62 protein-coding genes and 1 tRNA gene (2 of these 63 only partly in view) are annotated in these 54281 nt (G+C 69.9%); 23 read left to right on the top strand and 40 right to left on the bottom strand.

What is annotated here, in order from left to right; translation table 11 throughout:
• The 4 genes in view from AC0VX2_RS07365 to AC0VX2_RS07350 are tightly spaced (at most 56 nt apart) and all read right to left on the bottom strand, a layout consistent with a single transcriptional unit that may run on beyond the window.
• Positions 1–973: the 5' portion of a bifunctional 2-methylcitrate synthase/citrate synthase gene (locus tag AC0VX2_RS07365; RefSeq protein ID WP_044659885.1), read on the bottom strand. 173 nt of this gene lie to the left of the window's left edge; only the first 973 of its 1146 coding nucleotides appear in the window; it begins with the start codon at positions 971–973; its stop codon lies beyond the left edge, outside the window.
• A 56-nt stretch (positions 974–1029) separates the two neighbouring features.
• Positions 1030–1968 carry a methylisocitrate lyase gene (gene prpB / locus AC0VX2_RS07360; protein ID WP_036315724.1) on the bottom strand — a complete coding sequence of 313 codons (939 nt, stop codon included), beginning with the start codon at positions 1966–1968 and terminating at the stop codon, positions 1030–1032.
• A complete protein-coding gene (locus AC0VX2_RS07355; RefSeq protein ID WP_036315722.1) occupies positions 1968–3494 on the bottom strand; it encodes an MmgE/PrpD family protein in 1527 nt (508 codons plus the stop codon). Before AC0VX2_RS07355 ends, prpB begins: the two co-directional genes overlap by 1 nt.
• Positions 3491–4180, bottom strand: coding sequence for a GntR family transcriptional regulator (locus AC0VX2_RS07350; protein WP_020628108.1), 690 nt, complete (start codon positions 4178–4180; stop codon positions 3491–3493). Before AC0VX2_RS07350 ends, AC0VX2_RS07355 begins: the two co-directional genes overlap by 4 nt.
• A gap of 216 nt (positions 4181–4396) precedes the next feature.
• Here AC0VX2_RS07350 and AC0VX2_RS07345 point away from each other — a divergent pair, with 216 nt between their 5' ends.
• On the top strand, positions 4397–6352 hold the full coding sequence (locus AC0VX2_RS07345) for an AMP-binding protein (protein ID WP_475432475.1): 1956 nt from the start codon (positions 4397–4399) through the stop codon (positions 6350–6352).
• 7 nt (positions 6353–6359) lie between these two features.
• On the opposite strand, the gene AC0VX2_RS07340 is transcribed toward AC0VX2_RS07345, so the two are convergent.
• Positions 6360–8600 (bottom strand): response regulator, encoded by a 2241-nt coding sequence (locus AC0VX2_RS07340; RefSeq protein WP_434543502.1) that lies wholly within the window; start codon positions 8598–8600, stop codon positions 6360–6362.
• A gap of 270 nt (positions 8601–8870) precedes the next feature.
• On the opposite strand from AC0VX2_RS07340, the gene AC0VX2_RS07335 reads away from it, so the two are divergent.
• From AC0VX2_RS07335 to AC0VX2_RS07300, 8 genes are all read left to right on the top strand, one after another.
• Positions 8871–10202, top strand: coding sequence for a cation:dicarboxylate symporter family transporter (locus tag AC0VX2_RS07335; protein WP_251393491.1), 1332 nt, complete (start codon positions 8871–8873; stop codon positions 10200–10202).
• Between the two features lie 241 nt (positions 10203–10443).
• On the top strand, positions 10444–11304 hold the full coding sequence (locus AC0VX2_RS07330; protein WP_036315755.1) for a ParA family protein: 861 nt from the start codon (positions 10444–10446) through the stop codon (positions 11302–11304).
• A 222-nt stretch (positions 11305–11526) separates the two neighbouring features.
• Entirely contained in the window at positions 11527–12483 is a 957-nt protein-coding gene (locus AC0VX2_RS07325) for a pseudouridine synthase (RefSeq protein ID WP_002857422.1), read from the top strand.
• Complete coding sequence (locus AC0VX2_RS07320; protein ID WP_101966164.1) at positions 12480–13640, top strand: prephenate dehydrogenase; 1161 nt, start codon at positions 12480–12482, stop codon at positions 13638–13640. The genes AC0VX2_RS07325 and AC0VX2_RS07320 overlap by 4 nt, the downstream gene beginning before the upstream one ends.
• A 1-nt stretch (position 13641) precedes the next feature.
• Entirely contained in the window at positions 13642–14373 is a 732-nt protein-coding gene (gene cmk / locus AC0VX2_RS07315) for a (d)CMP kinase (RefSeq protein ID WP_101966163.1), read from the top strand.
• Positions 14370–15908: a ribosome biogenesis GTPase Der gene (gene der / locus AC0VX2_RS07310; RefSeq protein ID WP_095347576.1), complete on the top strand. Its 1539-nt coding sequence runs from the start codon at positions 14370–14372 to the stop codon at positions 15906–15908. The genes cmk and der overlap by 4 nt, the downstream gene beginning before the upstream one ends.
• A gap of 104 nt (positions 15909–16012) precedes the next feature.
• Positions 16013–16492 (top strand): hypothetical protein, encoded by a 480-nt coding sequence (locus tag AC0VX2_RS07305; RefSeq protein WP_101966162.1) that lies wholly within the window; start codon positions 16013–16015, stop codon positions 16490–16492.
• Positions 16493–16960: 468 nt separating this feature from the next.
• Positions 16961–17034 (top strand) — tRNA-Pro (locus AC0VX2_RS07300).
• A 209-nt stretch (positions 17035–17243) separates the two neighbouring features.
• Here AC0VX2_RS07300 and AC0VX2_RS07295 read toward each other — a convergent pair.
• From AC0VX2_RS07295 to cmtR, 9 genes are all read right to left on the bottom strand, one after another.
• Positions 17244–18410, bottom strand: coding sequence for a tyrosine-type recombinase/integrase (locus tag AC0VX2_RS07295; protein WP_308302086.1), 1167 nt, complete (start codon positions 18408–18410; stop codon positions 17244–17246).
• 43 nt (positions 18411–18453) lie between these two features.
• Complete coding sequence (locus AC0VX2_RS07290) at positions 18454–18669, bottom strand: helix-turn-helix transcriptional regulator (protein WP_020628096.1); 216 nt, start codon at positions 18667–18669, stop codon at positions 18454–18456.
• A complete protein-coding gene (locus tag AC0VX2_RS07285) occupies positions 18666–19238 on the bottom strand; it encodes a hypothetical protein (RefSeq protein WP_070708793.1) in 573 nt (190 codons plus the stop codon). Before AC0VX2_RS07285 ends, AC0VX2_RS07290 begins: the two co-directional genes overlap by 4 nt.
• A 15-nt stretch (positions 19239–19253) precedes the next feature.
• The gene (locus AC0VX2_RS07280) at positions 19254–19709 is read right to left on the bottom strand and encodes a single-stranded DNA-binding protein (protein WP_020624341.1); all 456 of its coding nucleotides are present in this window, start codon (positions 19707–19709) and stop codon (positions 19254–19256) included.
• 53 nt (positions 19710–19762) lie between these two features.
• On the bottom strand, positions 19763–21559 hold the full coding sequence (locus AC0VX2_RS07275) for a type IV secretory system conjugative DNA transfer family protein (protein ID WP_020624340.1): 1797 nt from the start codon (positions 21557–21559) through the stop codon (positions 19763–19765).
• Positions 21556–21996 (bottom strand): hypothetical protein, encoded by a 441-nt coding sequence (locus tag AC0VX2_RS07270; RefSeq protein ID WP_240739668.1) that lies wholly within the window; start codon positions 21994–21996, stop codon positions 21556–21558. The genes AC0VX2_RS07275 and AC0VX2_RS07270 overlap by 4 nt, the downstream gene beginning before the upstream one ends.
• Positions 21997–22353: 357 nt before the next feature.
• Positions 22354–22662 (bottom strand): hypothetical protein, encoded by a 309-nt coding sequence (locus AC0VX2_RS07265; RefSeq protein ID WP_020624338.1) that lies wholly within the window; start codon positions 22660–22662, stop codon positions 22354–22356.
• A complete protein-coding gene (locus tag AC0VX2_RS07260; RefSeq protein ID WP_371204940.1) occupies positions 22659–23330 on the bottom strand; it encodes a cation diffusion facilitator family transporter in 672 nt (223 codons plus the stop codon). The genes AC0VX2_RS07265 and AC0VX2_RS07260 overlap by 4 nt, the downstream gene beginning before the upstream one ends.
• The gene (cmtR, locus tag AC0VX2_RS07255; protein ID WP_043278786.1) at positions 23327–23686 is read right to left on the bottom strand and encodes a Cd(II)/Pb(II)-sensing metalloregulatory transcriptional regulator CmtR; all 360 of its coding nucleotides are present in this window, start codon (positions 23684–23686) and stop codon (positions 23327–23329) included. Before cmtR ends, AC0VX2_RS07260 begins: the two co-directional genes overlap by 4 nt.
• A gap of 54 nt (positions 23687–23740) precedes the next feature.
• On the opposite strand from cmtR, the gene AC0VX2_RS07250 reads away from it, so the two are divergent.
• Positions 23741–24736: an arsenic resistance protein gene (locus AC0VX2_RS07250; RefSeq protein ID WP_101966154.1), complete on the top strand. Its 996-nt coding sequence runs from the start codon at positions 23741–23743 to the stop codon at positions 24734–24736.
• Positions 24737–24790: 54 nt separating this feature from the next.
• Here the strand turns inward: AC0VX2_RS07250 and AC0VX2_RS07245 are convergent, their stop codons facing one another.
• The 16 genes from AC0VX2_RS07245 to AC0VX2_RS07170 form a co-directional block, all read right to left on the bottom strand.
• A complete protein-coding gene (locus AC0VX2_RS07245; RefSeq protein ID WP_070708981.1) occupies positions 24791–26284 on the bottom strand; it encodes an ATP-binding protein in 1494 nt (497 codons plus the stop codon).
• Positions 26281–27117 (bottom strand): hypothetical protein, encoded by an 837-nt coding sequence (locus AC0VX2_RS07240; RefSeq protein ID WP_070708980.1) that lies wholly within the window; start codon positions 27115–27117, stop codon positions 26281–26283. Before AC0VX2_RS07240 ends, AC0VX2_RS07245 begins: the two co-directional genes overlap by 4 nt.
• Before the next feature lie 52 nt (positions 27118–27169).
• Positions 27170–28630, bottom strand: a complete 1461-nt coding sequence (locus tag AC0VX2_RS07235) for an SCO6880 family protein (protein ID WP_020627606.1) — start codon at positions 28628–28630, stop codon at positions 27170–27172.
• 3 nt (positions 28631–28633) lie between these two features.
• Positions 28634–30127 (bottom strand): TrbL/VirB6 family protein, encoded by a 1494-nt coding sequence (locus AC0VX2_RS07230; protein ID WP_043281858.1) that lies wholly within the window; start codon positions 30125–30127, stop codon positions 28634–28636.
• A 40-nt stretch (positions 30128–30167) separates the two neighbouring features.
• Entirely contained in the window at positions 30168–30437 is a 270-nt protein-coding gene (locus AC0VX2_RS07225) for a DUF6112 family protein (RefSeq protein WP_020627604.1), read from the bottom strand.
• Between the two features lie 81 nt (positions 30438–30518).
• Positions 30519–30785: a DUF6112 family protein gene (locus AC0VX2_RS07220; RefSeq protein WP_043281856.1), complete on the bottom strand. Its 267-nt coding sequence runs from the start codon at positions 30783–30785 to the stop codon at positions 30519–30521.
• Positions 30785–31960, bottom strand: coding sequence for a M23 family metallopeptidase (locus AC0VX2_RS07215; RefSeq protein WP_020627602.1), 1176 nt, complete (start codon positions 31958–31960; stop codon positions 30785–30787). The genes AC0VX2_RS07220 and AC0VX2_RS07215 overlap by 1 nt, the downstream gene beginning before the upstream one ends.
• A gap of 14 nt (positions 31961–31974) precedes the next feature.
• Positions 31975–32673 (bottom strand): hypothetical protein, encoded by a 699-nt coding sequence (locus AC0VX2_RS07210; RefSeq protein ID WP_020627601.1) that lies wholly within the window; start codon positions 32671–32673, stop codon positions 31975–31977.
• Positions 32674–32749: 76 nt separating this feature from the next.
• Positions 32750–33823, bottom strand: coding sequence for a ParB N-terminal domain-containing protein (locus AC0VX2_RS07205; RefSeq protein ID WP_020627600.1), 1074 nt, complete (start codon positions 33821–33823; stop codon positions 32750–32752).
• Positions 33820–34680 carry a serine/threonine-protein kinase gene (locus AC0VX2_RS07200; RefSeq protein ID WP_043281843.1) on the bottom strand — a complete coding sequence of 287 codons (861 nt, stop codon included), beginning with the start codon at positions 34678–34680 and terminating at the stop codon, positions 33820–33822. The genes AC0VX2_RS07205 and AC0VX2_RS07200 overlap by 4 nt, the downstream gene beginning before the upstream one ends.
• An 80-nt stretch (positions 34681–34760) precedes the next feature.
• On the bottom strand, positions 34761–35192 hold the full coding sequence (locus AC0VX2_RS07195) for a hypothetical protein (protein ID WP_475432467.1): 432 nt from the start codon (positions 35190–35192) through the stop codon (positions 34761–34763).
• Complete coding sequence (locus AC0VX2_RS07190; protein WP_020627597.1) at positions 35189–35845, bottom strand: DUF2637 domain-containing protein; 657 nt, start codon at positions 35843–35845, stop codon at positions 35189–35191. Before AC0VX2_RS07190 ends, AC0VX2_RS07195 begins: the two co-directional genes overlap by 4 nt.
• Positions 35842–36756, bottom strand: coding sequence for a bifunctional DNA primase/polymerase (locus AC0VX2_RS07185; protein ID WP_020627596.1), 915 nt, complete (start codon positions 36754–36756; stop codon positions 35842–35844). The genes AC0VX2_RS07190 and AC0VX2_RS07185 overlap by 4 nt, the downstream gene beginning before the upstream one ends.
• A complete protein-coding gene (locus AC0VX2_RS07180) occupies positions 36756–37844 on the bottom strand; it encodes an ImmA/IrrE family metallo-endopeptidase (RefSeq protein ID WP_070708795.1) in 1089 nt (362 codons plus the stop codon). The genes AC0VX2_RS07185 and AC0VX2_RS07180 overlap by 1 nt, the downstream gene beginning before the upstream one ends.
• Before the next feature lie 240 nt (positions 37845–38084).
• Positions 38085–38858: an AraC family transcriptional regulator gene (locus AC0VX2_RS07175; protein ID WP_168167988.1), complete on the bottom strand. Its 774-nt coding sequence runs from the start codon at positions 38856–38858 to the stop codon at positions 38085–38087.
• Positions 38859–39113: 255 nt separating this feature from the next.
• Complete coding sequence (locus AC0VX2_RS07170; protein ID WP_475432464.1) at positions 39114–39410, bottom strand: carboxymuconolactone decarboxylase family protein; 297 nt, start codon at positions 39408–39410, stop codon at positions 39114–39116.
• 54 nt (positions 39411–39464) lie between these two features.
• Between AC0VX2_RS07170 and AC0VX2_RS07165 the strand changes: the two genes are divergently transcribed.
• Entirely contained in the window at positions 39465–40712 is a 1248-nt protein-coding gene (locus tag AC0VX2_RS07165; RefSeq protein ID WP_216442065.1) for an IS256 family transposase, read from the top strand.
• Positions 40713–40744: 32 nt separating this feature from the next.
• On the opposite strand, the gene AC0VX2_RS07160 is transcribed toward AC0VX2_RS07165, so the two are convergent.
• The 4 genes from AC0VX2_RS07160 to msrA (AC0VX2_RS07145) are packed head-to-tail and all read right to left on the bottom strand — an operon-like array spanning position 40745 to position 42367.
• On the bottom strand, positions 40745–41038 hold the full coding sequence (locus AC0VX2_RS07160) for a carboxymuconolactone decarboxylase family protein (protein ID WP_475432462.1): 294 nt from the start codon (positions 41036–41038) through the stop codon (positions 40745–40747).
• Entirely contained in the window at positions 41038–41418 is a 381-nt protein-coding gene (gene trxA / locus AC0VX2_RS07155; protein ID WP_020627593.1) for a thioredoxin, read from the bottom strand. Before trxA ends, AC0VX2_RS07160 begins: the two co-directional genes overlap by 1 nt.
• Positions 41419–41446: 28 nt before the next feature.
• The gene (locus AC0VX2_RS07150) at positions 41447–41842 is read right to left on the bottom strand and encodes a GNAT family N-acetyltransferase (protein ID WP_083325287.1); all 396 of its coding nucleotides are present in this window, start codon (positions 41840–41842) and stop codon (positions 41447–41449) included.
• A 24-nt stretch (positions 41843–41866) separates the two neighbouring features.
• Positions 41867–42367, bottom strand: coding sequence for a peptide-methionine (S)-S-oxide reductase MsrA (gene msrA / locus AC0VX2_RS07145; protein WP_043281847.1), 501 nt, complete (start codon positions 42365–42367; stop codon positions 41867–41869).
• Positions 42368–42620: 253 nt separating this feature from the next.
• On the opposite strand from msrA (AC0VX2_RS07145), the gene AC0VX2_RS07140 reads away from it, so the two are divergent.
• The 4 genes from AC0VX2_RS07140 to AC0VX2_RS07125 are packed head-to-tail and all read left to right on the top strand — an operon-like array spanning position 42621 to position 45033.
• Positions 42621–43157, top strand: coding sequence for a carboxymuconolactone decarboxylase family protein (locus AC0VX2_RS07140; protein WP_020627590.1), 537 nt, complete (start codon positions 42621–42623; stop codon positions 43155–43157).
• Positions 43154–43612, top strand: coding sequence for a DUF5709 domain-containing protein (locus AC0VX2_RS07135; RefSeq protein WP_020627589.1), 459 nt, complete (start codon positions 43154–43156; stop codon positions 43610–43612). Before AC0VX2_RS07140 ends, AC0VX2_RS07135 begins: the two co-directional genes overlap by 4 nt.
• A 45-nt stretch (positions 43613–43657) precedes the next feature.
• Complete coding sequence (locus AC0VX2_RS07130; protein WP_101966225.1) at positions 43658–44683, top strand: helix-turn-helix domain-containing protein; 1026 nt, start codon at positions 43658–43660, stop codon at positions 44681–44683.
• Complete coding sequence (locus AC0VX2_RS07125) at positions 44680–45033, top strand: hypothetical protein (RefSeq protein ID WP_070708719.1); 354 nt, start codon at positions 44680–44682, stop codon at positions 45031–45033. The genes AC0VX2_RS07130 and AC0VX2_RS07125 overlap by 4 nt, the downstream gene beginning before the upstream one ends.
• Here AC0VX2_RS07125 and AC0VX2_RS07120 read toward each other — a convergent pair.
• The gene (locus tag AC0VX2_RS07120; RefSeq protein ID WP_020621643.1) at positions 45023–45460 is read right to left on the bottom strand and encodes a MarR family winged helix-turn-helix transcriptional regulator; all 438 of its coding nucleotides are present in this window, start codon (positions 45458–45460) and stop codon (positions 45023–45025) included. The genes AC0VX2_RS07125 and AC0VX2_RS07120 overlap by 11 nt on opposite strands.
• Positions 45461–45537: 77 nt before the next feature.
• Between AC0VX2_RS07120 and AC0VX2_RS07115 the strand changes: the two genes are divergently transcribed.
• Complete coding sequence (locus AC0VX2_RS07115; RefSeq protein ID WP_020621642.1) at positions 45538–45912, top strand: VOC family protein; 375 nt, start codon at positions 45538–45540, stop codon at positions 45910–45912.
• 7 nt (positions 45913–45919) lie between these two features.
• Positions 45920–46447, top strand: a complete 528-nt coding sequence (locus AC0VX2_RS07110) for a DNA glycosylase family protein (RefSeq protein WP_400395647.1) — start codon at positions 45920–45922, stop codon at positions 46445–46447.
• On the opposite strand, the gene AC0VX2_RS07105 is transcribed toward AC0VX2_RS07110, so the two are convergent.
• Positions 46433–47327 (bottom strand): IS5 family transposase gene (locus tag AC0VX2_RS07105; protein ID WP_475432459.1). Its coding sequence is split into 2 segments (ribosomal slippage): positions 46433–46969 and positions 46971–47327, totalling 894 coding nucleotides; the frame shifts between segments, so codons are not numbered across the junction. The genes AC0VX2_RS07110 and AC0VX2_RS07105 overlap by 15 nt on opposite strands.
• Positions 47328–47463: 136 nt before the next feature.
• On the opposite strand from AC0VX2_RS07105, the gene AC0VX2_RS07100 reads away from it, so the two are divergent.
• The 5 genes from AC0VX2_RS07100 to AC0VX2_RS07080 all read left to right on the top strand — a co-directional run bounded on the left by AC0VX2_RS07100 (position 47464) and on the right by AC0VX2_RS07080 (position 51110).
• Complete coding sequence (locus tag AC0VX2_RS07100) at positions 47464–47724, top strand: DNA glycosylase family protein (RefSeq protein WP_400395609.1); 261 nt, start codon at positions 47464–47466, stop codon at positions 47722–47724.
• A gap of 3 nt (positions 47725–47727) precedes the next feature.
• Positions 47728–49176, top strand: coding sequence for a cysteine--tRNA ligase (cysS, locus tag AC0VX2_RS07095; RefSeq protein ID WP_070708717.1), 1449 nt, complete (start codon positions 47728–47730; stop codon positions 49174–49176).
• A gap of 126 nt (positions 49177–49302) precedes the next feature.
• A complete protein-coding gene (msrB, locus tag AC0VX2_RS07090; RefSeq protein WP_020625393.1) occupies positions 49303–49779 on the top strand; it encodes a peptide-methionine (R)-S-oxide reductase MsrB in 477 nt (158 codons plus the stop codon).
• On the top strand, positions 49776–50411 hold the full coding sequence (gene msrA / locus AC0VX2_RS07085) for a peptide-methionine (S)-S-oxide reductase MsrA (protein WP_475432457.1): 636 nt from the start codon (positions 49776–49778) through the stop codon (positions 50409–50411). The genes msrB and msrA (AC0VX2_RS07085) overlap by 4 nt, the downstream gene beginning before the upstream one ends.
• A gap of 12 nt (positions 50412–50423) precedes the next feature.
• Positions 50424–51110, top strand: coding sequence for an RraA family protein (locus AC0VX2_RS07080; RefSeq protein ID WP_240739669.1), 687 nt, complete (start codon positions 50424–50426; stop codon positions 51108–51110).
• Positions 51111–51112: 2 nt separating this feature from the next.
• On the opposite strand, the gene AC0VX2_RS07075 is transcribed toward AC0VX2_RS07080, so the two are convergent.
• A complete protein-coding gene (locus AC0VX2_RS07075) occupies positions 51113–51868 on the bottom strand; it encodes a helix-turn-helix domain-containing protein (protein WP_101966172.1) in 756 nt (251 codons plus the stop codon).
• Entirely contained in the window at positions 51865–52356 is a 492-nt protein-coding gene (locus AC0VX2_RS07070) for a hypothetical protein (protein WP_020625383.1), read from the bottom strand. Before AC0VX2_RS07070 ends, AC0VX2_RS07075 begins: the two co-directional genes overlap by 4 nt.
• A gap of 400 nt (positions 52357–52756) precedes the next feature.
• On the opposite strand from AC0VX2_RS07070, the gene AC0VX2_RS07065 reads away from it, so the two are divergent.
• Entirely contained in the window at positions 52757–53395 is a 639-nt protein-coding gene (locus tag AC0VX2_RS07065; RefSeq protein WP_043279902.1) for a TetR/AcrR family transcriptional regulator, read from the top strand.
• On the opposite strand, the gene AC0VX2_RS07060 is transcribed toward AC0VX2_RS07065, so the two are convergent.
• On the bottom strand, positions 53365–53655 hold the full coding sequence (locus tag AC0VX2_RS07060) for a DUF6510 family protein (protein WP_020625381.1): 291 nt from the start codon (positions 53653–53655) through the stop codon (positions 53365–53367). The two genes, AC0VX2_RS07065 and AC0VX2_RS07060, sit on opposite strands and share 31 nt — an antisense overlap.
• On the bottom strand, positions 53652–54281 hold the 3' portion of the coding sequence (locus tag AC0VX2_RS07055) for a ferredoxin reductase (protein WP_043279907.1). 129 nt of this gene lie beyond the right edge of the window; 630 of the gene's 759 nt are visible here — the last part of the coding sequence; its start codon lies beyond the right edge, outside the window; the stop codon is at positions 53652–53654. The genes AC0VX2_RS07060 and AC0VX2_RS07055 overlap by 4 nt, the downstream gene beginning before the upstream one ends.

Below are 54281 nucleotides of genomic sequence, written 5' to 3'. Positions count from 1 at the left end.
CGGCGGGGTAGTCGAGGTTCGGCTTGATCTGCTTGGCCTCGTCCATGGCCTGCTCCAGACCGTCGTACAGGCCGAGCATCTCCTCGCGGCCGTAGTGCTCGATCATCCGGTCCAGTGCGGCCTTCATGGTGGGCACGCGGGAGTCGCCGTTCTTGTAGACGCGGTGGCCGAAGCCCATGACCTTCTTCTTCTGGGCCAGGGCGTCCTCCATCCATGCCTTCGCTCGGGCGGCGGCGTCCTCACGGGACTCCTCCTTCCGGATGCCGATCTCGTCGAAGGTGTGCATCACGGCCTCGTTGGCGCCGCCGTGCAGCGGGCCCTTGAGCGCGCCGATCGCACCGGTCACGGCCGAGTGCAGGTCGGAGAGCGTCGAGGTGATCACGCGCGCGGTGAAGGTCGAGGCGTTGAACGAGTGCTCGGCGTACAGCACCATCGAGACGCGGAACGCGTCCACGACCTCCGGGGCGGCCTCCTCGCCGAACGTCATCCACAGGAAGTTCTGCGAGTAGTCCAGGTCCTCACGCGGCTCCACCACCTCCTGGCCGCGGCGACGGCGCTGGTCGTAGGCGACGACGGCTGGGAACGCCGCGAACAGCGCCTGGGCCTTCTCCAGCTCGGCCTCGGGGGAGGAGTCCTCCGCCTTCGGGTGGTTCGCGCCGAGCACGGACACGGCGGTGCGGCCGACGTCCATGGGGTGGCAGTCGGTGGGCAGCAGGTCGATGGCCTGCTTCACCTTCGGGTCGAGGGCACGGTGGGTGCGCTCGAAGCGCTCGAACGCGGTCAGCTCCTCGTCCGTGGGCAGCTCGCCCGTCCAGAGCAGCAGCGCGACGGCCTCGAACGAAAGCTGCGCGGCCAGGTCCTGCACGGGATAGCCGCGATACAGCAGGGAGTTCGTCTCCGGGTTGACCTTGGAGATCGCCGTGGTGTCCACGACGACGCCGGCCAGGCCCTTCTTGATCTCGGTCTCGGTCATGGTGTCCCTCCTCGGGGAGTGGGGCCCGCCCGCGCACGGGCGGGCCCGGTGACGGGTCAGAGGTCGGCGTGGTTGGCGCCGATGTCGAGCGTGGGCACGTCGAAGTTGAAGATGCCCGTGTCGAAGGCGTTGTAGCCCTCGTAGTCCACCAGCTCGTAGAGGCGGGCGCGGGTGAGCATCTGCTCCACCTGCGACTGCTGGGTGCCCTCCTCCTTGATGGCGTGGAGCACGCGCTCGGCGGCGCCCATCGCGGAGCGCAGCAGGGTGACCGGGTAGATCACCATCGCGACGCCGGCGTCGGCCAGCTGCCGGCGGGTGAACAGCTCGGACTTGCCGAACTCGGTCATGTTCGCCAGGACCGGGACCCCGAGGGGCTCCAGCTCGCGACACACGGTCTCGAACTCGCCGATGTCCTTCAGGGCCTCCGGGAAGATCGCGTCCGCACCGGCCTCCACGAGCGCCTTCATGCGGGCGATCGCGGCGTCCAGGCCCTCCACGGCACGCAGGTCGGTGCGCGCCATGATGAGGAAGTTCGGGTCCCGGCGGGCGTGGACGGCGGCGGCGATGCGCTTGACCGCGGTGTCGAGCTCCACCATGTTCTTGCCGTCGAGGTGGCCGCACCGCTTGGGGTTGAACTGGTCCTCGATGTGGCAGCCGGCCAGGCCGGCGTTCTCGAACTCCTGCACCGTGCGGGCCACGTTCATCGGCTCGCCGAAGCCCGTGTCCGCGTCGATGAGGCACGGCAGGTCCGTGAGGCGGGCGATCTGCCCGCCGCGCACGGCCACCTCGGTGAGCGTGGTCAGCCCGACGTCGGGCAGGCCCAGCTCGTTCGCGAGCACGCCGCCGGAGATGTACACCCCGGGGAAGCCCTTCTCCTGGATCAGCTTGGCGGTCAGCGGGGTGAACGCGCCCGGGAACTGCTGGGCGCCGCCCTGCTTCAGGGTCTGCCGCAGGTCGATCCGCTTCTGTTCGGCCGTCTTCGTCGAGTACAGCATCAGAACAGGCCCTTCGGGGCGGCGGCGAGGTCGGCCTCGGACAGGAACGCCGGGTCCGCCAGGATGTTCAGCTGGTCCAGCTCGCCGGGCTGCAGCTCGGCCACGCGCTCGGCGGCGGCCAGGAAGCGGTCCTGCTCCTCCTTCGAGACGATGCCCTCGGCCAGGGTGCGGAACTTCTGGATGTACTGTTCGCGGGCGAACGGCCGGGCGCCGAGCGGGTGGGCGTCGGCCACGGCGATCTCGTCGGTGATGACGGTGCCGTCCTTGAGGGTGATCTCCACCGCTCCGCCGAACGCCTTCTCCGCGAGGTCCAGCGAGTGGTAGCGGCGGGTCCACTCCGGGTCCTCCACGGTGGTCACCCGGTGCCACAGGGCCACGGTGTCCTCGCGCTGGGCGCGCTCGGGGGCGTAGGAGTCCACGTGGTGCCAGGAGCCGTCCTGCAGGGCCACGGTGAAGATGTAGGGGATCGAGTGGTCGAGGGTCTCGCGCGAGGCCGTCGGATCGTACTTCTGCGGGTCGTTGGCGCCCGAGCCGATCACGTAGTGGGTGTGGTGCGAGGTCTTGATCAGCACCGACTCGACGTTCGCCGGGTCGGTGGCCTCCGGGTGCTCCCTGTGGAGCTTGCGGGCCAGGTCGATCCAGGCCTGGGCCTGGTACTCGGCCGAGTGCTCCTTGGTGTAGGTGTCCAGGATGCCGCGCTTGGGCTCGCCCTGCTCGGGCAGCGGCACCTCGTAGGAGGCGTCCGGGCCGTCCAGCAGCCAGGCGATCACGCCGTCCTCGCCCTCGTAGATCGGGACGGGGGAGGTCTGGCCGCGCATGGCGCGGTCCACGGCCTCGACGGCCATCTTGCCGGCGAACGCCGGGGCGTGGGCCTTCCACGTGGAGATCTCGCCCTTGCGGGACTGGCGGGTGGCGGTGGTGGTGTGCAAGCCCTGGCCGATGGCCTGGAAGATGGTCTCGGTGTCCAGGCCGAGCAGGGTGCCGATGCCGGCGGAGGCGGAGGGGCCGATGTGGGCCACGTGGTCGATCTTGTGGCCGTACAGGTTGATGGACTTCACGAGGTCCACCTGGATCTCGTAGCCGGTGGCGATGCCGCGGATCAGGTCCTTGCCGGAGCGGCCGGTGTGCTGGGCGACGGCGAGGATCGGCGGGATGTTGTCGCCCGGGTGGGAGTACTCGGCGGCCAGGAACGTGTCGTGGTAGTCCAGCTCGCGGACGGCCACGCCGTTGGCCCATGCGGCCCACTCGGGGGAGACCTTCTGCTCCACACCGAACACGGAGGCGCCCGCACCGCCGGTGGAGACCGGGTGGGACAGGGCCTGGGCGCGGGCGGCGACGATCGGGCCGCGCTTCAGCGAGGCGACGGCGACGGAGGCGTTGTCGATGATCCGGTTGATGATCATCTCCTCGACCTCGGGCAGCACCTCGACGTCGTCGACGGCCACCTCGGCCAGCTTCCAGGCCAGCTGGTCCTTGCGCTCGAGGTTCTCCTCGGAGCGGTGGACGCGCACGTGATGGTTCTTCATGGTCGGTCTCCTTCGGTGGGGGTCAGCAGGGTCGGGGTCTCCTCGGCGCGGCCGCGCCGGGTCAGATGGTGGAAGGCGTGGTGCAGGTGGACCCGCGTGGTCGCCTCCGCGAGGTCTGCGGCGCCCGAGCCGACGGCGTCGGCGATGTCCGCGTGCTCCGCGGCGGAGGCCGCGAGGCGGGCCGGGTCGTCCGCGGCCAGTCGGCGCAGGCGCGCCAGGTGCAGGCGCAGGGTGCGCAGGGTGGAGACGAGGTAGGGGTTCGCGGCGGCCTCGTCCAGCCGGCTGTCCAGCTCGGCCGTCATCGCGTAGTAGTCCGCCGGGTCGGTCCCGCCGCGCAGGGCCGCCTCGGCCTCCTGGAAACGGCCCGCGAGGACCGTGAACCGCTCGGCCGCCTCCGGGGTGGCCCGCTGCGCGGCCCGGCGCGCCAGGAGGGACTCGAGGGCGATGCGCAGGTCGAACAGCTGGTCCGCCTGTTCGAGGGACAGGTCGGCGACGACGATGCCCCGGCCCGGGGCCTGCTCGGCCAGGCCGTCGGCCACCAGGCGGGAGAGCGCCTCGCGCAGAGGGGTGCGCGAGATGCCCAGGCGCTCGGCCTGCTCCACCTCGCCCAGGCCCGCGCCCGGAGGGAGGGACCAGTCGAGGATCTCCGCCCTCAGGGCCTGGTACGCCCGCTCGCTCGCTCGCATGCCGCCAGTGTATACACAACAGTCCCGCCGAGGGCAGGGGGTGTGTCCGATGCGCGTGCCGGGCGACGCCGTCCACGGGGAGCGTCGTCCGGCGTGCGGGGGCTGGGTGGTGCGTCCCCGGCGCGGGTCTCGCGCGTGCCGCCACGCCTCACTGACGGGGCACGAAATGTATACAGATCCCTTGCCCCCTGTGATCCACGGCACTACCCTGGGCGCATGGCGACCCACGATGCCCCCGCCGAAGACCGTCCCTCCGGCGCGTACGCCGACGCCCACGCCCGCTCCCTCCGCGACCCCGAGGGGTTCTGGCTCGACGCGGCGCGCGCCATCGACTGGACCGTCGCGCCCACGCGCGCCCTCGACGACTCCGCCGCGCCTCTGTACCGCTGGTTCCCGGACGGCGAGCTGAACACCGCCTTCAACTGCCTGGACCGGCACGTCGAGGCGGGCCGCGGGGACGCCGTCGCGCTGATCCACGACTCCGCGATGACCGGTGAGGTCACCCGCTACACGTACGCCGAGCTCACGGACGCGGTGGCCCGCCTGGCCGGCGCCCTGGCCGCGCGCGGCGTCGGCAAGGGCGACCGCGTCCTCGTGTACCTGCCGATGATCCCGCAGGCCCACATCGCGATGCTGGCGTGCGCGCGGCTCGGCGCGGTGCACTCCGTGGTCTTCGGCGGCTTCGCCCCGCGCGAGCTCGCCTCCCGCATCGACGACGCCGCCCCCGACGTCGTGCTCACCTGCTCCGGCGGCATCGAGCCCAAGCGCCGGGTCGAATACCTGCCCGCCGTGGCCGAGGCGCTCGAGACCGCCGCGCACCCCGTGCGCACGGTGCTGGTCCACCACCGCGAGGGCTTCGAGACCGCGCTCGCGGACGCCGACGGGCGCGGTGGCGCGAGCTGGGAGGACTGGGGCGAGGCCGTCGCGGCCGCCGAGCCGGCCGACTGCGTCCCGGTGCAGGCCACCGACCCGCTGTACGTGCTCTACACCTCGGGCACCACGGGCAAGCCGAAGGGCGTCGTCCGGGACAACGGGGGCCACGCCGTCGCCCTGCGCTGGACCATGGAGCACATCTACGACGTCGGCCCGGGGGAGGCGATGTGCACGGCCTCGGACGTGGGCTGGGTCGTGGGGCACTCCTACATCGTCTACGGCCCGCTGCTGGCCGGGGCCACCACGGTCATGTACGAGGGCAAGCCCGTGGGCACGCCCGACGCCGGCGCGTTCTGGCGGCTCATCGAGGACCATGGCGTGCGCTCCTTCTTCACGGCCCCCACGGCGCTGCGCGCGATCCGCCGCGCCGACCCCGAGGGCGAGCTGCTCCAGGCCCACGACCTGTCCTCCCTGCGGCACTTCTTCGCCGCGGGCGAGCGCCTGGACCCGGAGACGCAGCGGTGGATCGAGGGCCTGCTGGGCATGCCGGTGATCGACCACTGGTGGCAGACCGAGACCGGGTGGGCCATCGCGGCGAACCCGGTGGGCCTGGAGCAGCTGCCGGTGAAGATCGGCTCGTCCTCGGTGCCCTCGCCGGGCGTCGATCTCGTGGTCCTGGACGGCCTGGGCGAGCCCGTGCCCGCCGGGACCGAGGGCAACATCGCCCTGCGGCTGCCGCTGCCCCCGGGCACCCTGCCCACCCTGTGGGGCGACGACCAGCGCTACATCGACTCCTACCTCAGCGCGTTCCCCGGCCATTACGCGACCGGTGACTCCGGCGTCGTGGACGAGGACGGCTACGTGTTCGTGCTCGGCCGCACCGACGACGTCATCAACGTCTCCGGGCACCGGCTGTCCACGGGCGTCCTCGAGGCCGCCCTGGCCGCCCACCCGGCGGTGGCCGAATGTGCCGTGATCGGCATCGCGGACCCGCTCAAGGGCCAGCGGCCCTCGGGCTACGTGGTCCTCAAGTCCGGCGTCGAGACGCCCGAGGCCGGCTCCGAGGCCGAGGCCGCGCTCCTGGACGAGCTGCGTCAGGCGGTGCGCCGCGAGGTGGGCCCGGTGGCGGACTTCCGCGACGTCGTCGTGGTGGACGCGCTGCCCAAGACCCGCTCGGGCAAGATCCTGCGCAAGACCATGCGGCAGATGGCCGACGGCGAGGAGTACGCGGTGCCCTCGACCATTGAGGACCCCGCCGTGCTCGAGGCCCTGGCCGGGGTGCTGCGCCCGGCCCGCTGAGCCCCGCTCACGTGCGGCCGGCCCAGCGGTACTCCTGCTCGGGCCGGCCACGGCCGCCGTGCCGGGCCGAGCGCCGCACCCGGCGGATCCGCTCGAGGTGCTCGAGGTAGCGCCGGGCCGTCACGCGGGAGATGCCCAGGCGCTCGCCCACCTCGGCCGCGCTCAGGGCGGTCTCCGGGTCCGCCCCCAGCAGCTCCACCACCTCGCGCAGGGTGCTCTCGGTCAGCCCCTTGGGCAGGGCCTCGGCGCGCCGCTCGCGGGAGACGCGGAAGACGGCGTCCACCTGCTCCTGGCCGTCGAGGGCGCCGTCGCCGGCCAGCATCGCCGAGGCGGCGCGGAACCCGCCCAGCCGATCCGCGAACTCGTCGAACCCGAACGGCTTCACGAGGTACTGCGTCACGCCGTACGCGACGGCCCGGCGCACCACCGGCAGGTCGGTGGCCGCGGTGAGCGCCAGCACCCCGCCGTGGAAGCCCGCCGCGCGCAGTTGGTGCAGGAAGTCCAGGCCGTGCCCGTCCGGCAGGTTCATGTCCAGCAGCACGACGTCGAACGGGAAGCGCCCGTCCGCGTGCAGGCCCGCCGCGGCGACCTGCCGCGCGGCCAACAGGGAGCCGGCCACCGCGGCCACCTCGAAGCCCGGCAGCCGGTCCAGGTGCGCCACGTAGGTCTCGGCCGTCAGCTGCTCGTCCTCGACGACGAGCACCCGGTACGGGCGGGCGGTCATATCTCCTCCTGGGGTCGGGGGGTGCGGGGCACCTCGACGGTGAACACGGTGCCCGAGTCGGTCGCGACGTCCGCGACCCCGCCGGCCTCCTCCGCGATCCGCCGCGTCAGCCACAGCCCCATGCCGCGTCCGGCGGCGCCGACGGGCTTCGTCGACCAGCCCCGGTCGAAGAGTCGGCCGCGGTCCGCGTCGGAGGGTCCGGGGCCGCCGTCGGCCACCTTGCACGAGCAGGCCCGCGGCGTCCGAGACCACCTCGACGTCGACCCACCGGTCTGCCGCGGACAGGTCGGGTGCGGCGGCCGCGTCGAGGGCGTTGTCCACCAGGTTGCCCAGCGCGGTCAGCAGGGCGGCGAGGACGTCGTCGGAGGCCTCCTCGTCCGCGGCGCGTCGGGACAGCACGGCGCGGGCCGCCTCCAACCGGCCCGACTCGACGAGGGCGAGGGCGGTGTGCAGCTGGTTGGCGTGCTCATGCGTCTGCGCGCGCAGCGCCGTGGTCAGGGTGTGGGCCACGGTGAGCTCGTCGCCGAGCCGCTGCAGGTCGGTGCGGTCGTGCAGGACGAGCACGCGCGATCCCGCCGGGGCGGTGGTCACGCCCTCGCGGGCGGCCGCGGCGAGGGCCGTCGGCGGGACCGACCCGCCGGGGTCGGAACGGCCGGGCGACCGCACGACACGCTGCTGCACCACGAGGACCCGCCCGCCGGCGGCGAGGCTCGCCTCGCCGCTGACCGCGCCCGGCAGGGCCGCGGAGAGCTCGGTGGGCAGTCGAGGCTCGCCCGCGCTCTCCCAGCCGAGCAGGCGCGCGGCGGCGTCGTTGTGCAGGCGGGCCCGCCCGTCCGGGGCGAGGACCACGACGCCGGCCTCGAGCGAGTCCATGGCCGTCTCCGCCAGCAGGAACTGCTCGGCGATCTGCTCGGGGCCGCGTCCGAGCGTCACCCGGTTCAGATACCGGCCCACGAGCCAGGCGACGAGCAGGCCGACGGCGGCCACGGCGGCCGAGCCGAGCAGGATGCCGGGGATCTGGGCCTGGGCCATGATGGCGACATCGGAGATCTGCACGCCCGTCGTGACCACGCCCAGGACGGTGCCGTCCTCCGGGTCCACGACCGGTGCGAGCGCGCGCACCGAACGGCCCGCCGCACCGGTGCTCGAGAGCTCCACGACGGTGTCCCCGGCGACGACGGCGTCCACCGGCTTCGGGTAGCGGACACCGACCTGCTCGGGGCGCCAGCTCGCCAACCGCATCCCGTCCGGGTCCATCACGGTCAGCCACGAGACCTGTGCCTCGGCGATCCAGCCGTCGATCCCGGCCTGCAAGGCGGGGGCGTCGCCGGCCCGCAGGGCCGAGACGAGCGCGGGGTCGCGCGCCACGAGGGTGGTGACGCCCTGGACGTGGCGCTCCTCGACGCGCTGGGCCACCTCGCGGGCCTGGAGGTAGGCGCTCCACACGCTGAACAGGGCGATGGCCGCCACGAGCGCCACGTGGACCACGGCGATCCGCCGGGCGATCGACCACGGGTGGCGCATGCCTCTCCTCCCTCGGGCCGGCGACGCGCCGGTCCACCCCCACGATCCTGCAGTCCGCCGGCCGCCGTGACCACTATGACCGCAATCGTGACCGACACCACCCGGGGCCGCGAGAGTGGTCACATCCCTCCCGCGCCGCTGCGGACCGCTCGGCGGCGCCCCACCACCGCAGAGAACGGAACGCCCGATGGCGCACACCCCACCGGCCGAGACCTCGGCCCCGCCGGCCCCGGCGGGAAGAAGGACCGCACCCACTGGCTGTACATCGCCGTGATCGCCTCGGTGGTGCTGGGCGCCGCCGTCGGCCTGCTCTTCCCCGAGTTCGGCAAGTCCCTCAAGCCGCTGGGCGACGGCTTCGTCTCCCTCATCAAGATGATGATCGGCCCGGTCATCTTCTGCACGATCGTCCTCGGCGTCGGCTCGATCGCCAAGGCCGCGACCGTCGGCCGCGTGGGCGGCATCGCCCTGGTCTACTTCATGGCGATGTCCACGTTCGCGCTGGCCGTCGGCCTCGTCGTCGGCAACCTCATCCACCCCGGCGAGGGCCTCAAGCTGACGCCCTACGACCCGAACAAGCCCACGGCCGCGGTGGACGGCACCGTCCAGTTCCTGCTGGACATCATCCCCGGCTCCCTGCCGATGCTGCCCACCCTGTTCATCGCCCTGCTCGTGGGCTTCGCCCTGCAGCAGATGGGCCCGGCCGACGCCCCGCTGCTGCGTGGTCTCACGCTGATCCAGGGCGTCGTGTTCCGCATCCTCATGATGGTGATGTGGGTCGCCCCGATCGGCGCCTTCGGTGCGATCGCCGCCGTCGTCGGCTCCACGGGCTGGTCCGCGATCGGCGCCATGGCGCTGCTCATGGGCGCCTTCTACCTGACCTGCATCGCCTTCATCGTGGTGGTGCTCGGCACCGTCCTGAAGGTCGTGACCGGCCTGAGCATCCTGTCCCTCATGAAGTACCTGGGCCGGGAGTACCTGCTCATCTTCGCCACCAGCTCCTCCGAGACCGCCCTGCCCCGCCTGATCGCCAAGATGGAGCACGCCGGCGTGGACAAGTCCGTCGTGGGCGTGACCGTGCCCACCGGCTACTCCTTCAACCTGGACGGCACCGCCATCTACCTGACCATGGCCGCGCTCTTCGTCTCCAACGCGATGGGCGCGGAGATGAACCTCGGCGAGCAGATCGGCCTGCTGGTCTTCATGATCATCGCCTCGAAGGGCGCGGCCGGCGTCACCGGCGCGGGCATGGCCACGCTCGCCGCCGGCCTGCAGGCGCACCGACCCGAGCTGCTCGGCGGCATGGGCGTGATCGTGGGCATCGACAAGTTCATGTCCGAGGCCCGCGCCCTGACCAACTTCACCGGCAACGCCGTGGCCACGCTCCTCGTCGGCCGCTGGGTGGGCGAGCTCGACGGCGAGCGTGCCCGGCGCGTCCTCAGCGGCGAGCTGCAGTTCGACGAGGCGACCGTGGCCGGCCACGACGGCGCCGCGCACGACCCGCAGCAGTCCCCGACGATCGCCGAGCAGGCCTACGAGGGTCACCCCGACTCCAGCCTGAACTTCGCCATGGCCGCCGACGGCGACCGGAACCCCGCCCGCTGACGGAGGCGGCGGGCCCGCGCGGCACGCCGCACCGTCGACCACCGGCGACGCCGGGGACGAGCCTGGACACCGGCCCGTCCCCGGCGTCGCCGTCGTCCCGGGAACGCCAGGCACTAGGGTGGGGGAAGATCCGGACACGCCGACGACGGCGGCCGCGGCGCGCCGCGGCCCGCGGCCGGGCGTGCAGACCACCGTGGAAGGAGCCGGCGCCGCCGTGACCTCGAGAGAACCGATCCCCGTGATGACCATCCACGGCGAGCCCGTGCTCGGGCCCACCGGCCGGCCCAAGCACGACTTCCCCGAGCCCGCGCCCCTGACCTCGCACGGCCCGGCGCGGATCATCTCGATGGTGAACCAGAAGGGCGGCGTCGGGAAGACGACCTCCACCATCAACCTGGGCGCCGCGCTCGCGGGCTACGGCCGCAGGGTGCTCATGGTGGACTTCGACCCGCAGGGCGCCCTCTCGGCCGGCCTGGGCGCGAACCCGCACGAGCTCGACACCACGGTGTACAACGTGCTCATGGAGCGGTCGGTGACCGCGAAGGACGCGATCCTGTCGACGGACTTCGAGAACATGGACCTGCTGCCGGCCAACATCGACCTGTCCGCGGCCGAGGTGCAGCTCGTCAACGAGGTGGCCCGCGAGCAGGTCCTCGAGCGCGCGCTGCGCCAGGTCCGCGACGACTACGACGTGGTCCTCATCGACTGCCAGCCCTCGCTGGGCCTGCTGACCGTCAACGCGCTGACCGCCTCGCACGGCGTGATCATCCCGCTGACCGCCGAGTTCTTCGCGCTGCGCGCGGTCGCCCTGCTCGTCGAGACGATCGAGAAGGTGCAGGACCGGCTCAACCCGGACCTGGAGATCGACGGCGTGCTGGCCACGATGTTCGACCAGCGAACCCTGCACTCCAAGGAGGTCGTGGGCTCGCTGGTGGCCGGCTTCGGGGACCGCGTGTTCGAGACCGTCATCAAGCGGTCCATCAAGTTCGCCGACGCCACGGTGGCGGCCACGCCCATCACCCTGTTCGCCGAGAACCACGACGGCGCCAAGGCCTACCGGCAGCTCGCCCGCGAGCTGATCTGCCGCGGCGGCGCGCCGTGACCGTCGGCTGAGCGCCGACGACGCCGGCCCGGTCCCGTCGCGGGACCGGGCCGGTTCTCTGCGCGCTCGCGGCCGGGGGAGCGGTGGCCGGGAGACGCGACGCCGCCGATCTGCGAGAATGGAGCCGGGCGTGTCCGTCTCCGGGCCGTCCCTCACCCCCTGACCCGTCCGCCGCCGGCCCGACCGGCGCCGTTGACGCGCACCCGAAAGGACGCCCTCCCCATGAACTCCCGCAAGCCGCGAGGCTCCGGACGCACCCCCGCCGTCGGTCGACGGGGCGGCCCGTTCCAGGAGCGCGACTACCAGCGACAGATCGGTGCCCGCCGAGGCGCCGCCGGCCCCCGCGAGGAGGCCCCCTTCGACGAGGACGCCGTGCCGCGCACCCGCGGTCGCCGCGGCCGCGGCGCCGGCGCCGCCCGGGCCAAGGCCGCCCACCTCGACCGCATCCACGACGAGTCGGGCGAGCGCCTGCAGAAGGTGCTGGCCGCGGCGGGTGTGGCGTCCCGGCGCGTGAGCGAGGACCTCATCGCCGAGGGCCGCGTGGAGGTGGACGGCGTCGTCGTCACCGAGCCCGGCGTGCGCGTGGACCCGGCCACGGCCGTGATCCGGGTGGACGGCATCTCCGTGCAGACGGACGTGACCAAGCAGTACTTCGTCTTCAACAAGCCCCGCGGCGTGATCTCCACGATGGTGGACCCGGAGGGCCGGCCCTCGATCGCCACCTACCTCAAGCCCGGGCAGGAGCACCTGTTCCACGTGGGCCGTCTGGACAACGAGACCGAGGGCCTGCTCATCCTCACCAACGACGGTGAGCTGGCCAACCGCCTCACCCACCCCAGCTACGAGGTCCCCAAGACCTACGTGGTGCAGACCCGCGGCCCGCTGGCCAAGGGCGTCTCGAACCGGCTGCGTGAGGGCGTGGAGCTGGAGGACGGCGTGGCGCAGGTGGATTCGTTCAAGCTCGTCGACTCGACTCCGGGCCACGTGCTCGTCGAGGTCGTGCTGCACTCGGGCAAGAACCGCATCGTGCGCCGCATGTTCCAGGAGATCGGCCACCCGGTCGAGCGGCTCGTCCGCGTCAAGGTGGGCCCCATCCTGCTGGGCGACCAGAAGCAGGGCACCGTCCGCGCGCTCAACGCGCAGGAGCTGGGCCACCTCAAGGCCCTGGTCGGCCTGTGAGCGCGCCCGCCGAGTCCGCCGCCGCGCTCGGTGACGGCCCGGCCGGGATCCCGCAGCCCGTCCTCGTCCGGGGGACCGGTCTGCTGGGCACCTCGATCGGCATCGGGCTGAGCGCGGCCGGTGTGGACGTGCGCCTGCACGACCCCTCGCCCGCCGCCCTGGCCGTGGCCGCGGACATCCGCGCCGGACGCCCCGCCCGCCTGGACGCCGCGGGCGACGACCTCGACGCCGCCCCGGGCCTCGTCGTCGTGGCCGCGCCGCCGGACGTGACCGCCGACGTCGTGGTGGACTCGCTGCGCCGCTGGCCCGCGGCCGTGGTGGTGGACATCGCCTCGGTGAAGGAGGCGGTCGCCGCGGGCGTGCGCGCCGCCGTCGACGACGGCCGCCTGGCCCCGCAGGACGCCGACCGGTACCTCGGGACGCACCCGATGGCCGGCTCCGAGCGGTCCGGTCCCGTGGCGGCCCGCGGCACCCTGTTCACGCAGGCGCCGTGGGTGCTGTGCCCGACGGACACGACGCACCCGGGCGCCCTCGCGGCCGGTCGGGCGCTCGCGCTGACGCTGCAGGCCACCCCGTACCGGATGGCGGCCCGCGCCCACGACGAGTCGGTCGCGCTGATCTCGCACCTGCCGCAGATCGCCGCCTCGCTCGTGGCCTCCCGCCTGCAGGACACCCCGGACCAGGCGCTCGCCCTGGCCGGCAACGGGCTGCGGGACACCACCCGGATCGCGGCGTCGGACCCGCAGCTGTGGGTGCAGATCCTCTCCGGCAACGCCGGGCGGATCGTGCCGGCGCTGCACGGGCTGCGGGCGGACCTGGACCGGTTGATCCGCACCCTGGAGGACCCCTCCGCCCCCGGGGCGCGGCTGGACATGGCGCAGCTGATCGCCGAGGGCAACGCCGGTCGGGCCCGGGTGCCCGGCAAGCACGGGGCGCCGCCGCAGGCGTTCGCGGTGGTCACGGTGATTGTGGACGACGCCCCCGGGCAGATCGCGGCCCTCCTCGACGAGGTCGGCCGCACGGACGTGAACGTGGAGGACCTGCGGCTCGAGCACGCCTCGGGCCACCGGGTCGGCATGGTGGAGGTCTCCGTGCTGCCCGGCCGCAGGGACGAACTCGTGGCGGCGTTGACCGCCGCCGGATGGAAGGTGGTCTGAGATGACCGAGCACACCCGCGACGACGTCGCACCCGCGCCGCTCGTGGTGGCGGTGGACGGGCCCTCGGGCTCGGGCAAGTCGTCCGTGTCCAAGGCCGTGGCGCGGCGTCTCGGCGCCGCGTACCTGGACACCGGCGCCATGTACCGCGCCGTGGCGTGGCACTGCCTGAACGAGGGCGTCGACCTGGCCGATGCGGAGGCCGTGGCGGCGGCCGCCGTCGCCATGGACCTGGACCAGTCCACCGACCCGGACGTCGAGGCCGTGCGGGTCGGCGGCACGGACGTCACCGAGGCGATCCGCGGCCCCGAGGTCACGGACACGGTCTCCACCGTCGCCGTGGTCATCCCGGTGCGTGAGGAGCTGCATCGTCGCCAGCGGGCGGTGATCGCCGCCGCGGGCCGGATGGTCGCCGAGGGCCGTGACATCACCACGGTGGTGGCCCCGGACGCCCACGCGCGCGTGCTGCTCACGGCCTCCGAGGCCGTGCGCACCGCCCGCCGCTCGGGCCAGCTGGCCGCGGCGGGGGAGACCGGCGTCGATGCCGGCACGCTGCACCGTCAGGTGGCCGGGCGCGACGCCCGCGACGCCACCGTGTCCACGTTCGACCGCCCCGCCGACGGGGTGGCGCTCGTGGACTCCACCGAGCTCGACTTCGAGCAGACCGTGGCGGCCGTCCTGGCCGCCGTCGAGGACCAGGCCGGCATTCCGGCCGTGAAGGGAGGCCGACGATGACCGAGAACCCCCAGCACCGCTCCGGTGAGGACGAGTTCGTCCCCGCCGGCGACGATCAGGTGGCCGAGCGGCTCGCCGCCATGACCGAGGAGGAGGCCGAGGCGCGCGCCGCGTCGCTGCGCGCAGGCCTGGCCGACTACGAGCTCGAGGAGGACGACGCCGCCCTCCTCGACGCGTGGCAGCTCGGGCCCGACGAGGACGTCGACGCGCCCGTGCCGCCCGTGCTGGCCATCGTGGGCCGGCCGAACGTCGGCAAGTCCACGCTCGTCAACCGCATCATCGGCCGCCGTGAGGCCGTGGTGGAGGACGTGCCCGGCGTGACGCGCGACCGCGTCTCCTACGACGCCGAGTGGAACGGCCGCGAGTTCACCGTGGTGGACACCGGCGGCTGGGAGCACGACGCCAAGGGCATCCACCGTCGCGTGGCCGAGCAGGCAGAGCTGGCCGTGGACGTGGCGGACGCCGTCGTGTTCGTGGTGGACGCCACCGTCGGCATGACGGCCACGGACGAGGCCGTGGTCTCGATGCTGCGTCGCAAGGACCGCCCGGTGATCGTGGCCGCCAACAAGGTGGACGACATGGTCCAGGAGGCCGACGCCGCCACCCTGTGGTCGCTCGGCTTCGGCTACCCGTACCCGGTGTCCGCGGTGCACGGCCGCGGCGTCGCGGACCTGTTGGACGCCGCGCTCGAGGCGCTGCCGGAGGAGTCCGCCCACGGCGGTCTCGTGCCGCGCGGCGGCCCGCGCCGGATCGCCCTCGTGGGCCGGCCGAACGTGGGCAAGTCCTCGCTGCTGAACAAGCTGGCCGGCTCGGACCGCGTGGTGGTGGACGACCTGGCCGGCACCACGCGCGACCCCGTGGACGAGCTCGTGGAGCTCGGCGGACGGCTGTGGCGCTTCGTGGACACCGCCGGCATCCGTCGACGGCAGCACATGGCCCACGGCGCCGACTACTACGCGTCGCTACGTACGGCCTCCGCCCTGGACCGCGCGGAGGTGGCCGTGGTGCTGCTCGAGGCGCCGCAGGTGATCTCGGAGCAGGACGTGCGCATCCTCCAGATGGTGCTGGACTCCGGTCGCGCCCTCGTGATCGCGTTCAACAAGTGGGACCAGGTGGATGAGGATCGGCGGCTCCAGCTGGCCAAGGAGATCGAGCGGGACCTGGCGCACGTCGCGTGGGCGCCGCGCGTGAACATCTCCGCGAAGACCGGCTGGCACAAGGACCGTCTCGTCCCCGCGCTGGACCTCGCCCTGGACTCGTGGGACACCCGTATCCCCACGGGCAAGCTCAACGCGTTCCTCGGCGAGCTCGTGGCGGCCCACCCGCACCCGCTGCGCGGCGGCAAGCAGCCCCGCATCCTGTTCGCGACCCAGGTCTCGAGCCGGCCGCCCAAGTTCGTGCTGTTCACCACGGGGTTCCTGGACCCCGGGTACCGCCGGTTCATCGTGCGCCGCCTGCGCGAGACCTTCGGGTTCGAGGGCACGCCCCTCGAGATCGGGATGCGCGTGCGCGAGAAGCGCGGTCGCCGCCGCTGATCCGGCCCCGCCCCGACGACGTCCCTCGGCCTGCCGTGCCGGGGGACGTCGTCGTCCCGGCCGGCTCCCACCGTTCGTCCACCTTCGTCTCGTAGCCTGAGGGCATGAGCCTCATCCGACGTCGCCCCGCCGCCCTGTCCCTGGCCACCCTGGCCGCGCTCGCGCTGGCCGCATCCGGCTGTGCGGTCGACGACGGCGAGACCCGGGCCGCGCTGCAGAGCGCGGAGGACCGGCTCGCCCAGGCCGAGGACCGGATCAGCGAGCTGGAGGCGGACGCCTCGGACCGCGTGGACCTGGGGCAGCTGCGCCAGGAGGCCGAGGGCGCCCTCGCAGAGGCGGACCAGCGCGCCGCCGAGGTCGTCGAGGACCTGACGCGATCCCTGCCCTCCGGTTCGGACATCGTCGACGTCGAGGCGCTTCGGGAGGACGGGAAGGTGGTCATCGAGTACGGCCAGTCTTTGCTCGAGGCCGATCCCCAGGTCCTCGAGGAGACGATGCGGGAGGCGGCGGAGCGGGCGCGCGACGCCATCCCGGACCTGGAGGACGTCGAATTCCGCGTGGGGGACCGGACCTTCACGTACTGATCCTGCGGCGGGGCTCCGTGAGCCCCCCGACACGCCTCTTCGACCCGCCCGGAACGGCGGATCGGAGACGCTCGGCGTGTTAGGCTTCTCACGTGCACGACTGCACCCTCAGTCATGAGAGGGTTCGTGCAGACCGCCAGGCCCACCGGTACGCCGGGGCCGCGGTCGCTGGGGGACTCTCGGTCGGGTGGCCCTCGGTCAAGGGATGAGGGGTTCACGTCTGTGAAGAGGACGTGGGCCCCTTGTTCACGTTCCGGGGTGTCGCAGCGTTCGCCCCTGACGACGACGGCCCGGCCGGCCCGCTCCGGATTCGCGTCCGGCGGTGCGGGTGGGGTATGCTCGTCGGGTGCTGAAGCGCGGATGACCGCGATTCGTCACGGGCTATGGCGCAGCTTGGTAGCGCGCTTGACTGGGGGTCAAGGGGTTTACCCCGCTCTGATCGGCCCGAACAACTGAAAATCGATGCCACGGGATGTGGCGCAGCTTGGTAGCGCACCTGACTGGGGGTCAGGGGGTCGCAGGTTCAAATCCTGTCATCCCGACAGAAAAGCCCCGATGAGAAGCCATTTTCATCGGGGCTTCGTCATGTCTGACGACGGGTTTTTGTTGGTCCCCCTCTGGTCCCCTCGCCAAGGCATCGATGCCGCATCACAGACGTCGGAGGGCATATCTGGCTCTCTGGAAAACGCCGCCTGTGGATAAGGGGACCAAAAGGGGACCAGAGCCCCCGGTCGTGGCTTCCGGCTCCCCGTCACAGTGGCCTCGAGGCCTCACGCCGGCTCGGTCTGCTGGCCTTGGCGGATCGGGCGAGGAAGGCGTTGGCCTGCTCTGCGGCGGATGCGAGGTGGCGGTCGTCGGGGTGCAGGTATCCGCGTGTGGTCTCGACGGAGGCGTGGCCGAGGATGTCCTGGAGGACGTGCAGCGGGATGCCTGCGTCTGCCATCCAGGTGGCTCCGGTGTGCCGGAGGCCGTGCCGGGTGAGGTCGGGCAGGCCGAGATCGCTGACGATCTGGTCCCAGTTCGTGGCGTCCCGCACGGTCGCGGTCGTGAGAGCGCCGCCCTTCGGGCCGATCAGCAGCCGGTCCTCGGGCTCCTTGCCTTCCGCGAGCCGCTCGAGGATCGGGCGGAGCGGGTCGAGGATCGGGACGCGGCGTTCTCTCCGGCCTTTCGTCTGTTTCGTGATGAGCCCGCCTTTGCCGGGGTAGGTCTGCCGTGCGATCATCACGATGTTCTTGTCGAACCGGACGTCACCGGCCTGAAGGCCCGAGACCTCGGATGAGCGCGCTGCGAGGAGGGCGGCGAGCATGACGAAGTCGGAGTAGGACTGGTGAATGTTCCCGCAGGCTTCAGCGAGCGTCGTCAGCGTTGCCATGTCGGGGATCGCATGCGCGCGCGGGGAAGCATCCTCCGCAGGCTGGAGACGGAAGGCATTGCGGTTCAGGCTGCGCTTGGCACGGTTCTTCGCGGGGTTGATCGGGATGAGCCCGTCGCGCACCGCTTCATCGAGGACCCGCACGAGCGGGGCGATGGAGTTCTTGATCGTTGACGCCCCGTGCCGTTTCTCCCAGGCATCGATGGTGCGGTCGATGATCCCGGCGGTGATCTGCGCGACCGGCAGGTGCCCGAGGGCAGGTAGCACCCGGAGCTTGAGACCGTACCCGTAGGTCTCCCCGGTGGAGGTGGGGTCGAGGCCGCGCGCCCATCGGTCGCCGATCGTGGTGACGAACTCGGTGAGCGTCATGGACACGTCCATGCCCTTGGCCGATGACTGCCGCAGCGAGTCGAAGAACTCGTGCGCCGCAGCCTCGTCATCGACGATCTCGGAGCGGATGATGCGGCGTTTGCTGATCGGGTCCGTCCAGCGGGCACGGGCGCGGATGCCGTAGGAGCGACGTTCCAGGTCGGTGGAGATCTTCACGCCGACCGGAGGCACCGGCTTTGGCTGCGCGTGCGGGAGCGGCTCACCCTTCCGGGGCATGGCTGTCCTCCAGCCCAGCCAGCCAGGCGTCGACCGCGTCGATGCGGTACCGGGCGATCCCGCCCAGCCGCAGGAACGGCGGCCCCTGACCAGCCGAACGCCACCTCGACAAAGTCGACTCGGACACCTTGAGATAGGCGGCGATCTCCCGACTGTCCATTAGAGGCGAGACCACGATCGTGCCGCCGGTATCGCTCATGCGACTTCTCCGGTGTTCGGGTCGAGTCCGGCATAGAAGTCGTCCTCGGCCTGGCGGCGCGCGGCGACATCGTCGAGGACGAACTGCACGAAGTCCTGATCCCGGTGAGCGATGATCGTGTCCTCGACCGGGCCTGCCGGGTCCTCGCCGGGCCAGGTGGTCTGCCGGGTCGGGCGGTCTCGGTCGAGACGGGTTCCGGAAGCGGCGACCCAGTCGCGGAGCCGCTGGCGGGCGTCGGCGAAGTCGCGATGCCAGCCCAGCGGCGCGGAGCCGTTCTGCTCCGGGTCGTAGGCGGACAGCCAATGCAGGTGCAGAGCGCTCAGCTCCCACAACAGCTCCGGGTGGCGGTGCCAGAACGGCGGAACTACCGAAGCAGGCAGCCCGTAGGTGCGGCGGAGCCAGTCGACCCAGCGGTTCAGCTCCAGCCACTCGGCCTCCGCTTCCTCGCTGGTCAGGAGGTTCCAGTTGATCGGGTGCGGAGGCTCCGGGATCAGCGGCCCGTCGAACTCCGCGGCCTCCCCGTCCAGGTCCGGTTCGTCGGTCTCGGGGGCGGTGTCGTTCTGGTTCATCACGGTCACCGCCGTTCAGAGCCCGAGCGCCGGTGCGGCGCCGCGTGATTCGCGGCGGGCGCCGACATCGACGGTCTGCCCCGCGGTCTCCTGCGTGACGGCGGGCTGGCGGCGGGTGCGGTCGACCTCGTAGCTCGTGCGGGCGAGGTCGTGGCCGAGCTTCTTCGCGACGAACTCCTCGGACTTGACCACCTCGCCTTCCGGCGTGGCGCGGTCGTACTCGCGGGTGTAGCCCTCGGCGACGAACTTGTCTCCCTTGGCGAGCCGGTCGTGGGCGCGCTCGGCGGTCTTCTTGAACGCCACGAGGTCGTGGAAGGTCGTCTCGGTCTGCGTGAACGACCCGTCCGGCTCCTTGCGATAGTGCTCCTGCCCGATCTTGGCGTAGAACCGGGCATCGCCCCGCTCCGTGTAGGTGAGCTGCGGGTCGGAGGCGATGAACCCCGAGACGGATTCCTGCGTGTGGAGAGCCATTGGACTGCCCCTCTTTCTGACATCGGCGGCGACCCCACGGTGGGGCCGCTCTGTCAGGCAGGTGCGCCCGGCGGCTCCTCCGAGCGGTGCTGCAGCGTCGCCTCGATGTCGGCCCGGTCGTCGCGCAGCTGTTTCGCGTCGGGCCGGTCGGTCCAGGTCCGCAATCGGGTGACGATGGGTGGTGCGGAGCGCAGCAGCACCAGTGCAGTCCCGAACGGGAGGGTGCGGATCGTGTCGGGCGGCATGATCGGCACGCGGCGGATGGAGCGCTGTGCGGAGCGGGAGCCGTGGTCTCCGACCGTGGTGGAGTCGGTCACTTCGTCGCGCTCGCCGATGAGCGTGGTCAGGTCGTGCAGGTCCTTGGAGTTCGACGCTCCGCCGAGGACGATCTTGACGATAGCGGCGTCCCAGATCGCGCCGGCCGCGTTCTCCGACCACTTCTCCCGCGCCTGCGCGAGGCTTTGGAGTACGGGCATGGTCGTGATCCCGGTTCCGCCGCCCTCTGCCATGAGCGTCGGCAGCGAGGGCAAGGGTGCGAGGTTGCCGACCTCATCGAGTGCGAGCAGCAGTGGCGGGTCGAGGCGGGCGCCGGGGCTCGTGGCGGCGAGGCGGCGGGCGGCTTCCACGACGTCTTCCACGAACGCCGCCACCAACGCAGCGGAGTTGTTGGCGCCGGCTCCGGTGGCGAGCAGATAGAGGGTTCCTCGGTCGCGGAGGAACGCTTCGGGGTCGAAGTCCTCGTCCTCGCGCGGCGAGACGGCGTCGAGCACGCGCGGGTCTGCCAGCGCGGCGAGGGCGAGGGAGACGCCTTGCCAGATGGAGTCGCGCGTGCGGGGGTCGGAGTCGATCATCGCCTGCAACGAGTCCGCCCACCCAGTCGCCGCTCGCGGGTTCGCGGTGAGGATCGCCACTGCGTCCGCGGCGGCGGAGGGGTCGAGGGTCCAACGGAACAGCTCCGAGGGCGGCCGGTGATCGAGGGCGGCGGCATGGAGGAGCGCCTGGAGCGCGGTCCTCGTCTTGCCCTCCCAGAACCCGCCTCCCTCGACCCCGCCGGCCGAGAGACCGGTGCCGGCGGCAAGGCCGGTCGCGCGGATCATCGCCGTCAAAGGGTCCTCACACCCGCGGATGGGTGACCACCTGAGCCCGGCGGGTAGGCCTTCGGCGAGGTGCTGGGGGTCGAACACCGCGACAGGGCCGATCTTCTGCCGGGCGCGGAGCGTCGCGGTCAGGTTGTCCGGCCGCGTCGATGTGGTGACGACCGCGCCAGGGGCGTCCAAGATGGCGTTGATGACGATGTGGGCGCCCTTCCCGGAGCGGGGCGGGCCGATCAGCAGGATGCTGTCTTCGACGGACGCCCAGACGCTCGTGCCATGTGAGGCGCCGATCCGGTAGCCGACATCCTTCGGCTGCGGCTGGTGGAGCGAGGGCCGCAGGTGACCGGCCCGGCGCAGCAGCGCCGCCTCCGAGGCGGCCTTAGCGACCTCGTTGCGGGTGGCGATCCCGGCGATGCGGTACGGGTCGGTATTCACTTGACGGCCGTGCTCGCGGAAGAACCGCCACGTCCACCAGCCGGCCACTCCGGCGCCGAGGACCAGCAGACCGGCGGTGATCCAGTACGCCACGGCGCTCAGGCCCGGTGCGCCGAGCGCGGTCGCTGGGTCACCGGGGCCCAGCAGCACGCCCAGTCCGGCTTCGACTCCGCCAGTGGGCTGGTTGACGCCGGTGATCCAGGCGGCGACGGACCCGGCGCCGCGGAGGATGGCGGCGAGGACCGCCGTGCCGATGAGGATGCCGATGCCGAGGTTGCTCAGCTCGTCCCCGAGCGCTCCCGTGGGCCGGGGCGTGCTCATTCGGGGTGGCCGATCGTGAGGGTGCCGGAGACGCGGCCGAGCAGGATGACCTCGCGGGTCGGGGTCCCGGCGAGCTGGTGGGCTTCGACGAGGCCGCGCATGGTGCCGTCCGGGGCGGCATCGCCGTGGGCGATGACGACGGCGATCGCGACGTCCTCGCCGGGAACGAACCCTTCCCCGTGCAGCGCGACGAGTTCCGCCGCCGGTCGGCGGGCCGGTTCTTCCGATGCCGGCTCTGGATCGGGTTCGGTGCGGCGGCGCCTGCTCGGGGTGATGATGTCGGTGAACACGGTTCCGTCCGCTTCGCGCACCTCGACCCGCACCGGGGAGCGGCGCAGGTCGGTGAGCTGGTCGAGGACGCGGGCGAAGTCCTCCCGCCGCCACGGCGGCGCGAACGGCTCCGGCTCGAACGGCGCCCCGTCGACAGTGACGGTCATGCGGCCGTCCTCGGCGATGGTGATGGCGACGAGCGGGAGCACGACCGGCACGGGCTCGGCACTCCCGCTTCGGGATGCGGGTTCGCCCCAGGATCGCTTGTAGCGGGGCCGGAGCATCAGGAATCCTGCCGATCGTTCGGGATTCCTGAAGGCACGTCGAGATTCCCGAACTCGTGCGCATCTGTCCCAACCGCCGTGAGTTCGTTCGCGGTGTAAGTCGGTCGCAGTCTCATATCCATCAGGTACGCGGGCGAGTACGGCCAGTGCTCCGCGGCTGACGAACGTTCAGGATTAGTGCGAGGAGTTCACGATTCGTGAAGGAATCGCAGGAATGGTGAACGCTCGGCTCGGGCTGGACTATCCGACGTTGAGGGCGGCGAGTTGCTGCGGGGAGCCGGTCACCACGAGCCGCAGGTCCGAGTGCTGCTCCTCGATGCGCCAGTCGACGAAGGAGCAGCAGGAGCTTTCGGCCTCGACCAGCCCGCGAAGGCGGGCGATGGAGTCCTCGACCTTGGCGTAGTGGATGGTCAGCCGCGTGTCGGTGCGTTCCGTTTCGAGTGCGTAGTCCTCGTCGAATGCTCGCCACTTCTCGATCTGCGCCTTGCCGGCGGTGGGGGTCAGCGTGCAGGCGATGGGCAGGCCGTTGAGCGGGCCGATGTGGGTCACGGGGTGACCTCCTCGTGGTCGTCGTGGTCGAGGTCTTCGAGCACCTCGAAGGGGGATTCGATGTCGCCGCGCCAAGCCTCGATACCCTCACGGATCGCCAGGCCCGCCACCACGAGCGCGGCGATGGAGTCGGCCCACGCCCACCCGAACAGGCCGTTGAGGACGAGCCCGATGAGGACGGTGCCGGAGAGGTAGATGCACAGCAGAAGCTGCTTCGCATCGGCCTGCACGCTCTTGGAGCGCAGCTCCCGGCCGGTGCGAAACTCGAACCAGGCCAGGACGGGCATCACGATCAGGCTGGCGATCGCGATCCCGATACCGACCGGACTGTGATCCGGGTCGCGGACGCCGGTGAGGGCGAGGATCGCATCGACGGCGACGTACACGGCCAGGGCGAAGAACGCGCCCCCGATCACCCGGACGGTGGCCTTCTCCCACCGTTCGGGGTCTCTGCGAGTGAACTGCCAGGCGATCGCGGCGGCAGAGGCGACCTCGATCACCGAGTCCAGACCGAACCCGATCAGCGCCGCAGACGACGCAACCGCGCCGGCCGAGAGCGCAATGACAGCCTCGATGACGTTCCAGGTGATCGTGAAGAAGACGATGAACCGCACCCGCCGGTGCAGCTGGGCGCGGCGCTCGTCGGTCAGGGCCGGCGCGCTCATCATGCGGTGGCCTCGGTGTCGCAGCAGCCGGGCACGCTGCAGGCCGGGTCCAGGCACGGCGCGCTCTCGTCGACGGCGAGCGTCACATCCACCAGCGCGACGAGCGCCGCCGTCAGGTGTGGGTCGGCGATCTCGTACCGAGTCTGCCGACCCTCGGGCTCGGCAACCACGATCCCGCAACCACGCAGACACGACAGGTGGTTCGACACGTTTGTACGGGTCAGGTCCAGGTCGCGGGCGAGCTTCGCCGGATACCCCGGCTGCTCCAGCAGCGACAGCAGGATGCGCGAGCGGGTCGGGTCGGCCATCGCCCGGCCGAGCCGGTTCATCACGTCCACCCGAGAAGCAAGAGTCAGCACACACTGGCTATACAGCGATCAGTGACCTATTGGAAGGCTGGAAGGATAAGACTCATGCGGACGGCGGTCGAGTGGATGGAGCGGTGGCAGGTGCCCCTCTACCTCGCCGCGTTCGTCCTCGGCGCGGGCATCGGGCTGCTGATCCCGGCGATTGCGCACCCGGCGGAGTTGGCGATCAACCCCGTGCTCGGGCTGTTGCTCTACGCGACCTTCCTCGGGGTGCCGTTCGCGAAGATCGGGCAGGCGTTCCGCGACTGGCGCTTCCTCGTCACCGTCTTGACGGTGAACTTCGTCGCCGTCCCGATCGTCGTCTACGTCCTTTCGCGGATCGTCGCCCACGATCAGGTGCTCCTGATCGGCGTGTTGTTCGTCCTCCTCACGCCATGCGTGGACTACGTCATCGTGTTCACCGGCATCGCCGGTGGAGCCAAGGATCGGCTGCTCGCGGCCGCACCACTGCTGATGCTCGCGCAGATGCTCCTGCTGCCGCTCTACCTCTGGCTGTTCGTCGGAGCCGAGTTCGTCGCCACGGTCGACTTCGCCCCGTTCATCGAGGCGTTCCTGCTGCTTATCGCGCTGCCTCTCGTTGCCGCGGGGTTCACCCAGCTTGCCGCCGCCGGCACCCGCTGGGGCGTAGCGATCCAGGGCACCGTGCTGGGGGCGATGGTGCCGCTCATGATGCTCAGCCTCGCTGTCGTGGTGGCCTCCCAGATCGCCGGCGTCGGACGACAGCTCGGCGCGCTCCTGCTCGCCATCCCCGTCTACATCCTGTTCGCCGCGGTCATGGTCCCGATCGGTGCCGCCGCCGGGAAGGTTGCCCGGATCGACGTCCCCGGTCGCCGCGCGATCGTGTTCAGCGGCGCGACCCGCAACTCCCTCGTCGTCCTCCCGCTCGTCCTCGCCCTACCCGCCGCGTTCGACCTTGCTCCGCTCGTCGTTGTCACACAGACCCTCGTCGAGCTCATCGTCATGGTCGTGTTCGTGCGGCTCATCCCGCGACTGCTCCCCGACGACATCGACACCGCGAACTCACGACCTCAGATACTCTGAAATGGCCCCTCGGCCCGTGGGTTCCCGCCTCAACTGCCTTCAGGATTCGTGATCTTACGTGGGTTCGCTGGTCATGCGGCCGGTGGTGTCGAACGCGGCGAGCTCGGCGGGATGGAGCTGATGCTGCACGACGAAGGAGCGGTCCTTGATCCGCCAGAGCCCCTGACCGGTCCCCAGGCCGGGGAGCAGCTTCTGCTCGGTGCCGGTGAGCCCGAGCGCGAGGGCGGTGGAGCCGAGCTGGTCCGGCTCCTGCCGGTACACGATCCGGGTCTCCGCATTCGCCAGCAGCGACGAGGCGAGGGCGCGCATCGCGGTCCCGGCATCGCCGACGTTGTCGAGGTCGGAGAGCTTGTGGAAGATGAGCATGTTCGCGATTCCGAAGTGCCGCGCCAGCCTCCACTGGGCGTCCATGCGGCGAAGCAGCGCCGGGTACTGCATGAGCCGCCACGCCTCGTCGTAGACCACCCATCGCTGCCCGCCCGCCGGGTCGGACAGAGCGGACTCCATCCATGCGGACGAGCAGGTCATCAGCACCGAGATCAGCGTGCTGTTCTCCGCGACCCGCGATAGGTCGAGCGACACCATCGGCAGCGACGGGTCGAACCTGACCGTGGAGGGGCCGTCGAACAGGCCTTGGAGGTCTCCGGCGACAAGCCGACGGAGCGCGTGGCCGACGAGACGACCGTCTTCCGCGAGCCGACCGTCCTCATCGTCCCCCGTGTTGGGGGTGAGGATGCGGTCGACGACCATCGGCAGGATCGGCACCTCGGCGCTGCGGACGGCGTCTCGGAGGGCGAGGTCGATGGCGGTGTGCTCCAACGGCGACAGCGCCCGGTCCAGCACGGTCTCTGCGAGGGCGCCGATGAGGTCGCGGCGGCGGGAGGCGACCTGCATCGCCCACTCCGTATCCGACACGGCAGATGGCCGGTGGCCCTCATCGAGCGGGTTCAGACGATTGCGAAGGCCGTGGCCGAGGATGATCGCCCGTCCGCCGACCGCCTCCGCGACAGCCGTGTGTTCGCCCTTAGGGTCGCCGGGGACGTAGACCCTGCGTCCGAACGGCAGGCTGCGCGTGTACAGCGACTTCGCCAGGGAAGACTTGCCGGAGCCGACGATCCCGGCGAGCACGACGTTCGGCGCCGTGATGAGGCCGCGCTGATAGAGCACCCAGGGGTCGTAGACGAACGATCCGCCGCTGTAGAGGTCCTGGCCGACGAAGACGCCCTGGCTGCCGAGGCCGGCCTCGGCCAGGAAGGGGTACTGGCCGGCGAGCGTCGCGGAGGTGTCTTGGTGCTTGGGGAGCCGGAACCGGCCCGGCGTCCGCAACGCCGCGGGCCCCGCCTCGCCGGAGGCGGGCAGGTAGCTCGTGTTGCGGCGTTCAGCCTGCTCCGCCTCCCACTTCGCCCGAGCTTGTGCCTTGCGATGCTGGCGGGCATCGGTCTCGACCTTCGCCGCCGCCTGCCGGCGGGCCTTGCGTGCCCGGCGCCGCTCGCCTTCGGGACCGACGAGCACGGCGGTGTGCAGGCGGCTGTCGTCCTGCCCGGTCACAGCGCCAGCCCCCGTCCGTGTGCGGAGGCGGCGCCGGGGCGGCGGGTGAACCAGTCGGCCCCGTCTCGCCCCCGGCTGACCGCGGGGCCGACTGCACGCGTGGACTTGTGCGCGGCGCGTTCCGCTTCCCGCCTCGACTCCGATGCGGGTGCGGAGGCCGGGGTGTCGATGCCGAGGAGCGCCGGGTCGGGCACGGTGTCGTGCTTGCGCAGCAGCGAGACGTGCCCGAGGAAGGGGTTGTAGGTGAGCGTGTAGACGTCGTGGGTGGCCACCTTGTCGAGCACACCTGCCGGGGGCTCGTCGTAGACGTATCCGTTCTCGAGCGCGGCCTGGGTGGTCTCCGCTCCGTAGTCGTGCCCGGCCAGGTGCTCGATCGCTGCATCCGTCCCGTCGCGGTCGATCAGCTCCAGCACCTCATCGGCCTCGGCGCCTTCCAGGAACACGACGCTGACCCACCGCCTCGCCGGGCCGTCCTCGACGGCAGGTGCGGGGTGCCAGGCGATGCGACCGGAGTGCTGGGAGGCGGCGTCCAGCCGCCACTCCACGGTGTCCAGCAGGGTGCCGGCCTGGTGCAGCTCATCGGCAGCTGCGAGGGCCGAGGTTGCGCCGGCGGCCTGGTTCCCGGCGTCGTCGTGCGCCCTGGCGCGGGCGCTGATGTGGGCGGCTGCGAGCTGGTCGAGCACTTGCCGCAGCGACCTGACGCCGGCGAGCAGATCTCCGATCACCGGGTGGGTGTCGGCGGGGCTCTCGAACGTGCGGGTCGCGTGGGCCAGGCCCCGCAGCGCGGCGGACGCCTCAGCGGCGTCCGCGAGCGGGTCATCGAAGGTCGGCATGATCGGGGCTCCTCACAGGAAGGCGTGACGGTTGGTGAGCAGGTGCGCCGGGTCAGACCGGCCGGCACAACGGCAGCGCGGCAGCGGTGAATGCCTGCGCCTGCTGACCGACGAGCCGCCTGGTCTCGCAGGACGCTTGGATCGCCGCCTGCTCGACCGCGGCCACCGCCGCGTCGAGCTCGTCCACGGTCGGCGCAGAGACGGAGACGAGGCCGGAGACGCGCAGGACGCCGTGCCCGGCAGTCAGGTCCGCCTCCTGCTGGAGCACGTCGTCCAGCTCGGCGCTGCTGGCCGCGTCGTCGATCTGCCCGATCTTGCGCCGCTGGGCGGCATCGGAGATGAGCTCGGTCTTCTTCTTCCGCAGGTCCCGCGCGGCCTGGTCGGCGCGCACCGGGGTGTAGTGCAGGGCGAGGGTGCGCAGGATGCCGTTGGACAGCACGAGCGGCGCGAGGAAGCCGGGATACACCTGCGAGCGAGGCCACTCGGTGATCCACAGCACCGCATGGTGCGCGGAGTCCGACCGCAGCCGGTCCCAGGTCTCGGTAACCGCGACCGGACCTGCGGTCGCCAGGTCACGGCCCAGGTCCCCGTGGCGCTCCAGCGCCGGGGCGGCGGCGGGGTCGTAAGCCGAGCGCAGGACGACGGCGACCTCGCCCGGCGTCAGCCACCCGGTGCTACTGAGCTCCGCGGCGCGCAACGCCGTCGTCAGCGTGCTCATCTCCTGCCGCAGCACCGCAGCCGCGCCGCGTATCCCGCCACCGCTCGTTCTGATCTGCCGGGCGGCGGCCTTCATGTCGAGCGCGAGCGAGATGGTCGTCGCGTGGCGCTCTCCGGCGGGGCCGGCACGCTCGATGAGCTCGGCGTACGTGGTCGCGGCCCAGGAGCCGTCGTCGGTGCCGTGCGTGCGCCACCACTCCGCCAGCCCCGTCCCGGAATCCGGCAGAGTGCGCTCGGACACCTGGATGCGGGCGATCCGCCCGGACCTGCAGGCGGCGGCCAGTACGCGGCCCCAGCCGGAGACGCGACGCTGCTGCTCACCCGGATCAAGGAGCACGAACGCGGGGTGGGAGACGCCGAGGATCGCGGTGAGGGTCTGCGCGTGCGGGTCGTGGACCATCGCCGCGCCGGTCTCGGGGTCTTCCCACTCCCGCAGCGGTGCCGCATCCCCGGGCAGGGCGAGGGTCCCGGCGGGGCGGGGCTTGATGACGCGGCGCCGGTAGATGAGCTGCCCGAGATAGGTCCGGGCGGCCCAGCGGGCGAGGATCGGCACCCACTCGATCACCTTCCGGCCCCCGGCAGGGATCACCGCGAGCAGGGCGCAGGTCCCCCAGACGGGTGCGGTCCAGGCCAAGCCCATCCCGTCGGCGGTGTAGAGGGAGAAGACGACCGTGAGCACCGCGATACCGAGGACGATGAGCTGCGGCAGGGACAGACCGAGCATGATGCCGCGCCTGGCGAGCCGCGAGAACTGCACCGGCGCCAGCGGGTAGTCGCTAGGCGAGTTCGTGACCATCGGTTACTCCTTCCCGGCCGGTGCGGACGACGGCGGAGGCGGCGGGTCCTGCCGGCGCTGGCGCGCGGGCGAAGACTCTCCAGGCCCGGGAGAGGGCGGCGTGGCCGGAGGCGGTGTCGACGGTGCGGGACGCGGCGGGGCGCCCTGCGACGGCGGCGGGGATGCCTGCTCGGCCGCCGCGCCGGCCTGACTGTCCGCCGCGCCGCCCGCCGCTCTGCCTGCCTTCGGACCGGCGGTCGCTGCGGCCTTGACCACGGCGGCTCCGACGACCACCGCGGCACCGACCGGCCCCGCGGCCGCACCGGCACCAGCCGCGCCAGCGCCGGCAGCTCCGGCGCCCGCTCCAGCTCCAGCTCCAGCTCCAGCCCCTGCTCCTGCTCCGGCTGATGCGGCGGCGCCGGTGCCCGCCGTGCCGGCTCCCGCGCTGGCCGGGGCCGCAGCCGACGCACCGGGAGGAGGTGGGGGCGGTGTCGAGCCTCCGCCCGCGCCGCCTCCACCACTCGGCGGCTTGCTGCCCGGGTCGGTGCCGCCGTCGAGGACCTTCTTGGCCGTGTCGGCCTGCGGGGCGGACGGCACCGGCACGGGCCGGTTCAGCGCGGACTTCGCCTCCTGCTCGGACGACATCGCGTGGTACATGTCGAAGCCCACGAACGACAGGAACTTGTAGGTGATGTACGGGGCGAACGCGGCGATGAACATCAGCACGACGCCCGCGATCGGGTCGGAGATGGAGGCCAGGTCGGCCTCGATCGGGGCCGAGACCTGCCCGATCGCGACGAGGAAGATCACGACGAGGACGAGCTTGGAGAAGATCAGGGCGATCACGAACGCCGCCCACTTGGCGAACCAGCCCTTCGTCGCATCCCACGTCGCCCCGGCCAGGGCGACCGGGCCGAACACGACCGCCACCAGCAGCAGCGCCTTGCGGATCAGCAGGGAGAACCACACAATCGCCGCCGCCGATATGGCTAGGCCGGCGAAGAAGATCGTGAGGATCGCCCCGACGCCAGGGCCGCCGATGTTGATGGCGCCGAGGGCGACGGCGAGGAGCCCGATCTGGGTCCCCATCCCTTCCATCGTGTTCCCGGTGGCCTGCACGATCCCGACCGCGAGCTGATCGGTCACCTCCAACAGCAGCGCCGTCAGCGTGATGACGAGAAACGAGCCGAGGACGGACTTGGCGAGGCCGAGCGCGGCACGGGACAAGGCGGTCGGGTCGCGGTGGACCAGGCCGGTGATGAGCTGGAGGCAGAAGAAGATCAGCATCACGAACACGGCGACGCCGAAGAGGACGTTGTAGACGCCGACGTACTCGGCGCTCGTGACGTCGACGAGGGTCGTGGTGTCGAACACCCACCACACGGCCTCGAACAGCCACGCCGCCGCCCCCGCCATCGCCTGAGCCAGCCAGTCGAACGGGGCCGCGATCAGGGAGGCGGTGCCCTCGCCCACGGCGTCACAGACGGAGGAGATGACCGGGACGTCGCAGACGCTCACCGCGCCCACCCCCGCCGTCGGAAGTCATGTCGGGTCGTCATTAGACGGCCTGCCCGACGCCCCAGAAGAAGTTCACCAGCGTCACCGCCGCGCCGCAGATGATCGCCGCCCCGCAGCTCACGAGGACGCCGACCTTGCCGCGGCTGGCGAGGTGGGGGTTGCTGCTGTTCGATCCGAGACCCCAGACGATCGCGGAGACGATCAGGGCGAGGACGGAGAGGATCAGGCCCACCGTCATGACGGCGCCGACGATGATGCGCAGCTGCTCGATGCCCGGAAGGCCCGAGCTGTTGGGGTCGATGTCGATCACGGTTGTGCTCCCTTGACTGGTCGAGACGGGGTTCTCGACGGTCAGGTGCGCACTCGCTCCCAGCCGCACAGGCAAGGACGGTCAGAGCCGGGTGCCGACGTCCAGCAGGAAGTTGAGCCAGGCAACGCCGGCACCGGATAGCGCGGCGGCGCCGACCGCGACAAGCAGGCCGGTGCGGGCCTTGGTCGCTGCCTGGTAGTTGCCGGAGGCTCCGCTGATCGCCCAGATGATGGCGCAGACGATGAGCATGAGCACCGCGGTGACGAGCACGAACATCAGCAGCGCGCCGACGATGGAGCGCAGGTCTGCGGCGCCGCCCACGCCGCCGAAGTCGGGGAACACGTCCATCACGCGCCCCCGGCAGTGCACAGGGCGGGGGCGGCATCGCCGCCCGCAATCCCTCCGGCACCGTGTTCGGTGAGCCAGGCGTCGGAGTCCACCGGGTCCGCTCCGGCGCCGCCGGGGTGGATCTGCAGGTGGAGGTGCGGGCCGGTCGAGTGGCCGGAGGAGCCGACGTCTCCGATGTGCTGGCCCGCGGTCACGGTGTCGCCGTCGGCGACGTGGATGCCGTGCTGCCACATGTGCACATACATCGACGCGACCCGCTGCCCGCCGACGGTGTGCTCGATGACGATGATCCCGCCGCCTGCGTCGGTGTAGTTCGCGCGCACCACGACGCCATCGGCGACGGCGTAGATCGGGGTGCCGTCGGGGGCGGCGAAGTCCGAGCCTGCGTGGAAGCGTCGTTCCCCGGTGATCGGGTCGTTGCGCCACCCGAACGGGCTCGTCCGCACCCAGGTTCCCTCGGGAAGCGGGAACACGATCCTGGTCGTCTCGGGCACGACCGGTGTCTCATCCCCGCCGCCGTTGCCGGAGGGCGCGGGGCGGGTGAGGGCGTCGAGGATCGCCTGCGCGACTGGCTGGTAGTTCTGATACCTGTCCGGGTAGGCGCTGACCTCGACGGCCTGGGCGGCCTCGCCGGGGTCGAGCTGCTGCCAGCCGGGGATGTCGAGCAGCCCCCGCGGGGACGGGTAGTTCGGGCCGGACTCGCCGCCGTAGAACGCCCTGGCCTGGTAAGCCGAGTCCATGAGCTCGGCGACCGTGCCCCAGCCGCTGGCGGGGCGCATCTGGAACAGGCCGAGCGAGTCATGATCAGAACCGTTGCCGTCGTTCGGATAGTTCGCCGACTCGGGGTAGGCGCTGGTGTTGGCGAGCATCCGCAGGGTGGATTCGGTGAGGGCGGCCATGAGCGCGATGAGCACACCGTCGCGGCCGACGCCGGCGGTCTGCCCGCCGACCGTGATGATCGTCGCCGCGTGCGTGAGCTGTTGCCGGTTCAGCGTGACCGTCTCCCCGTTTCGGGTCGTCGTGGTCAGCGAGTCCGGGATCGGGCCGACCGCGAGTGAGCCGGGCGTGCAGACGGCGGCGGTCGCGGAGGTGCCGCCGAGCGCGGCGACGCCCAGCAGGGCCGTGGAGGGCCCGATGAGCAGCAGGGTGAGGGCGAGGACGGCGAGCTTCTTCATCACGACGCTCCCGGCTAGTGCAGCGGGTTGTCGAGCTCGGACAGCCGCAGCACCTCGCACGAACCTGATGCCGCGCCGTGGCCGGGCGTGGGCGGGTTGCAGACGAGGAACACGGTGAACGCGACCGGGCGGGACGCCTCCACCGGCGTCGTGCCCCAGGTGCCGTCGCGGTGCCTCGTGCCCTCGAAGGTGTAGGCGATCGCCCCGGCCGGGATCTGGCCGGGCGCGGCCTGGTCGACGGCGGTCTCCCACGCCTCCGGGATGAACACCTCGTCGATGGTGAGCCACTGGCGCGTCGCATACTGTCGCAGCTGCGCCCACGCCTCCACAGAAGGCAGGTAGGCGCGCACGTCGCCCACGAACGCATCCGCCTCGGAACCGTGGGCGGCATCCGCGAGCACCTGCGCATAGTCCGAGGGCGTGTGCCCGGTCGTGGTGTCCCAGGTGAACAGGGCGGTCGCGACCGCGCGGGCGAACGCTTCCGGGCCGAGGTTCTGCCGGAGCGACTCCAGCTCACCGCCCGGCATCGGGCCGGGCGTCACAGGCGCAGCCGTGGTAGACGGGCGTTCGCTCGACGCCGGGTCGGCCGCGGCGGGGCCGTGGACGAGTCCGTAGATGCCGACGCCGACGAGGATCAGCAGGGCGAGGCCTGCGGCGGTGGCGGCGATCAGCAGGCGACGACGGCGACGGTCATCGGGGGCGGCGGGGTCCATGAACAGGGGTCCTTCCCGGACGGCAACAGGGATGCGTGGTTGCCAGGAAGGTGCGCACCACCGCCCCCCGCCCTGTTCAGGCGGTCTGCTCGGCCCGGTCCTCCCGGGCGGCACGGGCGGCATCGGCGAACGTGACGGTGCCGGCGATCGTCTCCTCGAACCGGGCCCATTGCTCGGTGGTGAGTGCCGGGCCGACATCGGCGGGGTCGTAGTGCTCCCACCACGAGGCCATGTCGTCCCACGTCGCGGTGAACACGCTCAGCGGGAACGGCACCGGGACACCCGGCTCCACCGCCGTCAGCGCGGGCCGCTTCGCCTTCCTGCCGGTCTTGGCGGCCTTGACGCGGGCGAGCGCGGCCTGCGCCAACTGCTCCAGCTCCGCAGCCTTCGCCTCCCGCTCCGCCGCCCGCACCGCATCCGCTTCGGTGCGGGCCTGCTCGCGCAGCTCGGCGGGCTGGGCAGGGTCGGCGGCGAGCTGGTCGAGCTCCGCCAGCGACAGCTCCGCGTTCACGCGCAGATGCGAGGGATAGACGCTGCCGCCGGTCTTGATCTGCTCGACCTCCTGCGCGGCGCGCGCCCGCACCGCCTCGGGCTGGGACTCGTCCGCGGCGAGGTCTTCCAGCCGGCCGATGCGCTCCAACGTCGTGTAGGAGGCGCGGCCAGTGACCATCCGAGCAGCCTGCGCACGGGTCTTGCCCTGCTCGATCTGCGGTGGTGCCAAATTGGCACCACCGTCTTCTGCGTCGTCGGCGGACGCCTGGAACCGGGTGGCCTCCTGTCGGCGCGCGGCGTCCTCGGCCAGCAGGGCCTTCAGCTCGCGGTAGAGGGCGGCGGCTTCGAGCTGGGTGAGGGGCTTGTGGAGCTGGTTGTCGTCCTGCTCCGCGAGGAGCTGTCCGAGCCGGTCGGAGACGCCGGAGCGTACCCACACGTTGACGGTTTTGATGCCGAGCAGCTTGATCGCCGCGAGCCGTCGGGCTCCGCAGATCAGGTGCCCGTCGAGGGTGACCGTGATCGGCTGCAGCAGCCCGTGGCGGCGTATCGACTCGACCAGCGGGATCAGGTCGCCGTGGTCGTGCCTGTGCCGCGCGCCGACGACGATCGAATCGACGGCGCGCTCCAGCTCGATTCGGCCTTCCAGCGGCGTGCTCATCGCCCGCCGCTCCCGGCATCGAATCTGGGTGCGGCGAGCCCGGCGGTGATCACGAGATCGTCGTCTGTGAGGAGTGCGCGCAGCGGCTGGCCGATCAGCAGGCGGCGGAGCATTCCGCGGCCGGCGTTCGTGTGCGCGAGTGCCGGGTCGGGAACGCCGAGCACGGCCCGCAGCAGCGCCGTCCAGGATGCGCCGGGGAGGTCGAGGAGGGCGCGGGCTTGCCGGTCTCGGCGCAGCACCTCGAACGCCGACGCCCGCGAGGACGCCTCCGTGAGCCGGGCAGTGACGTACTCGACCGCGGCCCGCGCGGTCTCTGGCTCCCACCCGACCCGGGTGAGGAACGCGATGGTGTCCTCGATGGCGGCGGTCACGTTCACCGCTCGCTCGGGCGCCGGGTCCTCGTCGTCGGGCTCGTCGTCGGTGAATGGGTCGAACCGGAACGCGGGGTGGTAGTCGGGCAGCGGGTTCTCCCGATCGCTGAACCGCTCCGCATCGTGGAACACCGAGTAGCGGGGACGGCGGGCCTGGTGAACGGAGCACAGCAGCCCGTTGCCGCGCTCCTCCGCGGTGCACGTCACCTGCACCGCCCGCGTGATCACCGCCCACGGGTCCTCCGCCCGGCGGGTCGCGGCACCGCGCATCGCCTCGAATGCCGCGGACGCCGCCTCCCACGGGTCCAGTCCGTGTTTGCGGGCCAGCGCCGCGTACTTGCTCGCCGCGTGCTCCATGAGCGCAGCGGCCTCGGGGTCATGGCGCCACGCTCCGCGCCCCGCCTCGTGGAGGCGGGTGAGCAGGGCGCGCAGCGCTTCCGAATCGTCGAATCGTTCCCGCCGTTTGCGGGCCGTGGCAGTCTCCATGACGGCACCTCCTGACAGGCAGGTGCGCACACGGCCCACAGCGGCTTGGTTTCGCGCCGTCGCGCCGGGGGCGAACATGGTTACCCGAGCCCGATCCCGGAGCGAGACACCCAGGAGTAGTGCTCCCCGGACCCGCGGCCGAACGCCGTCACGGGCGGCAGCTTCCGGGCACGCTCGCTCACGAACCGGACACCAGTGCGCGCCCCGGTGCGCGCTGCCCGGTACGCCTGGCCGGGAACCCGGCGGGAGCGGCGGGCGAGCTCAGCCTGGAAGTCGATACCCCGTCCCGCAACCCTGGCCGAGCGGGAGACCATCAGGTTGGTCGGGCGCACCCACTCCACGCCCGGCCGTTGCTTCTTCGCCGCCTCCGTGGTGTCTTTGGTCAGCGACGGGTCGCGGTGCCGGGCGAGCGCCGAGGTCTCGCCCTCCCGCGGCGTCTCGTCGCGCTCCGGCCAGTCCGGGGCGCGTTCGACGCGCTCGTGCAGGGCGGTCGTGTGCTGGTCGTCGTTCATGGCGTCTCCTTCTCCTCAGGCCTCGTCAGTGCGGGCGGGGCCGTGAACCAGCGACCCACGGTGGAGGGGTGCACGCCCAGGCGCCGGGCGATGGCCTTGTTCGACCAGCCCTCCTCCTCGCGCAGGCGCGCTGCGAGCTCCCGGCTCGCCTGGCGCACCGGTCCGACCGCCAGCGGCGCTGGCGCAGCATCAGGCACGCGCTCATCAGGCGCAGGCTCCTCGGCGGGCTCGATGCTCGCGGGAAGGGGGCGGGTGAGGATCACGGTGAGGTGCGTGATCGCCAGCAGCACCATCGGCGGTACCGCCGCCACACACGCGGCGAGCACGCTGGGCACGTCGGCGTCGGCCGCGACGACGGCGTGGATCGCGTTCGCCGTCACCGACACCAGCGCACCGGCCGCGAGCAGCAGCCACGGGTACCAAGCCGACCGCTGGCTCGCGAGGGCGACGACAGCGACCGTCGCGACGACGATGATCCCGTCGACGATGAGCGGCCACGCCCAGGCCTGCCCGGCATCCACGCCCGAGCGGCGAGCGAGGTCCGCGAGGGCGGTGAACGAGAGCCAGAACGCGCCGGCCGCGATGAACACCGTCCCGGCCAAGGCCGTCACGACCGCGACCCCGCCGCCCCGCGTCCGTACCGCGGTACTCATAAGAGCACCTGCCCCGTGAGCCGCACCGGCCGTTGCGGCGCATCGCCCTGCCCGACGACGGATGCGGGCCGGGCGTGCGCGACGCGGTACGCAGAACGGATCGTGGTCTCGACCTCTCGCGGCGCAAGGCCGACTCGTTCGCCGGCCGGGGCAAGCGCGTCGACCATCTCCGGCAGCGACATGCCTGCCTCCGCGAGACGGCACGATGCCCAGAACAGGCCGCGGTTGCGCTCGCCCTCGGCGCGCATCCCGACCCACGCGGCCAGCCGTGTGGCATCTTCCGACCGGATCGGGCCGCGTACCTGGTGCGGGGCAGGCTCCGGGCGCGGGTCGAGGAAGTCCCGCAGCCGAGCCGCATCGACCGGTGCGGGCGCACGGTCGGCACCGGCGACGAACTCGTAGGAGCCGGCGCCTGTCACGGCCGAGGGCGGGACGATGATGTAGCCGCCGTCGCCGCGGAAGTCCACATGCGCCTTCGCCGCCTGCCACGACCGCTGCGGCCGGTCCGGGTCGGATGGGAAGTAGAAGTGCGCCCCGCCCGACGCCGACCTGACCGCGGCCAGCCATCCCGGCACCAGGCCGGCACGGCGGGAGCGCTCGAACGCCGCGAACCCGTCACCGCCGGGCTTGCGATCCACATCGACGACCACGACCCCGGAGACAGCGCCGGTCGGGATGCCAATGTTCGCGGACGGCCACCGCCGCCACCACGCCGCCACCTGACGGGCATCGATGGTTGCCGCGTGGAACCCGCCGGGCTGCGCTTCCGGGTTCTCCTCATCGGGCTTCAACAGCGGGTTCTTCGCGCCCGGCACGCACGGCAACACAGGCACCCCAGCAGCCGCGAGCAGCGCGGCGGCCTGTGGCAATGGAAGGGTCGACACCGAGGAGAGGACGCTGGCGACGCTCATCACAGGCTCCTCACCGCGACGTCCGCAGGACGCGACGAACGCGCCGACTCGCCCGGCACCGACTGGGGTGCGATCCGCTTAGAGCCAGCCACACGCGAAGTCCCAGTCGACTCACGGGACAGGCCGGGCGGGTCGCCCGTGCCGACCTGAACGGTGGGTAGCGCGTCGAGAATCGTCACGGCGACCTTGCGGACACGCTCGCCGGTGGCCTGCACAACCTCGGCCGGGTCCTTGTCCTTGACCGTGCCCGCCCAGCCCGAAACATACGGGATCGTGTAGGCGGTGGTGTCCATGCCATGCGCGGCGCCGATCATCAGCGCCACGGACTCGGCCTCGACCTCGCCGACGCCTCGATGCCCGGTCGCATCCGGGCTGTCGGGGCCGTGCAGCATCACATGCGCGAGCTCGTGCGCGAGGGTCTTCACCTGCGCGGCGTCGTCCATGTTCGTCCGCACCGCGACCGTGCGCGCCTGGAAGTCGGTCAGGCCGTTCGCGCCGTGGATCATCCCCTCGTGCTCGACCCGCAGCACCGCGAAGCCCTCGGCCGCCACCAGTGCCGATAGCCCTTCCCATAAGCCGTCCGGTGCCTGGCCTTCCATCAGCGTCGGCGCCGGGCGTTCAGGGATCGGCGGGCCGTCGGTCATCGAGACGTCCCAGACACGCACCGGAATCGCGCGGACCATCTTCGACCGGACCGTTTCTCCGGGCTTCGGCTTCTCGTACCTGTCCAGGCGGCGCCATGATCCGGGGTTCTGCGGTGTCGAGGACGCGAACCGCGCCATCAGCGGGGCGAAGATCTGCATCGACCCGCCTGCCAGCGGAGAGCGACCCAGCGCCTTCCATTGCTTGTAACCGGCCACGAAGGTCGGCTCTGGCGCGCTTGTGCGACCTGCCTCGTAGAGATCGAGATGTTGAGCCCAGATCAGCAGCGTGTTGTTGAACGACTTCGCCCGGAACCGGGCCGCGAACTCCAGCGCACGCTTCCAGTCCTCACCCGAGACGAGCTGATCGACTGCAGCCGTTAGCCGCTCATGGAGCTGTTGGAGCCGCGCATCCCGCGCTGCTCGCGCCTCCTCGTCCGTCGCCATCAATGACCTCCTCCCGGCGAGGCCAACGGCACAAGCCGTTGACCCTTGCGACCATGAGGTGCGCCGGGCGGATCAGGAAGAAGAGAGACGGACAACGGACTGGGCCTGTGGCCGTCAGGCTCCGCGATGAACCCGACGTATTTGACGTGTTCTACACGGCAGTCCAAGACCTGTCGACGTCGCCGGCGAAACGTGGGACACGCGTCGAGTGGAGCGGTTCATACGACGAGTCCGCAGAGGTTACCGGCTGGTGTCGTTGACAGCGATAGCGTGGCTTTGTCGATCCTCAGGAACCGTATGTGGTGTGCGCCGGTACTGTGTCGGCGTGATGCCGTAGCGACGGAGAAACCAGTGGGATGCTACGCGCGGATCGCTCCACCCGACTTCGCTTGCGGCACGCATTACGGAAATGTCGGTTTCTTCGATGAGCCGCGCGAATTCGGTGAGCCGGAGTTCAGTGAGTAGACGCATTGGTGCGGCGCCGGCGTACTGTACGAACATGCGGGTGAGGTGGGTCCGTGAGAGGGAGAGTTCGCGTGAGAGCGCTCCAACGGTCCACGGCTCTGCGATGCGCCCGCGAAGCAACCGGATTGCCTGACCGACGTAGCCAATAGATCCGGTGTCGGTCAGTCGTCCATTGATGGGTGTCCACGGTGTCGTGAGGGTGTCCGGCGCTTCGTCCAGAAAAGTCGGCAGTATCAGCCTCATCCATCGTGCGAGAAGCTCGAGAGTGTGAGTCGCGACGACTTCGGGCGAGTGGGTCCCGCTGCGCAGTACGCTCATCTGTCGCCATATCGGCTCGACATGCCGCAGCACAGCGATACCTGGCGCAAGGACGATTGCGCGGCCGTCCCACTCGAGGGGGTGTACTCCTGCGATCACTCGTTCTGCGTCAGGGAGGAACCATGCCATCTGGGTGCGCCAGAACTGCTCGTCGGCGTAGATGGCCCAGATGCGTACGGACGGGGATGGGCGCACGCGGCACCATTTGCCGGTGCCGAGGGCAAGAGACATGCCAGGACGCAGGACGTGCATGCTCTCAGCAGTCTCTAGGGCGCAGGAGCCCTCAACGACGTTGAGTATCTTCGCGTGCCGGAACACGGTACGGCTTGACGGGACCGTACGCACCATCTCTATGGCCGCGATATCTCCTGGTGCCCGAACCGCTGCGTAGGGGCGCGTGAACCTGAGGGGCGCAGCGGGTGGCAAGTCATGTGCGGCCTCGAACGCGTCCTCTGGCGTAGCGGCCACGCTGCGCACGGCACACCGTCAGCTCAGCTTGCCTTCCGAGTCGCGTGGTCGCACGCGATGTTCGCTGAGGATCGAGATCCGATTGAACATGTTGATGGCCGCGGCGACCCACTCCGCGGCCGCGAACTCCGCCTCGGAGAGGGTGCTTCGGGCCTGCGCGAGCTCGACATTCACGGCGGCGTCGAGGGGGAGCCGGGTGGCTGCTTCAGCGATCGCGAGCAAGGCGCGCTCTCGATCGCTGAACAGAGTTGAGTCCCGGATAGTGGTGTAACCCTCCCCGGTGGCCACGACCATCTTCGAGACGGACGCGGTCACCGTGGGAGCCTTCGAGCGAACCTTCCACAGCACTCTCGAAAGGACATCACCACGATGACCGCTCCACACATTGTCGACCCTGAACGCCTGCTGCGCGAAGCTCTCGGGGAGGCCTCCCCAGACCTGCTGCGCCACCTGCTGCAGACCGTGATCAACGCACTGCTCTCCGCCGACGCTGACGCGGTCTGCGGCGCCGAGTACGGCCAGGCCTCCCAGAGCCGTACCGCACAGCGCAACGGCTACCGGCACCGACCCCTGGACACCCGCGCCGGCACGATCGATGTGGCCATCCCCAAACTCCGGGCCGGCACGTACTTCCCCGAATGGCTGCTCGAGCGCCGCAAACGGGCCGAGTCCGCACTGATCACCGTGGTCGCGGACTGCTACCTGGCCGGGGTCTCGACCCGGCGCATGGACAAGCTCGTACGGCAGCTGGGCATCGACTCGCTCTCGAAGTCCCAGGTCAGCCGGATGGCACAGGAGTTGGACGAGCACATCGAGGCTTTCCGCCACCGGCCGCTGGGCGAGGCCGGCCCGTTCGTGTTCCTCGCCGCCGACGCCCTGACCATGAAGGTGCGTGAGGGCGGGCGTGTGGTCAACGCGGTGGCCATGGTCGCCACCGGGGTCAACGCGGACGGGCGCCGCGAGGTCCTCGGGCTGAGGGTGGCCACCACGGAGTCCGGGGCGGGGTGGAACGAGTTCTTCGCGGACCTGGTGGCCCGGGGGCTGGCCGGGGTGGCACTGGTGACCTCGGACTCCCATCGCGGCCTCGTGGAAGCAGTGGCGGCGAACCTGCCCGGGGCCGTGTGGCAACGCTGCCGCACCCATTACGCGGCGAATCTGATGGCCGTGACCCCGAAGAGCATGTGGCCGGCGGTGAAGGCCATGCTGCACAGCGTGTATGACCAGCCCGACGGGCCGGCCGTGCACGCCCAGTTCGAGCGCCTGTTGGACTACGTGCAGGACAGGTTGCCCGCGGTGGCCGCCCACTTAGACGCCGCTCGACAGGACATCCTCGCGTTCACCTCGTTCCCGAGGGACGTGTGGTGCCAGATCTGGTCGAACAACCCCGCCGAGCGGCTGAACCGGGAGATCCGGCGCCGCACGGACTCGGTAGGGATCTTCCCGAACCGGGATGCCGTGGTGCGCCTGGTCGGGGCCGTGCTGGCCGAGCAGACAGATGAATGGGCCGAAGGCCGCCGGTATCTCGGCCTGGAACTGCTCGCCCGGTGCCGTGAGCCCCTGACCACGGAGCAAGAGACCGTGATGAGCACGGAGGTGATGCCGACCCTGCAGACCTGACAGGTACAAGCCCCCTACAACCTCGAAGACGGTTACACCACTTCCAGGGACTTGACCCTGAACAGTGGCGACTCGCGCCAGGCGGCCAAGATGTCGAGTAGTTGCTGATTGACGCCTGCGCGCCTTGCCTGCCGCGAATGCAGATCGAGGCAGAAGACGCATCCGTTCAACTGCGACGCCCGAACCTTGATCAACTCGCTCTCGGCGGGAGTGAGTCCGCGTTGCGATGCGGCTTCAGACACAGCGGTCGCGAACGCAGACGCGGCTTCCCATGCTTCTGGGACGGCCTTGTCCATGTAGGGGCGTGCTCCATGCAAGGTGGACATCAGCGATCATCCTTGGCCGAGCCGCCATCGGAGTCGAGGTCCTTCCTGACCTCGTCCATGTCGAGTCCTCTGACGTTCTCTACCACTTCGGCTAGGGCAGTGGGCGGTAGGGCGCCGGCCTGGCTGAAGACGAGCAACCCCTGGCGGAAGGCGAGCAGAGTGGGAATCGCGGTGATTTGGGCCGCCGCAGTGATGCGCTGCTCCGACTCCGTGTCGAGCTTCGCGTGGACGATGTCGGGATTGTCTTGCGACGACTTCTCGAAGACCGGCGCAAACTGATGGCATGGTGCGCACCAGTCCGCCCAGAAGTCGACGAGAACGATGTCGTTCTGATTGATCGTGACCTCGAAGTTGTCCTCGGTCAGTTCGACGGTTGCCATGTGGGTTCTCCTCTTGTGCGTATGACGATCAGTGGTGGTGTCCGTGGGGGTTGCCAGGGAACCGCGTGTCGACGACATCCGCATACTCCGGATGAGCGCGGATGTACGCGGCGGCGAAGGGGCACGAGACCGTCGCGGTCTTCTTGTCCTCGCGGAGACTGTTGAGGACGCCTCCAAGGAGTCGCGCCGCGACTCCCTTTCCGCGGAACTCGGGGAACACGGACGTCGCGAGCAGAAGCACCCGGTCGCCGGTTCTGCTGTAGAGCAGGCCGGCGGCGAGCTTGCCGTTCACGGTCGCTTCGTACAGCTCTGACTCGACGTTCTCAGTGATGACGAAGTCTTCGACTGCGTCCGAGGATGCAGCCGGGAGGTCAGTGTCGGCGTCGGTCGCGGTCAAGCCGATCATTCCGTCGGGATGTTTCATGTGTCTCCTATCGCGAGATCTCGGTCAGCGGCCCGGTAGTACCCAGTCGGGTCGGATGAAATGGCACGAGTATCCATTGGGGTGCTTCTGCAGGTAGTCCTGGTGTTCGGGTTCGGCCTCCCAGAACGGGCCGGCTTCGCCCACCTCTGTCACGACTTTTCCTGGCCAGCGGCCGGAAGCGTTGATCGCTTCGATCACGTGGAAGGCGACCTTCCTCTGTCCCTCGGTCGTCGTGAAGATCGCTGATCGGTAACTGCGCCCGATGTCGTTTCCCTGACGGTTCCGAGTGGTGGGATCGTGAATCTGAAAGAAGAACTCCAGCAGTATCTGGAATCGGATGATCGAGGGGTCATAGATCACTTCGAGGGCTTCTGCGTGATCCCCGTGATCCCGGTAGGTTGCGTTGGGGGTGTCGTCGTCGCCGGAGTATCCGACGCGGGTGCTCACGACGCCCGGGAGTGAGCGGAAGAGCTCCTGGGCTCCCCAGAAGCAGCCGCTGGCGAGGATCACTCTCGAGGTCGGCATCGTCTTCTCTCTCTTCACGGCGGGCAGCACGCCCCTTCGGGTCACGATACGGAGCCGGGTGCTGTCCAGGTGGCCTGGCTGTGCAGCGTAATGTCTGCGACCTGCGGCGTTCGGAAGCGGAGCGGGCGGTTGCAGGGAGAAGACAGCTCTCTGCAGGGGCAGGCCACACAGGGCAGAGAAGCGGATCTACCGTCGGAGGAGGCGTCGGAACTCCGGCAAGCCAGCGAACCGTGCCCTACGGTGAGGAGAGATCGTGATATCAGAGCAGATCGATTTCGAGAATGTGCGCTTTGACCCGGATCTCTCTGACTTCCACGAACTTGCGAAGCAGATGGCTGCGGGGTTCGGGTACACGGCGAAGTTGTCGATCGGTGATCGCCTCGCTGCCCTTCTCCGATTGCGGGTTGCTCAGATCAATCCGTGCTCGTACTGCCTGATCCTGCACACGCGTATCGCCGTGGAAGTAGGAATCGGCGCGGCGATGGTGGCGCACCTGGCGAGTTGGCGGCAGAGCACGATGTTCTCCGGTTCCGAAGCACTCGCACTGGCGTACTGCGAAGCGCTGACACGTTACGAGCACGAGCACTTCGATGAGATGCATCAAGGGCTGACGGTGTTCTTCGATGAGCGTGAGATCGCGGAGATCGCAGCCGTCGTCATCAACATGAACGTGTGGACGAGGCTGAAGCTCGCACAAGGCTCCGTGCCGGTGGTATCGCCCGGTGGTGAAGAGTCTGCTCGCGACGCCGAGAGACCAGGCGTCAGGGGAAAGAAAGGGAACCCATCATGACTGACGGATCGTTCAGTGGGCAGGACATCGAGTTCGATCTGCTTCCGCCGGATGAGAGCCTGGACTCGGATCTTCTCGGCGAAGACTCCGATGACGACGGCCCGGGATACTCTCCACCGGAGCGGCGGTCATCCGAACTGTCGTGGGGATTCACTGCACGCGAAGCACGTGCCCGGGAGCCGCTGGCGGCTCGCTTGGCGCGTGAGGTGCCGGAGTACGAACCCGAAGAGCCGATGGGCGACGGGATCGGCGACATCATCGGCACGGACGGCGAGATCCTTGACGACCAGGTCGGATCGGTACGCGCTGGACGGCTGATCTGGACCGAACCCGGCAACCCAGACCCATCCTCCGACTTCTGGGCCTCCGACATCGGCATCGACAACGGTGCCGCCTCCGCCGAAGAAGCGGCTATCCATGTCGTCATCGACGAGGGCGACTATGACCGGCAATAGTCTGGAATCAGACCGGGGAAGCCCGGAAGACCGGCGGAGGCTGTAATGATGCAGCAGACATGGGACTCGCGCAGCATCGATCCACGTGACCGCGTGGAGACGATCCGCACGATGCTCTGCGAGAACCTCGTCCAGACGGACCTGACTCTCGACCCGCAGGGCCGCGAGGCGCATGTGAACGTGTCCTACCAAGACATCGGGCAGCTGAGAGCGTTGTCCGTCAAGACGGTGCCCTCGCTGGCTGCCCTCGCTATGCGTCCCCAGCGGATGATCATGTCGGACGACGACGAGTCATTGTTCGTGGTCTTCCAGCGCGGCAACCGGTCGATGCTGCGCCGTGGCGATGACCAGACCGTGATGACCCCGGGCAGCATCGTCGTTTACCCGAGCACGAGCCCCTACGTCCACGCCTTCGACGAAGGAGTCATCGGGGACTTCTTCCGACTGCCGTTGGGTGTGGTGGGGTTGACGGCGGATCAGGTCGCTGAGGTCTCGGGTGTGGACCTGCAGGAGCGGACCTCGCTGGCGGCGCTGCTGCGGTCCGTGCTCGGGGGCGTGATGGACTCCGAACTCAGCCTTCGCGACGAGGTGGACGTGTTCGCGCCCGTCGCCGACCTGCTGAAAGTCACCCTGCTCAGCGCCCTCACTCCCGACCGCGCCACGACCCGGTATCCGCTGGCCGAGCAGATCGTCACCTACGTGCTCGACAACCTCACCGACCCCGGTCTCGGAGCCGCCCGGATCGCGAAGGACCTGCACGTGTCCGAGCGTCTGCTCTACGCAGAGATGTCCCGCGCGGACATCAGGCTCGCGCAGCTGATCCAGTCCCAGCGCCTGCGTCGCGTCCGCGACGCCCTGACCGCACCGGCCACCATCGACGTCCCCATCGGCATCCTCGCCCAACAGCACGGGTTCGTCTCCGCCAGCCACTTCAGCCGCATCTTCCGCGAAGAATTCGGCACCACACCCCGCCAATGGCGCAACAACACCACACCTCGCCCCGATGAGATCCAGGACGAGAGTCGACTGGATCTCCCGCAGCAGATCAGACCAGAGGAGACGTACGGATGAACGAGCCGCTGTCTGATCTCGCCGTCGTTGACGCGGAGGAAGTTCGAGCATCGGATATCCCTCGCGCGCTGACGGCCGCATCGATCCTGTACGAGGACGGGGCGACGCAGGCATTCGCCGAGAACGGCAAGACCGTGTATGTCGAGAACGGAAGACCCACGTTGGGGGAGTGGTACGTGGATGCAGAGGGGCAGTTCTGCTCCTTCTGGCCGCCGGACTACCGAGCGTGCTACGAACTGCGCTGGCTCGTCGAAGATGAGCGGATCACTGGTCTGCGCTTCCGCCGCGGCTCCTACACAGCCGTCGGCCGGTACCAGCTCCCCGGGCCTGACAATGCTGTCAAGGAATGAGCAGGGCGTCTCGGCAACGGGCCAGAAGCTCGTAAAGACGGGCGCGCTCCACCAGCTCGACCTCCATCGTCATGCGTTGAACAACCGAGGACACTTCCTCATGCGCGCGTTCGAGGAGGAGCTCTGCGGCGTCGTTCAGCACCACGCTCCGTTCTCGCCGGGGTCCAGGATCACTCGAGCGGGTCACCAGCCCCCGCTTCTCCAGTCCCTGGAGCAGCACGTTCATCGACTGACGGGACACGAACGCGCGTCGGGCGAGCTCGGAGCTCGTGATACCTGGCGTGTCCTGCAAGGCGGTCAAGCACGCGTACTGCGGCACACTCAGCGCGAGCGGGCGAAGCCGATCGTCCATTCGCTGGTTCAGGAGCGACTGCGTCTCCTTGATCAACACCCCCAACGACTCCGGGCTCCGGTCCAATGCATCCATGTCAATAGTTTGACACACACTCCACTGAGTGTCAGGATATTGACACTGGCGTTATTGAACAGAACAGGAGCTTGCTCATGGCAGCAACAACCACCGGCCCGGGCTTCATCTCTTTCCAGGTGCGGGACCGCGCCGTCTCCGCGGAGTTCTACGACAAGCTCGTCGGACTCACACGGCTCCCAGACTCGAACCCGGCAGCGACCGTCTTCTCCGCAGAAGGAACCGCGTTCGCCGTCCGCGACCCGTTCCCGGGCGTGGATCTCGACGCGATCCCTCAGCTCGGCGCCGGCATCGGCGTCTGGTTCCGCAACGATGACGCGGAACGCGTGCACGCACGACTCGTCGACGCGGGAGTGGCGATCGTGCAGGAACCGGTCGAGGGGCCGTTCGGCCTGCAGTTCTCGTTCCGAGACCCCGACGGCTACGTCGTCACCATCCACGCCCGCGCCTAACACCACCATGGCGCAGCACACCCTCTCGGTCCCAGTGCTCGGGCCGTGGTCGTTGCGCACCAGCAAGCGGTTCTGGGAAGAGTTCACCCCTACCGCGATCGAGTCCGGCGGCGACCCGGACGTCCTCTCCGCACGCTTTGTGAGCGAGCACGACTGGACGTCCGTATCCGCCCACGTCACCCAGAGCGGGGAGAGCGCCCAGATCGGTCTGTCCGGCCCGGGCGATCTGACCGCAGCCGCCGAGCAGGTGCGGCGCTTCCTCTCTCTCGATGTGGACGCGCGGGAATGGCCGGCCGTCGGCGATCGCGACCCGATCGTCGCCACCGCCCAAAGGGCGCTCCCCGGATATCGCCCGTGCGGCTTCCATTCCCCGTACGAAGCCGCAGCCTGGTGCGTCTTGTCGCAGCGCACCCGCGTCCCGGTCGCTGCCCGACTCCGCCGCGACCTTATCGTCGCGCACGGCAACGACGGGGTGTTTCCCGCGCCCGATGCGCTCATCCGCGCCATCGACGCCGAAGAACTAGGGCATGTCTGACAATCGTTTTGACCATGCGAGCACAGCATTCAGGACCACAGCGGCCCTGTAGATGATCGCGTACTTGTCATACCGGGTCGCCAGACCCCGCCACTGCTTCAGGTGCGCGTACTGACGCTCGATGACATTGCGGCCCTTGTAGGCGGCCGCGTCGAGGCCAATGGGGCGCCCGCCGCGGGCACCGCGCCGTCTGCGGTGGCCCTGCTGGTCGGCTGGTTCGGGGATGACCGCTTTGATCCCACGGGCGCGTAGGTGGGTGCGGATCGCCCGGGAGGAGTACGCCTTGTCGCCCAGCACCGCCGCAGGGCGGGTCCGGGGCCGCCCTACTGGCCGGGTCACGCGCAGCTGCTCCAAAAGAGGAAGCAGCATCGGGGAGTCCCCTGCCTGGCCGGGGGTGATCAGGCTGACCAGCGGCAGCCCGGTCCCGTCCACGAGCTGATGGATCTTCGTGCTCAGCCCGCCACGGGAGCGCCCGATGCCGTGATCGGCCGGTTCCTCATGCGGATTCTTGTAGTTCGATCCATCCCCCTGTGTGGCGGGTGATGTTCGTCGCGTGCTGGTGGGCGCGGGCGATCGTGGAGTCCACCGAGACCGACCAATCGATCAGGCCTTCGGCGTCAGCGGCGGCGGTCAGCGTGGCCAGCACCGTGTCCCATGTGCCTTCTTCGGCCAAGCGCCGATGCCAGGTCCACACGGTCTGCCAGGGCCCGTAGACCTCGGGCAGATCCCTCCAAGCGATTCCGCACCGGTACCGGTAGATGATCGCCTCCACCATGGTGCGGGCGTCGGCGAACGGCCTGCCGGCGCGGCCGGTCCGGGTCGGGAGCATCGGGGCGATCAACTCCCATTGGGTGTCAGAGAGCATCTGGAACCGGGACATGTCCCCAGGGTCTCAGCTGACTCGTGCATCTATTCTCAGACACGCCCTAGACCTACCCGGTCGGAAGCCAGAGTATCTCCGAGCTGTCGCAAAGGCCGCACTCACCGGGCTGCTCAACGGTCCTCGGCTCCGAACGATGCCCGAAGAATCGGCTCGCCGCGACCTGCTCACGGTGACAGGCATCGGCCCGTTCGCCACGGACCTCATCCTTATCCGCGGCGCCAACGCCCAGGACATCCTTCCGCGCGCGGAACGCCGCCTCTACGCCGAGATCTCCTACCAGTACGGGCCCGACTCGGTGCTCGAGGAGGTCGCGGAACGCTGGCGCCCCTTCCGCTCCTGGGCCGCCGTCCACCTCCGTGCGCTCCGAGAGCAGCGCACCCGTGAGATGGGCTGATCGATGACGTTACGGCTCTTCGATAGTGGAACGTCATCGCTACGCACGTTCGCGCCCCTGCGACCGGGCCACGTCGGCATCTATCTGTGCGGTCCGACTGTTCAGGCTCCGCCGCACGTCGGTCATCTCCGATCCGCAGTGGTCTTCGACCAGCTGCGACGATGGCTCCAGATCGGCCACGAGCTCGACGTGACCCTGGTGCGAAACATCACCGACCTGGACGACAAGATTCTTGCCGCGAGCCAGACGGCGGGCGTTCCATGGTGGGCGTGGGCGGCTCGTCATGAGAGGGCGTTCGCCGACGCTTATCGCAAGATCGGTATCTTGCCGCCGACGATCGAGCCGCGCGCGACAGGGCACACCGCCGAGATGCTTACCTTCATCGACCGGCTGATCGCCCGGGGCCACGCGTACCGAGCGGGAGGGGAAGCGGGGGACGTCTACTTCGACGTCTCATCATGGCCCGGCTACGGGTCTTTGACCTCACAGGAGCACGGCACTCTCCGCGGAGACGAACATACCGATCAGGCAACAGAGAAACGTGACCCTCGCGACTTCGCGCTCTGGAAGTCGGCTCCCCCGGACGCGGGGGCCAGCGAGGAGATCGTTGCTCCTGCGGCATGGGCTTCGCCTTACGGGCCGGGACGCCCCGGATGGCATCTGAGCTGTTCGACAATGATTCTCCGCTACCTGGGAGAGAGCTTCGACATCCACGGTGGCGGGCTCGACCTGCGCTTTCCTCATCATGAGAACGAACAGGCGCAGTCCCGTGCCGCCGGATACGGATTCGCGCGCTACTGGATGCACAACGGCTGGGTCACGTCCGGCGGCGACAAGATCAGCAAATCCCTCGGCAACGCGACACCCCTCGACGAGCTACTGCAGCACATGCGTCCTCTCGACCTGCGCTACTACCTCGGATCGGCCCACTATCGGTCGAACCTGGAACTGACCGACTCCGCCCTGCGATCCGCCGCGGCGGCGATGCGCAGGATCGAAGACTTCATCACCCGGAGCGCCAACCACTCGAGGCGCGCGGCGGACGCGGACATGCTGCCGGTCGCATTCCGAAACGCCTTGGATGACGACCTCAACATCCCCATGGCACTCGCGGTCCTCCATGACGAAGTCAGGCGGGGCAACACCGCCCTCGCCCAGCACGACGCGCGGACCGGTGCCGACACGCTGGATGCGGTGCTCGCCATGACTGACGTCCTCGGCATCAACCCGCGCGACAGCCCGTGGGACGAATCAACGGCCACACCCCCGCGCGCCGAGCGCGCACTGGAGGCCCTGATCGCACAGGCGCTCGACCAGCGAGCCCAGGCACGTGCGGCCGGAGACTTCCGCACTGCAGACCGTATCCGTGACGAACTCGACGCCGCCGGGATCGTGCTCAACGACAGCCAGTCAGGTACGACATGGGGCTTCACCGAAGGCCATACCTCATAGCCCGGAACAACAACAGGAGGATTCTTGAAGTCACAGCCCACTCCCAGGCTCACGGGACCAAACCGCGTCACCCCGGCGTTATCAACAGTGACGCCGCAGCCAGCGGCGCCGAACAAGGAGGACATCGTGTCGCACGACTACAGCAAGACTTCTGAGGCCCTGAGCCGCCTCAACGACCAGCAGTACCGCGTCACCCAGAAGGACGGCACCGAGCCGGCCTTCCGCAACGAGTACTGGGACAACCACGAGGACGGCCTGTACGTGGACGTCGTCTCCGGACAGCCGCTGTTCTCATCCACCGACAAGTACGACAGCGGAACCGGATGGCCCAGCTTCACCAAGCCGGTCGTCGCTGACGCCGTTCACACGAAGACGGACCGATCCCTCTGGATGCCCCGCACCGAGGTCCGCTCTACCGGGGCGGACAGCCACCTCGGGCACGTCTTCGACGACGGCCCCGCGAACGCCGGCGGCCTGCGCTACTGCATGAACTCCGCCGCGCTGCGGTTCATCCCCGTCTCCGACCTGGAGGCCGAGGGGTATGGAGAGTTCCGCTCACTGTTCGAGACCACCACCACGACCACGAAGGAGCACGCATCATGACCAGTGGAATTCACGACACCGGAGAGGTCACCCGCACACCCGGCACCGAGACGGCCGTCCTGGCCGGCGGCTGCTTCTGGGGCGTGGACGAGCTCATCCGCAAGCAGCCGGGCGTGATCAGCACCCGCGCCGGATACACCGGCGGGCAGAACGATCACGCCACCTACCGCAACCACCCCGGCCACGCCGAGGCCGTGGAGATCGTCTTCGACCCATCGAAGACGACGTACCGGGACATCCTGGCGTTCTTCTTCCAGATCCACGACCCGTCGACCCTGAACCGTCAGGGCAACGACATCGGCACCAGCTACCGGTCGGCGATCTTCCCGCTCACCCCCGAGCAGGAGCAGGTCGCCAAGGAGACGATCGCCGACGTCGATGCCTCCGGTCTGTGGCCAGGATCGGCTGTCACCACGATCGAGCCCGCCGGCCCGTTCTGGGAGGCCGAGCCTGAGCACCAGGACTACCTCCAGCGGTATCCGAACGGCTACAACTGCCACTACCCTCGTGCCGGCTGGGTCCTGCCCCGCCGCATCCAGGCGACCGAGGCTTCCGTTCGACCATGTCCACGTGGGGGCGTGCCACCGCTGAGCCGGTGGCACGCCCCCGCGTCATCAGTGACGGAGGAATGATGCGGAACGACCGTGAACGAAGATGAAGACAACGCGGTGGAGCGACGTCGCGCAGCGTCAGCCGCAGTCCTCACATGCGCAGACCTGACCGATGCGCTCGGCCGGAAGCACCGTCACCGCGCCCATATCACCGGGCTCGTCAGCCCGGCACCCGAACGCATCCTGTTCGGGCGCGTCGCGACGATCTCCTTCTTCCCGACCTGCCACGCCATACTTGACCCGGAGGAATACACCTTCGGACGGCTGTTCCACCAGGCCGTCGACGGATCACCAGCCAATCCCGGCAACACGGTCCTCGTGATGGCCAGCAACGGCCACAGCTCGACGTCTCTCGCCGGTGGAACGAAGCTCTCCCGTGCGACCAACGTCGGCCTCGCCGGCGTCCTAACTGACGGACGCCTTCGCGACTTCGACGAACTGGCCGCGGAACCGTTCGCCGCATGGTGCTCGGGAGAGGCCGTCGCCTGGGGTGGAGCAGTGGTCACGCCGTTTCAGGCAAATATTCCCGTCGTCATCGAAGGAGTGGGCATCTATCCGGGCCAGTACATCTTCTGCGACTCATCGGGAGCCGTCGTCATCCCCGACAGCGACATCGACGAAGTGCTTGAGACCGCCCATCAGGTCCGTGCCGACGACAGCGCGTCCCGTGACCTGATCGCGCGGGAAGGTCGCAACGAAGGCTTGACGCGCGAGCGGTGACCTCACGGTCCCGGTGGTGTGGTGTTGTTGCGCCATTGGCGGGGTGTGGTGCCGAATTCTTCGCGGAAGATGCGGCTGAAGTGGCTGGCGGAGACGAATCCGTGCTGTTGGGCGAGGATGCCGATGGGGACGTCGATGGTGGCCGGTGCGGTCAGGGCGTCGCGGACGCGACGCAGGCGCTGGGACCGGATCAGCTGCGCGAGCCTGATGTCCGCGCGGGACATCTCTGCGTAGAGCAGACGCTCGGACACGTGCAGGTCCTTCGCGATCCGGGCGGCTCCGAGACCGGGGTCGGTGAGGTTGTCGAGCACGTAGGTGACGATCTGCTCGGCCAGCGGATACCGGGTCGTGGCGCGGTCGGGAGTGAGGGCGCTGAGCAGGGTGACTTTCAGCAGGTCGGCGACGGGCGCGAACACGTCCACCTCGTCGCGAAGGCTGAGTTCGGAGTCCATCACGCCCCCGAGCACGGACCGCAGCAGCGCCGCCAGCGAGGTCCGCTCCTGCAGGTCCACACCCGAGACCTCAGCGACCTGATCCGCCGTCAACCCCACCACACCCAACGGCACCTCGACAATCATGCGATCGGCATCCTCGGTGGGCATCGCGCTCTCCACCGTCGAGCGGGGGACAACGACGATGCTCCCGGGGGTCAGCTCGGTGTCCCGCCCCTGCAGCGACAGGACCGAGGCGTTCCGACGCTGGTAGATGACTAACAGGTAGTCCTCGCTGCGACCACGGGGAGAGCTGACCGTCGTCACAGGACTGCTTCCTCGATCAGCTCATAGATGTTCGCCCGGCGGAGGTCGCTGGCGTGAAAGACGAGCCCGTCGCCCCGGTGCGGTGGCTGCTCCGCGACATGCCGCACGCACGCGGCGGCGAGATCTCGCTCGGTCGGCGACATCACCACGACTCCAATCACGGTCGTGTCCGCGCCGACGAGATTGGTGGCGCTCCTGCTCACCTCACCGACTACGCCCGTCGCCAACCTGTGTACTCGGGCCCGAGACATCGTGCCGGCACCGTCGAACGCCACCACCACCGTTCCGGGCCGAACGATGTGCAGCGCGGCGGTCACCTCATGCTCGATACGCGAGGCCAACGCCCGTCGAGCCCGGATGCCCAGGCCCCTACGAAACCGATAGGCCGCCACGACCAGGCGCTCGTCCTCAGCCACCCGCTCCGCAAGAGGCGAGGGAACGAGCATCAGAAACTCTTGCGCGTCACCGAGCTTGACCGGCAGGTCCACCGAACGCCCCTCTCCTGCGGAGCGCGCAACGTTCTCGACGGGCGCGCGTGGGCAGCCGCACCGAGCCCTCGGCTCGGACTTTCTCGCGCACACGGAAGATCCGTGAGCCGCGTGGCTTCCCGCACATCATGACCACTAGCCTACGACGACAGAAAAGGACTCGCCAGACCAAAGTATGAGCGGGACGTCGATTGACGAGAGGTGTAGCAGGTCTGAAAAGCAGGACGCTTGGATCGCCATAGGTGTTTCGGATCGACTTGGATAAGGACTCCGAGGTCCATTATTGTGAAGGTGTGAGATGCGAGCGTCCCGCTCCGCTGGACTTCACTGGGCCGGCCGGGCTGGCATCGCGTGACGGACGACTTCGAGTCCTGCGGACGGAGGAGACTACCCTGGAGGCGTGACTGCCGACGGAACGAGTGCGCGCCGGTTGACGCCGAAAGGGGCGGCAACGAGGGCGCGTATCGTCGACGCAGCGAACCAGTTGATGTATGAGCGAGGCGTTGCGGCGACGACCCTCGCCGACGTCCGAGCCGCCAGCGCGACATCGAAGTCTCAGGTTTATCAGCACTTCGCCGACAAGGACGCACTCGTGAAGGAAGTCATCGAGACCCGGGCGGAGGACGTCCTGACGCAGCAGCGCCGGCGCCTTCGACGCGTGGAATCCCTACGCGGGTTCGAGCTGTGGCGGGATGAACTCGTCGAACGCAACGCGCTACGCGACGGCGCGTACGGGTGCCCGCTCGGGTCTCTGGCGAACGAGATCGCAGACCACAATGAGGATGCCCGCCGGGCGATCGCTGCCCACTTCGATGATTGGCTGGAGATGCTGATCGATGCCGTGGAGAGGCTGAAGACACGCAGCGTGTTGCGCAGCGATGCGGACTCGCGAGCGCTTGCCATTGGGCTGCTATCGGCACTGCAGGGAGGTTATCTTCTGGCGAAGGCGAGTCGAGATGTTTATCCGATGCGTGCCGCTCTCGACATGGCTATCGCACAGCTCAGGGCCTACGCGACTGAGACCGACTCCTCAGCCTGATCCCGCCTCATCGCGAACGCGGTCATCCCCGCGAAGCTGAGGAAGAGGCGTTCACCGGCGTCGATGATCGTCGCCAGCACGTGGCTGCACGTCTTGCAGCGTACGACCAGCCCCGGGGCGTCCGGATACACGATTGCCTCGCCAAGGGGCGCGACGCGCCCGCAGCCTCCGCACCGTCCTTCGATCATCGTTGCATCGGGCACGAGAAAATCCGCGAGAGTCCCGGCGAGGATGTTCCCGTCGAGGTGGCTGGTCATCATAGGCCTCCGAATCGTTCGGTGAGGATGTCTTGCGGCGCATGGCCGAGCTTCACGAGCCACGGCGCGACGGCTTCGACGAAGCCTGTCGAACCGCACACGAAAATGCGTGGGCGGTCTTCCGGAGGGAGCGTCCGCGCCGCGATAGTCGACTCTGTGAGCCGTCCGACCGGATCTTGCCACCCAGCTGGCGCTCGTCGCGTGTACACGAGGTCGATCGCGAACGACCCGTCCGACAGCTCGAGGAACTCCTGGTGGAAGTAGACGTCCTCCGGGGTGCGCACCGAGTACAGCAGCCGGAACGGAACGGGATCGGATGCGGCCGCATGAGACGCCGCCATCGCGTAGAGGGGCACGACACCTGACCCGCCGGCGATGAGCTGCACGGGGCGCTGGCTCTGTCCCGGGCGCCAGAGGAAGAACGATCCCAGCGGTCCGTGGACCTCGAGCTGGTCACCGACGCGCAGTTCACGGACGAGGAACGGAGACACCTCGCCATCGGGCAGCTCATCGACCGCAAGGACGATCGTTCCGCCCGTCTCGGAGGATGCGATCGAATACGAACGTGTCGCCTGGTAGCCGTCCGGAGCGGTCAGTCGCAGATCGAGATGGCTGCCCGCCTCGCTCCC

The organism is Micrococcus sp. iso_239, assembly GCF_056173395.1.
Note: the sequence above shows the minus strand (reverse complement) of the source record. Positions and strands in the feature narration are given on the sequence as shown.

Coding starts and splice junctions, on each gene's coding strand:
- prpB (WP_036315724.1), bottom strand. CDS start 1,968: ATGCTGTACTCGACGAAGACGGCCGAACAGAAGCGGATCGACCTGCGG.
- AC0VX2_RS07355 (WP_036315722.1), bottom strand. CDS start 3,494: ATGAAGAACCATCACGTGCGCGTCCACCGCTCCGAGGAGAACCTCGAG.
- AC0VX2_RS07350 (WP_020628108.1), bottom strand. CDS start 4,180: ATGCGAGCGAGCGAGCGGGCGTACCAGGCCCTGAGGGCGGAGATCCTC.
- AC0VX2_RS07345 (WP_475432475.1), top strand. CDS start 4,397: ATGGCGACCCACGATGCCCCCGCCGAAGACCGTCCCTCCGGCGCGTAC.
- AC0VX2_RS07340 (WP_434543502.1), bottom strand. CDS start 8,600: ATGCGCCACCCGTGGTCGATCGCCCGGCGGATCGCCGTGGTCCACGTG.
- AC0VX2_RS07330 (WP_036315755.1), top strand. CDS start 10,444: ATGACCATCCACGGCGAGCCCGTGCTCGGGCCCACCGGCCGGCCCAAG.
- AC0VX2_RS07325 (WP_002857422.1), top strand. CDS start 11,527: ATGAACTCCCGCAAGCCGCGAGGCTCCGGACGCACCCCCGCCGTCGGT.
- cmk (WP_101966163.1), top strand. CDS start 13,642: ATGACCGAGCACACCCGCGACGACGTCGCACCCGCGCCGCTCGTGGTG.
- der (WP_095347576.1), top strand. CDS start 14,370: ATGACCGAGAACCCCCAGCACCGCTCCGGTGAGGACGAGTTCGTCCCC.
- AC0VX2_RS07305 (WP_101966162.1), top strand. CDS start 16,013: ATGAGCCTCATCCGACGTCGCCCCGCCGCCCTGTCCCTGGCCACCCTG.
- AC0VX2_RS07290 (WP_020628096.1), bottom strand. CDS start 18,669: ATGAGCGATACCGGCGGCACGATCGTGGTCTCGCCTCTAATGGACAGT.
- AC0VX2_RS07285 (WP_070708793.1), bottom strand. CDS start 19,238: ATGAACCAGAACGACACCGCCCCCGAGACCGACGAACCGGACCTGGAC.
- AC0VX2_RS07280 (WP_020624341.1), bottom strand. CDS start 19,709: ATGGCTCTCCACACGCAGGAATCCGTCTCGGGGTTCATCGCCTCCGAC.
- AC0VX2_RS07275 (WP_020624340.1), bottom strand. CDS start 21,559: ATGAGCACGCCCCGGCCCACGGGAGCGCTCGGGGACGAGCTGAGCAAC.
- AC0VX2_RS07270 (WP_240739668.1), bottom strand. CDS start 21,996: ATGACCGTCACTGTCGACGGGGCGCCGTTCGAGCCGGAGCCGTTCGCG.
- AC0VX2_RS07260 (WP_371204940.1), bottom strand. CDS start 23,330: ATGATGAGCGCGCCGGCCCTGACCGACGAGCGCCGCGCCCAGCTGCAC.
- AC0VX2_RS07250 (WP_101966154.1), top strand. CDS start 23,741: ATGCGGACGGCGGTCGAGTGGATGGAGCGGTGGCAGGTGCCCCTCTAC.
- AC0VX2_RS07240 (WP_070708980.1), bottom strand. CDS start 27,117: ATGCCGACCTTCGATGACCCGCTCGCGGACGCCGCTGAGGCGTCCGCC.
- AC0VX2_RS07235 (WP_020627606.1), bottom strand. CDS start 28,630: ATGGTCACGAACTCGCCTAGCGACTACCCGCTGGCGCCGGTGCAGTTC.
- AC0VX2_RS07220 (WP_043281856.1), bottom strand. CDS start 30,785: ATGGACGTGTTCCCCGACTTCGGCGGCGTGGGCGGCGCCGCAGACCTG.
- AC0VX2_RS07215 (WP_020627602.1), bottom strand. CDS start 31,960: ATGAAGAAGCTCGCCGTCCTCGCCCTCACCCTGCTGCTCATCGGGCCC.
- AC0VX2_RS07210 (WP_020627601.1), bottom strand. CDS start 32,673: ATGGACCCCGCCGCCCCCGATGACCGTCGCCGTCGTCGCCTGCTGATC.
- AC0VX2_RS07205 (WP_020627600.1), bottom strand. CDS start 33,823: ATGAGCACGCCGCTGGAAGGCCGAATCGAGCTGGAGCGCGCCGTCGAT.
- AC0VX2_RS07200 (WP_043281843.1), bottom strand. CDS start 34,680: ATGGAGACTGCCACGGCCCGCAAACGGCGGGAACGATTCGACGATTCG.
- AC0VX2_RS07195 (WP_475432467.1), bottom strand. CDS start 35,192: ATGAACGACGACCAGCACACGACCGCCCTGCACGAGCGCGTCGAACGC.
- AC0VX2_RS07190 (WP_020627597.1), bottom strand. CDS start 35,845: ATGAGTACCGCGGTACGGACGCGGGGCGGCGGGGTCGCGGTCGTGACG.
- AC0VX2_RS07185 (WP_020627596.1), bottom strand. CDS start 36,756: ATGAGCGTCGCCAGCGTCCTCTCCTCGGTGTCGACCCTTCCATTGCCA.
- AC0VX2_RS07180 (WP_070708795.1), bottom strand. CDS start 37,844: ATGGCGACGGACGAGGAGGCGCGAGCAGCGCGGGATGCGCGGCTCCAA.
- AC0VX2_RS07175 (WP_168167988.1), bottom strand. CDS start 38,858: ATGTCTCTTGCCCTCGGCACCGGCAAATGGTGCCGCGTGCGCCCATCC.
- AC0VX2_RS07165 (WP_216442065.1), top strand. CDS start 39,465: ATGACCGCTCCACACATTGTCGACCCTGAACGCCTGCTGCGCGAAGCT.
- AC0VX2_RS07160 (WP_475432462.1), bottom strand. CDS start 41,038: ATGTCCACCTTGCATGGAGCACGCCCCTACATGGACAAGGCCGTCCCA.
- trxA (WP_020627593.1), bottom strand. CDS start 41,418: ATGGCAACCGTCGAACTGACCGAGGACAACTTCGAGGTCACGATCAAT.
- AC0VX2_RS07150 (WP_083325287.1), bottom strand. CDS start 41,842: ATGAAACATCCCGACGGAATGATCGGCTTGACCGCGACCGACGCCGAC.
- msrA (WP_043281847.1), bottom strand. CDS start 42,367: ATGCCGACCTCGAGAGTGATCCTCGCCAGCGGCTGCTTCTGGGGAGCC.
- AC0VX2_RS07135 (WP_020627589.1), top strand. CDS start 43,154: ATGACTGACGGATCGTTCAGTGGGCAGGACATCGAGTTCGATCTGCTT.
- AC0VX2_RS07130 (WP_101966225.1), top strand. CDS start 43,658: ATGATGCAGCAGACATGGGACTCGCGCAGCATCGATCCACGTGACCGC.
- AC0VX2_RS07125 (WP_070708719.1), top strand. CDS start 44,680: ATGAACGAGCCGCTGTCTGATCTCGCCGTCGTTGACGCGGAGGAAGTT.
- AC0VX2_RS07120 (WP_020621643.1), bottom strand. CDS start 45,460: ATGGATGCATTGGACCGGAGCCCGGAGTCGTTGGGGGTGTTGATCAAG.
- AC0VX2_RS07115 (WP_020621642.1), top strand. CDS start 45,538: ATGGCAGCAACAACCACCGGCCCGGGCTTCATCTCTTTCCAGGTGCGG.
- AC0VX2_RS07110 (WP_400395647.1), top strand. CDS start 45,920: ATGGCGCAGCACACCCTCTCGGTCCCAGTGCTCGGGCCGTGGTCGTTG.
- AC0VX2_RS07100 (WP_400395609.1), top strand. CDS start 47,464: ATGCCCGAAGAATCGGCTCGCCGCGACCTGCTCACGGTGACAGGCATC.
- cysS (WP_070708717.1), top strand. CDS start 47,728: ATGACGTTACGGCTCTTCGATAGTGGAACGTCATCGCTACGCACGTTC.
- msrA (WP_475432457.1), top strand. CDS start 49,776: ATGACCAGTGGAATTCACGACACCGGAGAGGTCACCCGCACACCCGGC.
- AC0VX2_RS07060 (WP_020625381.1), bottom strand. CDS start 53,655: ATGATGACCAGCCACCTCGACGGGAACATCCTCGCCGGGACTCTCGCG.